The following is a 56,668-nucleotide window of genomic DNA, read 5'->3' as shown; positions in this document are numbered from 1 at the left end:
CTCGTAGGACTTCGCGTAGGCCGGGTCCCACACCAGTTGGAGCTTGCGGACGGTGGTGGGGGCGCCGAGGTCGACGCTGATCCACTGGGGGTCGCTCCAGTCGCTGGCCCAGCGGGTGTCGGCCCTGCCGTCCGTCGCCTTGGCGGGCTCGCAGGGGCAGTCGCCGTACGACTCCTGGAACGAGGAGGCGGTGGTCGGCTTGTTCAGCGCCACGTCGGTACCGGTGACCGGTGGGGCGACGACCTTGACCGACTTGGTCTCGATGCCGGCGTTGCCGCGGCCGTCCTCGGCCTGGATGTACACCTTCCACACGCCCAGCTTCTCGGGCGCGGTGACGGCGAAGGTGCCGTTGCCGGTGGCCCGCCACTCGGCCTCGACCAGGCGCTTGTCGCCGTTCGCGTAGTTGCCGCTGAGGAAGATCTTGTACGTGATCGGGTCGCCGTCGGGATCGCGCACGTCGGCACGCACGCTGAACTCACTGCCCGCAGGGGCCGAGGAGGCGGGGCTGACGGCCATGTTCGAGATGACCGGGGACGTGTTGTCGCCGCTCGTCGACCCGGTGTAGGCCCTCTTGACGGAGTAGTAGGACAGCCTCTTCAGACCGTCGGGCAGGAGGTTGAACCAGACGCCACCGAAGTCGTGCTCGATGCCGTAGTGGAACAGGGTGGCCCCGAGCGCGACGCCTCGATGGCCGGTGATGCAGTTCCACGCCTGGGTGTAGCCGTCCGCCTTCTGCACGTCGGTCGGCTCGTCGGGGACGCCGTTGGCGTCGTCCGGGACCTCCCACTCACCGGCCGGCCCGCCCTCGGTGATGATGTACGGCTTGGTGTAGCCACCCTCTTCCCAGTCCTCCTGCACGTTGCAGATGTCGCCGTAGGAGTTCATCGAGTACAGGTCGAGGTCGGGCGCGTTGCGCTTGTAGTACGGCCAGGCGCCGGTCCAGGCGTCGGTGGAGGTGACCGGGTGGTCCGGGTCGATCGAGTGGATCTTCTTGGCGACGTCGTTGACGAAGGAGGTGTAGGCGTTGCGCTGGTTCTCGAGTTCGGTGCCGCTGTAGCAGTTCTGCAGGCCGAGCACCGACTCGTTGCCGACGTTCCACATCAGCGTGGCGGGGTGCGACTTGTAGGTCTCCACCCACTTGGCGAACTCGGTCAACATGTCGTTCTTGTACGTGGTGTCGGTCACGTAGTTCACGCAGCCGCCGCTGCCCGGACCGCCGCCCGGCTGGAGCCAGAAGCCGTTGATCACCCGGATGCCGTTGGCCGCCGCGGAGTCCAGCAGCGGCTCGGTGCCGCCGTCGGTGCCCCAGGTGCGGATCGTGTTGACGCCCATCGACTTCACGTCGGGCATGTACTTGGGGGCGTCCGCGATGGCCGGACCCCAGGTCAGGCCCTTGACGGTGTACGGCTGGCCGCCGACGGTGAGCTGCCAGTTCCCCTGGGAGCCGGTCACCTCGACCGCTCCTCCTCCGACGGGAGGCGTGCCGTCCGCGGTCCCGTACACCTGGAACTCCCACAGGGAGTAGCCGTATCCGCCGGAGCGCTCGGTGCCCAGCATGCGGACGTAGCGGCCGGATCCGGGCACGGGGACCTCGTCCGTCCCGCCGTCACCGCCAGTCACGGTCTTCAGGGCGCGCCAGTCCGTCCCGTTGTCGGATGCCTGGATCTCATAGCTCTTGCCATACGCGCCCTCCCAGGTCAGCACGACACGACTGAGGTCGGCCTGCTGTCCCAGGTCGACCTGGAGCCACTGCGGGTCGCTCCACTGACTGGACCAGCGGGTGCCGGTGAGATCGCCGTCGACGGCCGCCGACGCGGCGTACGCGTCGCCCTCCTGCGAGGAGGCGGTGGCGGGCCTGCCCTGCGACAGCAGGGTGTCGGCCGCCTGAGCAGGCGGGGCGGTGAGGGTGAGCGAGGACATCATCAGCGCGCCGAGAACCAGCACGGAGAGGCCGGCCCGGCGACGGGTCAGGGCGAGTGGTGAGGGGGGTCTGAACACATCTGCTCCTGGCAGGTCGGAGTGCCGGGCGGGGAGCGCTCTCCAGGGTGGGTCCCCGTTCGGCGCGTGGCCGTGGCGTGCCGTTCGGATCGGAACGGCACGGTCACATGGGGGCGTTACGGGGGAGGGGCGGCCCCGGGCGCCCGGTGCGGGCACCGGGCCGCGGGCCCTCCGGACCGGGGCGAGGGGTGTCACCCGGACCGGAGGGGAGTCGGGGCCGGCGCTGCCGGATCATCCGGCTGCCGGCGGACGGACTGTCAGGGGAAGGACACGAGGGTGGACGGCACGGTCGTGGTTCCCGCGGGGACCGTGGACGCTCCGGTGTCGTTGATGACGTGGTTGTAGTGGCCCATGCCGCCGAGGGACACCACCAGCAGACTGTGGAACTTGATTCCTGGTTTGACCGGAGTCTTGAAGCCGTGGTGCTGACGGATGGACGGGTCCACGTTGTAGTTGCAGTAGCTGCCCAGACCCCACGCCTCGTGGGTGTCGACGGAGTCGTCGACCCGGTAGGCGGCGTAGCCCTGGGTGTCGCCGTTCTGGATGGCGGCCTGGTTCGGGGCGTCGTACGCCTTCTCGTTCTGGTAGAAGATCGTTCGTCCGCGCTCGCCGTACCACTCGACGTCGTACTTGTTGAAGTGCTCGACGAACAGGCCGGTGGCCAGGACGTCGTCGCCGTTGACGCGGACGCCGTAGTCGGCCCGGTTGGTCTCCCAGCCGACGCCCTCGCCGTGGTCGGCCCGCCACACCCAGGTGTGGTCGATGATCGTGTCGTGGCTGTTGACCACCATGCTGGTGGTCGCCTTGCCCGCACCCGCGCCGCCGATGCGGATGTAGACGTCCTGCACGGTGGTGGGGTTCGCCGCGTGCTCGGCGGACGCGCCCTGCGGGCCTACCTCCAGCAGGGTGGGGGAATTGACCGGTCCGGCGTCGATGAGGAAGCCGGCGAGGCGTACGCCGTCGACGTCGGCGACCTTCATGGCGGTCACCCCGTTGTCCGGGATGATCGTGGCGAGGCCGAGGCCCAGCACGATGGTGTTCGCCCGGTCGATGTCGATGGTCTGGTCGACGTGGTAGACGCCCGGGGTGAACAGCAGGTGCAGCCCCTGGTCGACGGCTGCGTTGATGGTCGCCGCGGTGGCACCGGGCTTGACCACGTAGAACCGGCTCAGGGGAATCGACTCGCCCTGTGGGGTGCCGTTCTCCCAGGTCGTGCCGCGCGCGTTGGTGCGCTTGGCCGGCGCGAACACCTTGTACTCGTTGCCGTCCAGGTACAGGAACGGCTTCTCGCGGGAGATGGGGGTGGTGTCCAGGGTCGTGTAGCGGGGCTCGGGGAAGCTGTTCGCCGGGGCACCCTCGACGCCGGAGAAGGTCTGGTTCCACACGGAGTTGGACCAGCCGCCGATGAAGCTGTCGCGGGTGTACCACTGCTGCTGCGAGTAGTTGCCGACCTGGCCGTCGATCTTGCTGTCGGCGATGTAGCCGCCGCTGGCCCAGCCGTAGCCGTTGGGCGAGAGGTTGAGACCGCCCTTGACGTGCATACGGCGGAACGACGCGGCCTGCGAGACCGCCCACCGGTTGGTGCCGCTGACCGGATTCACCGCGAGGTTCTCCGCGCCGCGCCAGAAGTTCTGGGTGGCGTTGCCGTTGAACCAGCCGGCGTCGACGGTGATGTCACCGTTGATCATCGTGTCGTCGGGGCGCAGGCCGAGACCGAGGATCTGGGTGTAGAAGCCGATCTGGGCGTTGAGGTTGTTGTACGTGCCCGGCTTGAACAGGAACGCGTGCCGGCCGCTGCCGAACTGCGCCGACTCCTGCTCCTCGAAGACCGCGTCCAGCTTGGCCTGGATGCCGGGCGTCGACGGGTCGACGATGTGCACGTTCGGGCCGAGATCACCGCCGCCGGGCAGGGTGGGACCGCCGTCGCCGGTGGTGCCGAACACCTTGAACTCCCACAGGGAGTAGCCGTATCCGGTGGCGCGGGCGGTGCCGAGCATCCGGACGTAGCGGGCGGTTTCGGAGACGTTCAGCGTCTCCGTGCCGCCGGCGCCCGTGGTGGTCGAGTACGCGGTCGACCAGTCCGTGCCGTTCTGGGAGGTCTCGATGCGGTAGGACTTGGCGTACGCGGCCTCCCAGCGCAGCTCGATCTGGCTGATCGTGGCCGTCGCGCCGAGATCGACGCGGATCCACTGCGGATCGGCGGCGGCGCTGGACCACCGGGTGCCGTTGTCTCCGTCGACGGCCGCGGTCGCCGGGGTGCCGTAGTTCTCCTGACTGGAGGCGGTCACCGGCTTGCCCTGGGACAGCAGTACGGGCGCGGCCTCGGCCTTCTGAGCGGGAGCGAAGGTGAGAAGGGCGGCGGCGAGAGCCGTGACCACCGCGCCGACGACTCCTCGGCGAACGGATCTGCGGGGTGGTGGTGGCGCAACTGACGCTACGTCAATTGTGGGCATGCGGAAGCTCCTTGGAACGTCTGGGGCATGGGGAGAGCGCGTTCCCCGGAACCTTGCCCGTAACGACACCGGCGGTCAAGAGATCTGTCATCACTTATCTTTCATCTTTCATTAAGTGGCAGTTGAGCGCCTGTCCGACAACTGAGCAGATCTCGAGGACCTTCTTCTCTCCGGCGAGGCCGCGGGTGCCGTCGATGGGGGCGTCATCGCCGGGCGTGCTCAGCTTGGGGGCGCGCAGTAGAGGCGGACGTGGCGGTCGGACGAGAAGCCGGGATCCACGGCGACTCCTTGCAGACCCTCCTCGTCGTGACTGTAGACGCCGAACTCGCCCGCGACGGCGGTCGTCCCCGCCGCGTTCGTCAGCCGGACGGTGCCGTCCCGCGAAGCGTGCAGGACCGAGCAGTCCGGCAGCACCGCCGGCGTCATGGGCTCGCCCGCCTCGGCCCCGCCCTTGGCGGGCGTGACCTACTGGAACTCATCGGCCGCGACGGGTTCCGCAAATGCGCGCCCAGGACCCTGGCGATGGGCGGTGGCCGGGGACATGGGCAGCGGGCAGGCGACGGCGCAGGCCGCGACGATCAGTAGGTAGGTAGCGGACACGTCTGCGTCTGAGCGGTGTCGTGCGCCCAGAGGATTCCCATGAGTGGAGCGGGATGGCGACAGGCAGGCCTCACCGGACTGCCACTCCACGCGCGAGGCGAAGTGTGCCGACGAACCTCCTGGTCACCTGGATGCCAGGGGTTGACCTGCGCCGCCTATAAGTTGATGCCCCGTCAAGCAGCAATCACCTGTTTTCTCAAGGTGAACGTAAACCATTGACACCATCCCTCGACAGCAGCAGGCTCCCCCTCCAGAGAGCGCTCCCTGCCCCTTCCTCACCCGCCGCACCGAGGAGCCGCCGTGAGTCCGACGCGCCACCGCCTGGGCCTGCTCATAGCCCTCGCGGTCATCCTGCTGTCGTTCGCCGTGCTGCCGGGTCCCCGCCCGCGCACGCCGCCGACACCCTGCTGTCCCAGGGCAGACCAGTGACGGTCTCGTCCACGGAGGACCCGTTCGTCAGCGCCAACGCCGTCGACGGCGACCCAGGCACTCATTGGTCCAGCGCCTTCGCCGACCCACAGTGGATCCAGGTCGACCTGGGCGCTTCCGCCAACGAACTGCAGTACTACACGAACGACGACAACGTGAGCATGGACGGCGCCGGTCACCTCGTCATCGAGGCACGCAAGCAGGCGATCCCCGGCCACCTCATGCCCGACCGACCAGCTCACCGGAAGCGGCACATGCCAGTACACCTCGGCCCGGATCAACACCGGGGACAAGTTCGAGTTCACGTACGGCCGGGTCGAGGCGCGGATCAAGGTGCCCAAGGGCAACGGCCTGTGGCCCGCCTTCTGGATGATGGGCGCCGACTTCCTCGACGGCCGTCCGTGGCCGTACAACGGCGAGGTCGACATCATGGAGGTACTCGGAAAGGACGTGAAGACCTCGTACTCGACCGTCCACGCACCGGCGTACAACGGTGGCGGCGGGATCGGAGGTCTCTACACCCTTCCGGGAGACGCCGACTACTCGGACGACTTCCACGTGTGGGCCGCACACTGGGACAGCAAAGGGCATCGTGTACAGCCTCGACGGCCGCACCGTCCTCACGCTCGACAAGGCCCGGATCGAACAGACCCGCGGACCGTGGGTCTTCGACCACCCCTTCTACCTGATCCTCAACCTCGCGGTCGGCGGCGACTGGCCCGGACCTCCCGACGCCTCGACCCCGTTCCCGGCGAAAATGCTGGTGGACTACGTGCGGGTCTACCAGTGACACGTCGTCCTTCGTGACCGTCACCGGACACCTCTCGGCGGCGGTCACCGGGCGCTGGGTGATCACCATGCCTCCGAGCCCTCGCGGGCCCGCACCCAGGCAGCCGTCGCTCCTTCACCTGGGGTTCCTCAGGCGAAGATGTGGTACATCCGGCGCTAAAGCGCGTCGGTGTGTTCGCGGAAACCGGTCGCGGCTCCTACGAGAGCAAGTACCTGACCTTCGATCCGGCGTCGTACGAATTCCTGGGGTTCCGCGACGAGCGGATCTCGGCTTCCGGGAAGAAGAAGTACACCCAGTTGTCGCACGTAGTGGACTGGGGGATCGTCGACCGGGTGAAGCAGCGCCCGTAGGCCGCTGACCCGCGGCCAGGACCCGCAGGGCCGCCGGGACACCGGCAGGTGGTCGCCGGCGGCCCTTCGCTCTGTCTCCGGAACCGGATCTTGCGTACTCCGGGCGGAACTTCAGGCACTCGCTGAAGTCCGTACCGCCTCAGGCCGCGCTCCGCGCCGTGTAGACGGTCGGCGGGACGCCCACGGTGGCGGTGAAGTCCCGCACAAGGTGGGCCTGGTCGGCGTAGCCCAGCTCCGCAGCGATCCCCGCCCAGTCCGCCGCTCCGTCCGCCGCGGCCCGTTCCAGTGCGTCGAGTACCCGATAGCGCAGGATCACCCACTTGGGACTCACCCCGACGTACGCCGCGAAGAGCCGCTGGAGTGCGCGGACCGAGAGCCCGCCCAGCTCCGCGAGGCGGGAGGTACGGCATACCGTGCGATCGCGGCGTGCAAGGTCGGCCAGCTCCAAGGCGAGAGCGGCCTGCGGGTCGGGGCGTGGCGCCAGGGAGAGCAGCCAGGCGTCGACGGCGGCGGCGCGGCGGGCGTCGTCGCGCTCCTCCCCCACGGCGGCGAGCGCCTCGGTGAGCGCGGGCCCGGTGCCGATGACCTCCTCCGCCGGAAGCCGGCGCCCGGTCCATTCCGCGACGGGCACTTCGGGCGCGAACGGCCGAAAGCCGCCCGGCCGGAACTGCACCCCCGCTACCCGTCCCGCACCTTCCAGCCGCTCGGTGTGTGCCTGCAGCCCGACCCCCGACACCTCGCACCGGGACCGCCCGCCGCGCCACTGCAGGACGGCGTTGACCGCCGGATGCGGCAGGACTCGCGCTTCGTACGGGGCGGGCAGGTCCCAGTCGATCAGCCAGTAGTGCTCGACGTACGGCCGAAGCGCGGGCGCCGGCGGCAGGCGCCGGAAGGAAATGCGGCGCAGCAAGGCCGACGGGCCGAGGATCCCTCGGGTGTCGCCACGGGGCACCATGCCCGAAGGACCGGGGCCTCCGGGGGCGGGGGTACGGGCGGCGCTGTCGCCGGGCGGGCCCGGGGAGGTGGCGGCTGAGGGACTCACGGGCCGATCCTAGGACCGGTCCGACCGGTCGATGTCGCGTTTGTTCAAGCCGGTCGCAACGCCCCACTCCTAACGTCGGAGGAATGACGTCCACATCCTCCACCCCCGCCCACGTCCCCGTCGCCGTCCTCCTCGACGCCGCCGCCCGCCAGGCCGTACCCCTGGTACACGGCACTGGGGACGACGTGCTCACCGCGCCCACCCCGTGTGCCGACTACGACGTACGGGCGCTCTTGGACCATCTGCATCACGTCGTCGTCCAGTTCCAGGAACTCGCCGCGAAGAAGGAGGCCGACTTCTCCACCACCCCGTCCGCCGTGCGTCCGGACACCGACTGGCGCGCCGCGTTCGCCCGGGAGGCCGGCGCGCTCGTGGCCGCGTGGGCGGTACCCGGCGCGGAGGAGGGCACCACCGGGCAGATGGCGTTGCCCGCGCGGACCGTCGCGCATATGGCGCTGCTCGACCTGACGGTCCACGCCTGGGACCTCGCCGTGTCCACCGGTCAGCCCTACGAGGCGGACCCTGCGGTCGTAACCGAACTGGTCGGTGCGGTGGAGGCCATGGCCCCGCAGGCTCGCGCGTACGGCGTCTTTGGGCCCGAGGTGCCGACGCCCGCGCACGCCACGGAACTGGAGCGGGTGCTCGCCTTGACGGGCCGAAACCCGCGGTGGAGGGCCTGAGCGCCGGGACCGGTACCGGGCGCGTCGGTGGTCCCGTGTCCTGTGGGACTCCGCACCGGGACGGAACCGGGTGCGCCCCCGCAAGAGAACCATCGCTCGGCCTGGTCCTCAACGCCAGCGTGCGGTGGGCAACTGCGTCCGCGGCCGGCGCGCCCACCCGCAGGGTGGATGCGGACCCGGCCACCAGCAGTGAGGACGTATCTGAGCCCGCGGGTGCCGAGCCCGCGAGGGCTGCGCGGGTGAAGGCCGTGCCGACGAAGCCGTGCTGGCGAAGGCCGTGGACAACCAGTTGGCCTGCCCGGTACCGCGCCGGGATCGCTCAGGGTGGACGAGGAGAGCTGTCACGGACGTGATGGACAGGGCGGCGAGCCGGCGCTCCAGAAATGTGTCGGGCAGTGCGGGCAGCACTGCCTCGCGCGACTCGGAATACCACGAGACGTCCGATCTGGCCCGGCCCACATCGACCGAGCGCCTACGCCTTCCCGCACACCGCCCGTTCGACCATCTCGCGCGTCGCTTCGTCCTGCGCCGCAGAACGCTGAGGGTCCCCGAAACGGGTGGTGAAGACGGTTGCGGCTGCGGAGACGTCACCGTCCGCGGTGACGGCCGACTCGGAGACGGTGCCGAAGGACGTACCGCCGTGGTACCAGACACCGCTGTCACAGCCGTCGACGGGACGCCAGGCGATGCCGAGCCCGTAGCGGGCCTTGTCGCCGCACCGGAGAAGTCGGGCGCCGGCACGGTGGTACGCATCTGCTCCAGTTGCTCCGTGGGCAGCAACGTGCCGTCCATCAGGGCGCGGAGGAAGGTGTTCATGTCGGTGGTGGTGCTGACGATGCCGCCGTCCGCGCCGCCGTCGACCTGGAGCGTGGTGTCGGTGGGGTCGTCCCGGCCGGGGAACTGGAGGCAGGCGGTGGCGGTGGGCTGGGGGACGTAGGCGGAGGTGCCCAGTGTCAGGGTGTGGCGAAGGCCGAGCGGCTCGATGATCCGTTCATGGATCTCCTGCTCCCAGGGATTTCCGGTGACCCGCTCGACGATCATGCCGATCAGGACGTAGTTGGTCTTGGAGTAGGCCCATCGGGTCTCGGCGCCGGGGTCCTTCGCGTCCGGCAGCCAGCCCGGAGCACGGGACATGGCCAACGCGACCTGCTCTTCGGGGGTACGCGCCGTGAACCGTTTCGCGCGATAGTTCTCGGGCGTGAGTTCCTCGGATCGCTGAACAGGATGTCCGTGTAGTTGGGCAGCCCGCTGGTGTGCTGCAGGAGATTGCGGACGGTGACGCGGCTTCCGTCGTTGCCGTTGCCCTTCACCACCCCGGGCAGCCACTTCTCGATGGTTTCATGCAGACTCAACTTGCCATCGGCGACCAGCTGAAGCGCGGCAACAGCCACGAACGTCTTGGTGTCACTGCCGATCCGGTAATACACGCCGAAGGGGATCCGCCCGCCCCGCGCCAGATCCCGGACACCGGCCCTGGCCTCGCGGTCCCGGCCCCTGGCGTCTCGCGCCTGCACGACCAGCCCGGAGGCTCCCGTGTCCACCACCGTGTACGCGTCCCGCTGCAAACGAGCACCACCCGCCGCTCCGTCGCCGCCACCCTGCGCCCAGGCCCCCGGCCCGAGCACGACGGCGCCCGCAGACCGAGGCAATGGCACGCGAAGACCAGGACAGCTACCGCCAGAACCGGGAGATCGAGGCCGCCCTCGCGGGGCCGCGGCAACGCCGGCGGCCTGCGCCGGCTCGCCGGTCAAGGTCACCGCTCTCGCCGGTCGCCCCGCCGAGGCCCCCTTGCAGACCCTTGGCCAGGCCCAGTCGTGGGCGGTGTGTTGACCCAGGTCCACCTCGGCCCCTGACCCCTTTGTCCCACGGATGCCCCGAAAACGGCCGCCCGGTCCGGGGCGCGGATCGGGCGGCCGTCGCGGGGTGGGGCCGGTCAGCCGGACTTGCGGCGGAAGTTGCGGGTCTGGCCCTTGGGGCCGTTGAGTCCCTTGATCTTCTGCCGCCCGTCCTGGTGGGCCTGCTGCGCCCGGCCCATGCGGGCCTTGCGGGCCAGTGCTTCCTGGAACTTCCGCTTGGCCTCGGTCTCGGGAGCCTCAGAGGTCTCGGTCTCGGGCGTGTTCTCCTGCGGCGTCTCGGTCTCGGGTGTGTTGTCCTGCGTGGTGTCGGTCATTGTGTTCCTCCAGTGCGGTAGGGGGTGGGCAGGGAATACCGGTACGGCGTGACCGTGGCGTGATCGCACCCCGAGCGCTTCACCGGGCGAGGGGGTGGTCAACGCCCCGGCCCGGCAGGACGAGGTGGTCGCCCTGCCAGCGTTCACGCAGGCGGCGGTCGTGGGAGACGAGGACCAGGGTGCCGGAGTAAGCGGCCAGGGCCTCCTCCAGGTCTTCGGTCACGGCCGGTGAGAGGTGGTTGGTCGGCTCGTCCAGGAGCAGGACGTCACAGGGGCGGCTGAGCAGCCGCGCCAGGGAGAGTCGCTGCCGCTGGCCCGTGGAGAGTTCCGTGACGCGGGCGGTGAGGCGGTCCTCGGTGAACAGGCCGAGGGACAGGAGCCTGGAGGTGTGGTCCTCGGCGGTGCCGGAGAAGCCGCGGGCGTAGGCTTCGAGGAGGGTCTCGCCGGGACGTCCGGGACCGGGTTCCTGGGGCAGGTGCCCGATGCGGCAGCGCCGGGTGACGTGGCCCTCGTCGGGTGCCAGGCGGCCGGCCAGTACGCGCAGCAGGGTGCTCTTGCCCGTGCCGTTGCCGCCGGTGATCAGGAGACGGTCGCCGGCCTTGACGGTGAGGTCGGTGGGGGCCAGGCGGCCGGTGACGCCGACACCTTCGGCGTCGAGGACCGTGCCGGTGAGTCGCCCGGATCGCAGGACCGGCGTGAAGCACAACGGCTCCGGTGGGGCGGGGACGGGGTCGGCGAGGAGCCGCCGCAGCCGCTCCTCCGCGTTGCGCACCCGACCGGCCAGGGACTGCTGGACGCGGCCTCCGGCCCGGTCGTAGGCCATCTTGTTGCCGTCGGTCATGGCCCGGCCCGGGGCGACGCGGCGGGCGGTGGTCGCCGCGGCCTCACGCTGGGCGGCCACCTCGGCCTCCCAGCGGGCGTGGTCCTGCGCCCAGCGCTGCCGGGCCGCGGCCTTCTCGGCGAGGTAGCCGGAGTAGCCGTTGCCGTAGCGGGTGACGGTACGGCGGTCGGCGTCGACCTCCAGGAGGGTGGTGGTGACGCGGTCGAGGAAGACCCGGTCGTGGGAGACCGCGACGGTTGTGCCGCGCCGAGTGCGCAGATGGTCCTCGAGCCAGGCCAGGGCGCTCGCGTCGAGGTGGTTGGTGGGCTCGTCGAGGAGCAGGACCTCGGGGGATGCGGCGAGCAGTCCGGCAAGGCGCAGGCGGACCTGCTCACCGCCGGACAGCTCGCCGAGGGCGCGGTCGCGCGGGAGGTGGGCCAGGCCGAGGCCGTGCAGGGCGCGGTCGACGCGGGCGTCGGCCTCGTAACCGCCGCGCAGTTCGAAGACGGTCGTCAGGTCGCCGTACTCGGTGAGGACCCGGTCGTCCCCCGCGTCGCCGGACATGGCGGCTTCGAGCACCCGCATGCGGCGCTCGATGGCGCGCAGGTCGCTCAACGCGTCGTCGACGGCCTGTTGGACGGTGTGGTGCGGCGGGAGCATACCGTCCTGCGGGAGGTAGCCGACGCCGCCCTCCGTCTGGACGGTGATCTCCCCGCTGTCGGGCCGTTCGACGCGGGCGAGGAGACGGAGCAGGGTGGACTTGCCGGACCCGTTCTCCCCGATGATGCCGGTGCGTTCACCGGCGGTAAGGGCACAGGTGACGGAATCAAGGACGAGTCGGCCGTGGTACGACTTCGTGACGGCGCGGGCGCTGATCTGCGTGGGCAAAGAGACTCTCCGGGACGTTCGTGAACGGGGCGGCCTTGGTGGACCGCAGGGTCGGACGAGCGTCCCGGTCGAGCATGCCGGCTCCTTGGTGCGACGACAGGTGTGTAGAGAGGCTTGCATGGGGCGGTGGCGGGGGCAAGCGGATTTTCGGTGCCGTGCCGGAGGCGGGCGCCGGAACGGCGGGCGGAACCGTGTCCGCTCCACCGGCAGGGGTCAGAGGTTGTCGCCCCAACCGCCCTGGATCACCTGCTCGACGTCGTTCTCGACACTGAGCGCGTCTTACTGCTCGAACCAGGCGTCGAGACTCGCCCGGTCCTCGGCGGTAGGTGCCACAGTCCAGGACACCCCCTCATACGTCGTCCCGGCCCGAAGATGTGCGCCATACCCTCCATCCGAGTGACGAGATCGATCACCGGGGCACACCAGCGCGCGTGGGGTCCTCGGTAACCCCGGCCGCTGACTCCGCCGGGATTCCTCGGTAGGGCCGACCAGGCGGTGGTGTCACCCACCCCGTGGACCGCTCGCCCCCTCTGTGGAACCGCGTAGCCCACGGTCACCGTGCATCAAGGAGTCCACATGGACGCGCACGCCGAGGGGCCCACCTCACCAAGCGGGAGGTGGGCGGGCCGACCAGCCGGACCGCCGCCCCGCACGCTGCTGTTGCGCCCTGAGTGCGCCTTGTGATCCCGGTTCACTCAATTAGGTCTGACCTGGCTTTTTCCCTGCCCCTGAGTTCTCTCCTCTCCCACGATCGGTCTGCGGCAGGCACTACGGGCGGCGTCTTCATCGCGCTTCGTGGTGCTCGCCGCGTAGGTGCGACGAACAGGAGAGGGGGATCGGCGTGCATCTGACTCCGCACGAGCAGGAGCGTCTGATGGTCCACGTGGCGGCCGATGTCGCCCAGCGGCGGCGTGAGCGCGGTCTGCTGTTGAACTATCCCGAGGTCATGGCACTGTTGACGGCGCACGTCTTCGAAGAGGCGCGGGCCGGGGCGACGGTCGACGCCGTGATGGAGTCCGGGCGCCATGTGCTGCAGCGCAGCGAGGTCATGGACGGCGTCCCGGAGATGGTCGACAACGTCCAGGTCGAGGCGACGTTCCCGGACGGCACGAAGCTGGTGACCATCAGCAATCCCTTCGACGAGGCGTCCACCGAGGTGGACGTCCATCCCGGCAAGCCCGAACTCCTGCCGGATGAGGACGAGTACCGGGTGGCCTTCAACGACGACGCGGAACCCGTGCCGCTCGTCGTGCGCAACCCGAAGGACCGCCCGATCCAGGTGGGGTCCCACTTCCACTTCGCCGACGCGAACAAGGGGCTCAAGTTCCACCGTGAGGAGGCCCACGGGATGCGGCTGCACATCCCGTCCGGCACCTCGGAGCGGTTCGAACCCGGCGACAAGCGCACTGTGATGCTGGTGCCGATCGCCGGCCAGCGGATTGTCCACGGGCTTCAAGCCGACAAGAGCGAAGAGGAGAAGCACCTCGATGCCGAACCCGGCTGAGAAGGACAAGGTCAAGAAGGACAAGCCCTGGGACCCGCTGCTGCGTTCCCGCTACGCCGACTTGTACGGGCCGACCGCCGGCGACCGGGTCCGGCTCGCCGACACCAATCTCGTCCTGCGCATCGACGCGGACTGGTGCGGTGGTCCGGGGCGCAGCGGTGACGAGATGGTCTTCGGCGGCGGCAAGGTGATCCGCGAGTCGATGGGCCAGTCGCACATCCCCCGTGATGACCCCCGCGAGCCGGTGGACACCGTGATCACCGGAGCGTTGATCCTGGACCACTGGGGCGTGGTCAAGGCTGACGTCGGGTTGCGCGACGGCCGTATCCACGCCATCGGCAAGGCGTACAACCCGGAGACCATGACGCCTCGCCCCAACGACGACCCGCGCGCCTCGGACTTCATCGTGGGTCCCGAGACGGAGGTGATCTCCGGCAAGGGTCGCATCCTGACCGCGGGCGGCGTGGACACCCATGTGCACTTCCTGTGCCCGGAGCAGATCCACGAGGCGGTCGCGTCGGGCGTGACGACGCTGATCGGCGGCGGAACGGGCCCTGCTGAGGGCAGTACGGCCACCACCGTGACGCCCGGCAAGTGGCACATGCAGCGGACCTTCGAGGCGCTGGATGCCTTCCCGGTGAACATCGGTCTGCTCGCCAAGGGCAGCACCGTCTCGACCAAGGCGCTGCACGACCAGGTCACAGCAGGCGCCCTCGGCTTCAAGATCCACGAGGACTGGGGTGCCACTCCGGCGGTGATCGACGCCGCACTCAGCGTGTGCGAGGAGACCGGTGTACAGGTCGCGCTGCACGCCGACTCGCTGAACGAGGCCGGGTTCGTGCAAAGTACTTTCGCCGCGACCAAGGAGGACCGCGGCGCCAAGAAGGCGAAGTACCGCAGTCTGCACATCTTCCACATCGAGGGCGCCGGTGGTGGCCACGCGCCCGACATGATCAGTCTCGCCGGCAAACCGAACGTGCTGCCCGCGTCGACGAACCCGACCCGGCCCTTCACGGTCAACACCGTCAGGGAGCACGTCGACATGATGATCGTGTGCCATCACCTCAATCCGGAGGTCGACGCGGACATGGCGTTCGCCGACTCCCGGATCCGGCCCTCCACCATGGCCGCCGAGGACCTGCTGCACGACATGGGCGCCATCTCGATGATGTCCTCCGACGCCCAGGCCATGGGCCGCATCGGCGAGATGATCATGCGAACCTGGCAGACCGCGCACGTCATGAAGGCCCGCTACGGCCACCTGCGCGAGGACGACGCCCACGCGGACAACTTCCGCGCCCGCCGCTACGTGGCCAAGTACACGATCAACCCGGCCATCACCCATGGCATCGACCACGAGGTCGGCTCCGTCGAGACCGGGAAACTCGCCGACCTGGTGCTGTGGGAGCCGAAGTTCTTCGGCGTCAAGCCGCACATGGTCATCAAGGGCGGCCAGATCTCCTATGCCCAGATCGGCGACGCCAACGCTTCCATCCCCACCCCGCAGCCCTACCTCCCGCGCCCCGTCTGGGGCTTCGAGGGCCGTGCCCCGGCGGCGAACTCCTTCAACTTCGTGGCCGAGGCCGCCCTGGATGGCGAACTCGCCGAGATCGGGCTGCTCAAGCCCCTGCGCGCGATCCGCTCCACCCGGGAGGTCACCAAGGCCGACATGGTCCACAACAACGGTGTTCCGAAGATCGACATCGACCCCGACACGTTCGACGTCACCATCGGCGGGGCCACCACCTCGGACGTCCGCACCACGGTCGACGGGCAGGAAGTCGGACGGAACTACGCCACCGAACTGCCTCTGGCACAGCGGTACTTCCTCTTCTGATCAGCGCTGCCGGGGCCGGTCACCACCTGCACGGCCGGCCCCGGCGCCTCCCCGCGAAAGGCGGTCCCGCCACCCCATGAGCCGCACTGCCCTGCTCGTCCTGGCCGACGGCCGCTTCCCCGCCGGCGGACATGCCCACTCCGGCGGAATGGAAGCCGCCGTCGCCTCCGGCCTGGTCCACGACACCGCGAGCCTGGAGGCGTTCTGCCGGGGGCGGCTGCACACGGCGGGACTGGTCGGCGCCGCCCTCGCCGCGGCCGCCGCCGACGGCTACGACGCCCTCGCCTTGGACCAAGCCGCCGACACCCGCACCGCCGTACCGGCGCTGCGCCAGGTCGCACGGCGCCTGGGCCGGCAACTGATGCGGGCGGCCCGGGCCACCTGGCCCAGCGCCGACCTCGACCACCTCGCCCGTCACCGGCCCCAAGGCGCCCACCAGCCGGTCGTGCTCGGCGTCACCGCACGCGCCGCCGGACTGACTCCACTGGATGCCGCGCAGGTCGCCACCTACGAGAGCGTCGGCGGTCCGGCGACGGCCGCGGTGCGCCTGCTGAGCCTCGACCCCTTCGACGCCACCGCCGTCCTGGCGCGGCTCGCCGCCGATCTCGACACCGTCGCCGACGCGGCGGCCGACGCGGCGGGGCAGGTGGCCACGGAAGGAGTCGCCGCCCTGCCCGCCGCGTCCGCTCCCCTGCTGGACATCACCGGTGAGCAGCACGCCGCATGGACTGTCCGGCTCTTCGCCTCCTGACCAGCCCTGACCGATTCTTGGAGCATCCCTGTGCATCTCGACCACCCCGTGACCATGCCGCACCGCCACACCCACGGCGCCGAACCGCTGCTCGCCGACGGCAGCCGCCGCGCCCTGCGCATCGGCTTCGGCGGACCCGTCGGCTCGGGCAAGACCGCGACCGTGGCCGCACTGTGCCGCGCCCTGCGCGACCGGCTCTCCATCGCCGTGGTCACCAACGACATCTACACCCAGGAGGACGCCGCCTTCCTGCGCCGCGAGGCCGTCCTGCCACCCGAGCGGATCGCCGCCGTGGAGACCGGAGCCTGTCCGCACACGGCGATCCGCGACGACATCTCCGCGAACCTCGAAGCCGTGGAGGAACTCGAGCAGACCCTGCACCCGCTCGACCTGATCCTGATCGAGTCCGGCGGAGACAACCTCACCGCGACCTTCTCCCGCGGGCTCGTCGACACCCAGGTCTTCGTCATCGACGTGGCCAGCGGCGACGACATCCCCCGCAAGGGCGGCCCGGGCATCACCACCGCCGACCTCCTCGTGGTCAACAAGACCGACCTGGCCCCCCACGTCGGCGTCGACCTGGACACCATGAGGGCCGACACCCGCAGGCAGCGCAAGGACCTGCCGTACGCCTTCACCAGCCTCACCAGCACCGACGGCGTCCAGCCGGTCGCCGACTGGGTCACCGGCTGCCTCGCCGCCTGGCACGCCGCGGGACCCACCCGGTGAACGTCACCACCGCGCGCACACCAGCCATGATTCCGGCACCGGTCGGAGAACCCCGCCGAGCCGACGGTGGATCACACGGCCGGCGCTCCGCCGAACCCTCCTCGGCTCCCCCGTCCGCAGTCACCGCCACCGCCCGCATCCGGGCCACCCACAACGGCCGCGCCACGACGGTCCCCCTCCTCCACAGCGACGGCCCCTTCCACCTGCGCCGGCTGCGGGCCCGCGGAGAGCAGGCACGTGTCTGCGTACTCGGCGCGATGTGCGCGCCGCTCGGCGGAGACCGGCTCGCCCTCGACATCACCGCCGAGACAGGCGCCCGGCTGGAAGTGACCAGCGCAGCCGCCACCATCGCCCTGCGCGGCCCCGCCACAGCCTCAGCCGCGTACGACGTACGGGTCAGGGTGGGGGACGACGCGTGCCTGCACTGGCTGCCCGAGCCCCTGATCAGTACTGGAGGCAGCATCCTGCACCAGACGTTCACCGTAGACCTCGCCCCCACCTCCCGTCTGCTCATGCGGGACGAGCAGTCCCTGGGCCGCTCAGGCGAACCGCCAGGTCACCTGACCACCCGTCTGACCGTACGACGCGGCGAACGACCGCTCCTCGACCAGCACTCCGCCTACGGCCACCCCGCGCCGGCGTGGGACAGCCCCGCCGTCCTCGGAACCCACCGGGCGGCCGGGCAACTCCTTGTGGTCGATCCAGGCCTGGACTCGCCCCAGGAGCCGCACGTCATCGGCGACGATCCCGCAGAGGGGCACGCCGTACTGACCCCTCTCGCCGACCCCCAGGCCCTCATCGCCACCGCCGTCGCCCCAACACCGTCTCAGTTGCGCCACCTACTGGACACCGCCCTCACATACGTCTTCACAAGACGACGCACCCAACAACTCCAAGCCCGTGGCTCAGGTTGACTGAGGCGACCCCTCAGAAGCCGTCTCACTCATCCTGAAACAGCGGTGAAGATGCGGTCTCAGCGGAAGGCGGCACCATTGTCCGAGGCCCATTGCTGGAACGATCTGGCCGCGGACCCGGTGACCCGGGGAACGGTGTCGCGCACCTTCAGCAATTCGTCATTGGCGTCCCCGCCCATCAAGTCCAGGACGGCATCCGCGGTCTCGTCTCCGATGAAGGAAGCCATCTGTCGATGGGCTCCTCCCGGCTGATCTCAATGAGGGCCACCTCCCGTTCCAACGCTGCAGCGATGGCCGCGACCTGCCGTCGGACCGTGATGCACTCCGGCCCGGTCAGTGCATACGTCTGCCCCCGATGGCCCGGCTCGGTCAGCGCCGCACATGCCACCGCCGCGATGTCCGCAGGGTGGACGGTCGGGAGACCGATGTCCGCATACGGCGCCCGGACCACGCCCTGATCGCGAATCGACTGCGCCCACCACAGGGTGTTCGAGGCGAACTGCGTCGGCCGTAGGATGGTCCAGGCCATGCCGCTGGCCTTGAGTAACCGCTCAACAGCCAGGTTCTCGACGGCCGCGGGCAGATGCGGATGAGTCTGCACCGTGATCGACGACACGAGCACCACATGCTCCACACCTGCCTGCCGGGCAGACGCCAGGACCTCCGCTTCCGCGCCCATACCCGACAACAGGAACAGCGAGCGCACTCCCTCCAGCGCGGCCTTCAGGGAATCCGCCTGCGCGAGATCGCCCTCAACGGCTTCGATCCCTTCAGCGAACGAGGCCCGTCCCGCATCACGAGTCAGACCTCGCACGGGTGCGACACCAGCCAGGTGCAACTCCCTCAGTAGAGGACTTCCAATGTTCCCGGTCGCGCCAGTCACAAGGATCATCGCCATCTCTTCCTGCCATCAGCCGGTGATCACGTCCACGGCACGCTAAAACCTCAACCTCGCTTGGGGTCAAGGAATCAACCCCACTGCCTCAGGTTGATCGAGACGAGCTCGGCACCGGCGTCTCGCTCAACCTGAGCCACCGCAGGCCACCGCCTCGCGGTGGCTCAGGTCAACTGAGACAGGACACGATCATTCCTCGACGTTCAACCCTTGCGACGGGCCGGAGGCCAGGACGCTGGTGACGAAGTTCGCCAACTGTGACCGCATTCTTTCCCGCGGAATGTGCTCTTCTCCGGCCAGGTGCTCGACGAGGTCGGCTCGTGTGGCGGCGAGCAGGGCGTGGGCGGTGAAGCCGCTGTCGGTCAGGCCGGGGACCTGTTCCAGTACGGCTCGGAGCAGGCTGTGCCACCTCTCGTAGTGCTCCGCCCGGTACGGGCTGCTGCTCCCGCCTTCCTCCAGGGCCAGCGCGAGGCGCCGGTTGTCGAGCTTGAAGCACAGGACGGCATCGAGCAGGGCGGGCACGCGATCCGACGGTGGGGTCGCGGGCCCCAGGGGTGGTGGGCCGGTCTCGACGGCCTGCCTGATCGGCTCCATGCGTGCCTCGTAGAGCGCGCGGAGCAGCCCGGCACGATCACCGAAGGCCCGGAAGAGCGTGCCCTTGCCCACGCCGGCCGCCGCCGCGACGTCGGCCATGGTGACGTCCTCGGGACTCTCGCGGCGGGCGAAGAGGGCGTCGGCAGCCGCGAGCACAGCCTCCCGGTTGCGGGCTGCGTCTTTACGGGGCTTGCGCTCAGGCATGCTGCTCCTCCGTTTACAAAGCGGACCCACGGTCCGTATTGTTGAAGCGGACCCAGGGTCCGCATTCTAGAGCTGGAGGATACCCATGTCCGCACCGACTTCTCCGACGGATCTGTACCGCCACAGCCTGCAACTGCTGCTTGACAAGGACATGCACGCGTGGGTCGCCCTGTGGGCCGAGGACGGCCTCATGGAGTTCCCGTTCGCTCCCGACGGCTGGCCCCGGCGCCTGGAGGGCAAGGAGGCCATCGCCGCCTACATGCGCCATTACCCCGACCACATCGACCTGCACGACTTCCCCGACCTGCGGATCCACCAGACCACTGATCCACAGACCATCGTGGTCGAGATGCGCGGCGTCGGCCGCTTGGTGGAGAGCGACGCTCCCTTCGACATGACCTACATCGCCGTCGTGACCGTTCATGACGGACACATCACCTCCTACCGCGACTACTGGAACCCCCTCGGCGTCCAGGAGCCCAGCGCCGACTTCACCGGGAGCAGCCGATGAGCACCACAGGCACCACACTGGTCATCGGCGCCACCGGCACCACCGGAAGCCGTACCGCCGCACAGCTGACGGCCTCGGGACACCGCGTCAAAGCCGCCAGCCGCCGGGCCACCCCGGTCGCCGACGCCGAGCCGGTTCCCTTCGACTGGTACGCCCCCGCCACCCACGCGGCCGCCCTCGACGGCGTCGACCGCGTCTACCTCATACCGCCCCTGGGCGACTCCGACCCCGCGGCGATCATGCTGCCGTTCCTCCAGCAGGCCCGCACGTCCGGCGTGCACCGCGCGGTGCTGCTGAGCTCCTCGGCCATCCCCGAGGGCGGCCCGGCGGTGGGAACGGTGCACCAAGCCCTGCCCGAACTCTTCGACGAGTGGGCGGTACTGCGGCCCTCGTGGTTCATGCAGAACTTCACCGGTACCCACGCGCACGCTCGCAGCATCCGCGACGAAGGCAGCATCTGGACCGCCACCGAAAGCGGCCGGGTCGGCTTCATCGACGCCGGGGACATCGCGGCCGTCGCCGTCCACGCTCTGACCGACGAGCAAGCCCCGAACACCGATCTCCTCCTCACCGGACCCGAGGCACTCGGCTACGACGACATCGCCGCGATCATCACCGAGGTCACCGGTCGGCCCGTGGTCCACCGCCGTCTGTCCTACGAGCAGATGCGTGATCGCCTCACGACGCAGGTGCCAATGGAGTTCGCCACATTGCTGGCCGGCATGGACCGTGCCATCGCCGGAGGGGCGGAGGACCGCATCACCGACACCGTCCGCCGTCTCACGGGCCGGCCCCCGCGCACCTTCCGGGCCCTCCTTGAGAGAGAGATGCGAAGCCGCAGCTGATGTTCCAGGACGATCAGCACTTCTGGGAGCCCCATCCATCAGCCTTACGTGTCCGAGGCGTTGGTCCGGCTTCGCCCTGGCGGCGGTGCCGGCGCACACGATGCGGTCAGAGCCGCATGGGGCCGGCGGAGACGTTGCGGCCGAGCCCGGCCTGCGCCTCACAGGACCTGCGCACGTCACTGGGGCGTGAGGGCGGGCCCCGGCCCTGGGGATGCTGCATGCGCCGGACTGCGAGGAAGCGCCTCGGGCGCGCGCCGCTGCTCGGTCTGGGGCATGCGTTGAACGTCGCGGAGAACCCAGGACGTGACGGTGCACGCTGTGCGGGTGCACTCAGGAGCTGCCTGCCGACACGGATGAGGTTCGACCAGATGACCGACTCCTGACCTGCCGTGGTCGATTCTGTGGTCGTGGCGACCGGCTCCGTCGTCAGGTTACCCGTGCTCCAGAGCTCAGTCATGCTTCTCCAACTGCACGGCGGTGTCGATCACTTACTGGCTCCGAAAAGGGCCGCTGACCATGTGACTGCGCAGCACGTGTCCGTCCTACGCAGTGGCTTCGTTCACGTGAAGTGGTTCTGACTCGCCGGTGCTCAGTGTCGGTACGCGGTTGACGCGATCTCGATGAAAGACCGGATCAACGGGTTGGCGTCACCGTCGTTCCACACCGCCACCACTCGACTCGGCGCCATGTCGATCAGCGGTACCACGGCCAGCTCTGCGGGCAGGTCGTGTCCGAGCGGGGCCAAGCCGACCGTGCCGTTCCACAACACGGCCTGCAGGCATTCCTGGACGGCGCGCACCACTGGTCCCTCGCGCGGCCTGCCGCCGTTCCAGTACGACTGCCAGAGGGGGTCGGTGCCCTGCGGGAACTGGAACCAGCGGCGGTCGCTCAGCTCGGCCAGATGCAGCCGGTCGCGGTGGGCCAGCGGATCGTCGGAGCGCAGGACCACACCGACCGGGTCGGATCGCAGCACACGCACCGTCAGGGCTGTCTCGTCGAACGGCGCCCGGGTGAGGGCAACATCGACCAGTCCGGCGCGCAGCCCGCACGTCGGGTCGGTCAGGTCGGTGTCGCGGATGCGGATGTCGATGCCGGGGTGGTTCCGGCGGTAGGCGGCGGCCAGCCTGGCCACTCCTGGGTCGGTGCCGTCGCCCAGGATGCCGACGGTGATGGTCGCGGCGCCGGCCGCCGCGCTGACGCGTACCCGGACGCGGTCGGCATGGTCGAGCAGGGCTCGCGCCTCGTCGAGCAGCACCCTGCCCACCGGCGTGAGGGTGACTCCGATGGGCGAGCGGGCGAACAGCAGAGCCCCGACATCGGCCTCCAACTGCTTGATCGCCCGGCTCAGCGGCGGCTGACTCATGTGCAGTCGGGTGGCGGCCCGACCGAAGTGGAGTTCCTCGGCGACCGCCACGAAGTAACGCAAGGTCCGCAGCTCCACGCTGCAACGATACCCATGAGGTATCGGCTCTGCGAGATGGGTCTTGGACACCGCCAGCGCCCCGGCGGTGCACTCGTGAGCATGACCGAAGAAGCCAAGACCAGCGAGCCGCAGGCCGACCCCGCCGTATCTGTGGTGGGTCCCAACGACGGCGAGACCATCGTTCTGGGTACCACGCGCATGCGCGTTCTGGAGGACGGCAGCCACACCGGGCACCGCCTCGCGATCGCCGAGTCCGTCCTCGCCCCGCACACGCAGGGTCCGCCGCAACACCGTCACGGCCGACACGACGAGGGCTTCTACGTCCTCTCCGGGACTGTGCGGTTCACCGTCGGGGACGAGGACCACGACGCCGCCGCAGGGACCCTCGTCATGGTTCCGCCCGGCACCCCGCACACCTTCGCCAACCCGACCGACCAACCCGCCGTCATGCTCAGCACATTCACACCCGACCTGTACGTGCAGTACTTCCGAGACCTTCAGGCGGTGCTCATCGGCGGCCAGCCGCTGACGCCACAGGCCAACATCGACACCATGAGCCGCTACGCGACACAGCCCGCCACCGGCCTCACCTGAAGCCGACAGGACGGAACGGCCCGGCCGCCCTCCTTTCGGCCTCTGGGGCCATGGCGCTCCCGTCTGTCGCGTCCGAACTCCTCGGACCACGGACCGGCCTTCTCCAAGGGCTTCCCTGGCACTCGACGCAATCGACACGCCCCCGCAAACCGGGGCCCTCGTGAACGGCAACCATGAACATCGCCTACTGGATCGTCGCGGGACTGCTCGCGCTCTTCTACTTCTACGCGGGCACGTTGAAGGTGATCCGCAGCCGCGATCAACTCCGACCGATGATGGCTTGGGTCGACCGCATGCCCTTGCCCGCCGTCAGGGCGCTGGGGGTGGTCGAAATACTTGGCGCGACCGGCCTGATGCTGCCACCGCTGACCGGCACCGCTCCTTGGCTGGCGTCGGCCGCAGCCATCGGCTTCGTACTCCTGCAGGCCGGTGCGATCGCCGTTCACCTGACCGGCGAAGACCGTCAAATCACACTCAATGTCGGACTCACCGCCACCGCGGCCGTGACCGTCTGGTTGGCCACCAGGCCGTGATCGTGGCTCGGTCCTCGACCGGCGGAGGCGACTGCTCGGCCAGCCGCCTCACGGCCGCCGTCACTTCTCATGAACATCGAACAGCCGCCGTCCACACGCTGCCCGATGAGGTGGACATCTGCTGTCGAAACTCGCGAACAAAGCCACGGCAGGGACTGCAGAAGGACCTGCGCGCCCTCGCGGCGAACATCCGCGCCGACGCCGAAGGCCGCTACGACAGAGCGGAACCCGGGTGGCGCTCCGGTGTCGAAGGGACGCTGCTGTGGATCCCAGAACACCGCCGCCCAGCTGGCGTGACGGTGATGAGTCGCTCGGCACACTGTGCGGCGCTCCTGCCGGAGGCGTGTGCGGCACGGTCGAGGACCGCGCCCCGCACGGCCGAACCCCAGCCTTGGAACCAAACAGCCTCTGGCCAGCGCAGGGGCGAATTCCAGCCTTTCCCTGCGCGGCGGGCCGCAGGGCGCTCCCCCACCCCCGAGCCAACTCTATGCTTCTACGCGTTTGTAGAAACAGGCCCTGGGTCAGCCCGGGCCTCGCACCTGTGGAGACGACACACATGGCCTCGATCGACCTGGACAAGGTGCTGGACAAGGCGTGGGCGGACAAGAGCCTGCAGGAGATACTCGCCGCCCCCGTGGGAGCGCTGAAGGGTGTCTCCGACCGCGACGGTGAGCTGCTCCAGGAAGCGTTCGGAGTAAAGACCGTCGCGGACCTGGCCGAACTGAAGTACGTCCGCTGGGCACAGGCACTCGCCGCCCTCGAAGCGGCCAAGTAGCCGACCGGTCAACGGCCGTGGTGCCGTTCGTCGCCGCGCGGGCGGACGGCACCTTCCTCAAGAAGCACACGCACGCATAAGGAGTGGACGCCACGATGGTGTTCAAGCGACTTCTCGGCTCACTCGGCGTGGGCGCCCCCACCGTCGACACGGTCCTCGCCCCGGCCCCCGTACTGCCCGGCGGCGCACTCGGCGGCCAAGTGCACCTCAAAGGCGGCCAAGCCGACTTCGACATCGAGCACATCACGCTCGACCTCGTGGCCCGGGTCGAGGCCGAGCACGAGGAGGGTGAGAGCGAGGGCGTCGTCGTCTTCGACCGGTTCACCGTCGGCGGCGGCTTCCGGCTGACCGCCGAAGAGTCACGCAGCGTCCCCTTCAGCGTCACACTGCCCTGGGAGACACCCGTCACCGAGCTGTACGGGCAACCTCTGGGCATCGTCCTCGGCGTGCGCACCGAGCTCGCCGTCGCCGGTGCAAAGGACCGCGGCGACCTCGACCAGCTCACCGTCGCCCCGCTGCCGGCCCAGGAAGCGATCCTGGAAGCCCTCGGGCAGCTCGGCTTCGGCTTCAAGTCCGCCGACCTCGAATACGGACACATCGGCGGCACCGGGCAGCAGCTCCCCTTCTACCAGGAGATCGAGCTCACCCCCGCACCCCAGTACGCCCACCAGGTCAACGAGATCGAGCTGACCTTCCTGGCCGGCCCCGCAGGACTGGAGGTGGTCCTGGAAGCCGACAAGCGCGGCGGCCTCTTCTCCCCCGGCCACGACGCGCTCACCCGCTTCACCGTCGGCCACCACGACAACCGCGACTGGACGGCCGAAGTCGACGGCTGGATCCGTCAGCTCGTCGAGCACCGACCCGCCTACGGGCACGGTGCGCCCTTCTCCGGCTACGGAACCCACGGACACGGTGAGCATCATCACGACGACCACCACCGCTCCGGCCCTGGCATGGGAACGGCGATCGCTGCCGGAGCCGCCGGCCTCGCGGTCGGTGTCGTCGGCGGCATGGTCGCCGCCGAAGTCGTCGACGAGGTGGGGGACTTCTTCGAGGGCGACGACGAGAGCGAGGACTGAACGGCAGCCGGAGCCCACGCCAGGCCCAGGGACGGAGCCGCGCGCTCCGTCATCCGCTTTCCGACCACAGCACGAGCTTTCAACTGCCCCGAGCGGCATCCCGCAGGGGCTCCCCCTGACCCGTTTGGAGTCTTCATGGCCCTGTGGGACCGCTTCAAGGAGTCCGCATCCCAGATGCAGACCCAGCTCACGGCGAAGAAGAACGACCTCAAGAGCGGCGCCTTCCGCGACGCGAGCATGGCGATGTGCGCGCTGGTCGCCGCAGCCGACGGCACCGTCGACTCCTCGGAGCGGCAGCGCGTCGCCCAGCTCATCGCCACCAACGACGTACTGCAGAACTTCCCCGCCGACGACTTGCGCCACCGCTTCGAGGACAACCTGAGCAAGCTCGCCGCCGACTACGCGCTCGGCAAGGTCAGCGTCCTCCTGGAGATCGCCAAGGCCAAGAAGAAGCCCGCCGAGGCCCGGGCCGTGGTGCAGATCGGGATCGTGATCGGCGGAGCCGACGGCGACTTCGACAAGGACGAGCAGGCCGTCGTTCGCGAGGCGTGCTACGCCCTCGACCTCCCACCCCACGAGTTCGACCTCTGACCAGCAGACAGGCGGCGACGTCGAGGCGATCACAGGGCAGTGTCGTCACAGCAGGTCCGCCCACCCGGCGCAGTCCGAACCGACACTGGTCGTCTCTGCGGACGATCGGCTCCGGATACGGTCGAGAGGAACTGCTCACCGGATGGGCCGAGGATCAATAACGGTTCCGGTACCGCCTGGAAATGCAGCACCAGTTGGACCTGGTGAACCCGATCGCCGGACTCCCCGCCACCGGGTCGTCGCCCTGCACGGCCTGAACCTCGCGGCCATGTGCTGCGACCGGGCTGTCGTACTCCGGGAGGCCGGGGGCCGCCGCCGGCTCCCCCGGTCGACACGCTGACCGAGTCCCTGATCGCCGACGTCCACGCCTCCGTACGGTCAGGGGGCCGTACGCCGTCGCGGCGGCGTGATGGCGTACAGGCCGAGGATGTCCGGCAGGGGTGCGACGCCCGGTCCGCCCGCGCGTGTCCACGCGGCGATGTCCTCGGTCGCGTCCGGGTCGTTGACCAGCCCGAGCCAGACGGGACGGGCACCGGCGGCGCGGCCCTCGGCGGAAGGCAGTACGACGATGACGTTGGCCTGGTCGCAGACGTCGAGGCAGTCGGAGACGCGTACCGGTGCCGCGGCACGCAGGCGCTCGGTCTGGGCCGCATGGTCGACGCCGGTCACCTTCGGGCTGCCGCAGCAGCAGTCGCGGCACACGACGATGCGACACGGTACCGGGGCGGCCGTTGGGGCCTTCGTGTCGTCTGTCGTTCGTCCGGTCGGTGTCGGGGGCATGCGGTGCCGTCCCTCTCTCCGGGGAGATCCGCCCCGGTGGTCCGTCGAGGAGGCGACCGCGTGAGTCTCCTGGCTCTCGGGTCGATGCTCGTCCCGGCCTTCCCGCCCGTTTCGGGCAGTGGCCTGTCGGGACTCGCTCGCCGATCACAGTGGCGGGACCGCTCCGGATTCACACCGGCTTCCTCGTCCGCCGTCGCCTTGTCACCGGACATCATCTCACCCCGGGACGCCCTCCCAACCGCCCCCGTTCGAGCCGTCAGTCCGTCTCCTGGGAGTGTGGGGCCGTCGCCGGCGGATGGGTCGGGCGGTCCCGTCCGCCGTCACGGCCGGACACCACCACGACGAGCAGCCCTACGACAACGGCTCCGGCGGCGACCCGTCCTGCCGCCCTCAGCCACCACCCCGACCGGGCCATACCCTCGCGCCCGCCGGGGAAGCCCAGGTGTTCGGCCCGCCGGGCCGGTCTGAGCAGACGGAGCAACAGCAGTACCGCGACCGGGAGTTGCAGCAGCCACAGAACGGTGCGCGGCCATTCCCCGAACCAGACATTGGTTCCGTACAGCAGTGTGTGCCACACGCTCAGCACGTAGACGACGATCACGAAACGGTGCAGCCGCCTCCAGGTGTTCGCTCCGATGCGGTGCCGGACGTAGAACAACAGCCCCAGCGGAATCGCCAGGTACAAGGCGCCCTGACCGAGCGGGATGGCGATCCGGCCGGTGCCCGAGTCGTACCAGCCCGGCACGAAACTGTCGGCGAAGCCCACCCACAGCCGCTCCGCCCAGTCCACCTTCGTCTCGTAGCGTACGAGTTCCGCGGCGAACATCAACGCGTGCGCGAACATCAGCGCCATCGTCGTCAGGCTCGTGGTGCGGTGCCAACGCTCCAGCACCTGTCGGGAGACCGGCAGCCGGGTGGGCCGTCGTCCCGACAGCAGCAGGCCGAGCATGACCGTGCCCCAGGCCCACAACAGCCCCGACCACCCGAACGCCTGACTGAGCAAGTACATCCAGTAGGTTCCGGCATCGTCCATGAACGGCATGACCGCGACCGTGTCCGAAGCACCCGACTCCATGCGCGCCCACAGGAGGGCGAACACGAGCACCGTGACCACCACCGCCGCGGCGGCGTCGGGCAGGGCGGACCGCAGGTCGCCGCGCAGCACGACGCGGTCGCCGGGAGGCCGTCGCCGTCCGGGCGGGGCTGCCGTCCCGACCTCGTCCGGCCTCGCGTCTGACGTCATCAGGGGCCTCCCGGGCACGGGCCACCGCAGCGGCGGTGCGCATGTGGCGTGAGGCAACAAGTCTGGCCGAGGAGGAAGCGATCCCCCGAGGCGGTATCCGGCCAGAGTCTTCCGAGCAGCGCGCGGCCCACACCTTGTTCCGCCTGGCCTCGCGCTCGGGACAACCGTCGATGTCACACGGCTGCAGGGATACGGGCGCCTCTCGCTGACATCCGCGGCCGGATCGCGCCTCCCGTGCGCCCGGTGGCGCCACGCGAGAGGTAATCCGGTGCGGATCCGGGACTGACGCTCAGCGGTGTGACTGAAGGAGCTTCTCCGTGCCGACCACATCTCCCTTCGGTGCCCGACTCAACGACGCGACCTCACGCCTGCTGGTCGCCGCCACCATCACCTACAACGTGATCGAGGCAATCGTCGCCATCACCGCCGGCGCGACCGCGGCAGGCGCTGGCCCGGGCGGCCGGGCGGCGGGCGCGAACGGTCACGGCCCGGCTCACCCTGGACGGCGGTCCGGTGCGTACGGTGCAGGTGGTGACGCTGCCCGGCACTTCCTACCGTGCGTTCGCCCTGCCGGTCTCCGAAGGGGAGACCATCGCGTCCGTCCACACCTTCGACGGACAGGGCAACCGGCTGACCCACGAGGCGTACTGGGACTGAAGCCGTTGCCGAGGATCAGGGCGCTCCGCTGCCGCTCGAACCGCTCTACGCCGCTGGGAGCGCGCGGCGTGCTGACGCGCCCGCCGGGCACCTGGGCGACGATCAGGGACCTCAGAGGGCAGCCGCACAGGGCAGGCAAGATCATCTGCGGCGGGCCGGCGGGGGCGGACGTCGGTACAGGTGGCGGTGGGTCACGCGGTGGTCGCGGGCCGGTCCTGGGGGCCCTTGGCCGGCGTGTGACGGGTGCGTTGTCGGGCCTCTTGAGAACGATGGTCACTCATGGACGGGCCTCTCCGTGCACGGCGCTGTTCAAGGTCGGGGCGGGGTCACCCCGTTCTCGGTGAGACGGGTCCAGCCTGCCGGCGGGGCGAGGAGCGTGCGGGCATGGGGCTTGCGCCTTCGGAGCCGCACCTCTCCCCGATAGTTCCGAAGGATGAGGCAGCCGAGATGTTCCAGGGCTTTGAGGGCGAAGCCGTTCGCCGGACACATACCCTCCCCCTTCCCGAAAGGGAGGTAGGACCGCCTCTGGTCATCGGTCAGTTTCTCCCAGCGCGAGGGACACACATCCAGCGGCCTGTCCCATACGGCCCCTGACCGATGGATCGCGTGCGTGCCGATCAGAACATGCTCACCCTCGCGGACCGAGACTCCGGCTATTTCGTGATCGGTGGCGGCCACCCTGACCAGACGCCATGCTGTTGGGTAGAGGCGCAGCGTCTCCCTGACCAGGGAACGGATCTCTTCGGGCCGTACTGTTGGCCGGTTGTAACCGTACCGAACGCCGAGAAGCACTACCCATTCAAGAGCTACGCCGGTGAAGCCGACCGTGGAAAGGACGAGCCGCTGGAGCAACTGCGCGCGATCCGCCGGAGACAGTTCCCCAGGCAGACCCAGAACCAGATCGACAAGGTCCTCCGCGTCCGCCGAGCGCACCGGCAGTCGTCCCAACTGCTCTGCGAATCCGGCCCGGATGAGGGGTACCGAGCGGTGGGGTCTTCGCACCATGCGGCCGACAATGTCGTCCGCGACGACGCTCGATGTCACGTAGTCATCGACAAGCGCGTTGATCTCGGTGTGGCGCTGATCCGCTATGGCGGGAGCGAAGTACCGCCGGATCAGTCCGACTCCCCACCGCTGATGCCGCAGACGGCTACGGTTGTCGCTCAGAACACGAATGGCGGCGTCAACGTCGAAGGCCGAATCGAGATCATGCCGGGCCAGGACTTTGATCAGCTCGCGTGACGCCTCGGTCCGTATCAGATGGGAAACGGGCGTCGGCCCCAGCCGGAAGAACCCGGACTGCGACAGGTAGTTCTCAGCCGAGCCGACCAAAACCTCCCTGGCCGCATGGGCGTCGGCGATGAAAAGAGTCCCGAAGCGCAGCCTGAACGGCCCGTCGGTGTCCGCCGCCAACTGCTCCCACCGCCGCAGGTGAGACCACAGACCACGTCTATTCAGGAACACGAGGTGTTATGCCCGTCTGGCAGGGGGTGGGAGGCGGCGATCCGATCGAGGCCCGCCCGAGCGGCTCAGGACACCAGGGTGTCATCGTCGGATGACGACGGCGCGGCTCGGCATTTCCGCTGCGCGTCCCGCGCCACAGCCACAGTGTCAGTCACGCTGCCCATACTCGACAAAGTACCCGTGCAAACGTGCACGCATTTCACCGCTGAGCGCCCGAAGGCCGCTGGCGATCCACGACATCGTGATCCTCCTTGTTGAACGGTTCCTTCTTTGTACGCGCCTACTCAAGGCATTCCCGGTCCGCTTGACCAGGACGTTACCTTAATGGCAGAAGCGGGTGAACAGGGCAAACCAGCCAAGGGAGAGATCTTTTACTGCACCGTCTGCCGCCGACCGCTTCGCGGAATTGCTTGGCCCCTTCGATCACCCAGGCATCGCCGTCGCGACGGGCGGTGGTCCGCATGCCGGCCGCGATGTCGGAGCCGTCGAGCGGTTCCGACAGCGCGAACGCTCCCACGGTCTCCATCCTCGCTATAACCGGAAGCCAGCGGTCGCGCTGCTCCTGGTCGCCGCCCGCCTGAATGGCGTACATCGCCAGTCCGTTGTGGACGCCGAAGAAGGTGGCCACGGATGCATCGACGCGGCTACGGCGAGCCAGGGCCGGCAGTGCGCCGTGGGATGCCTGAGCAACCGGCGAGTCGGACAGCGGTTCGGACGTCCAGGGGGCCCGGCAAGCGGTGAGAGGGACGGCGGCGGGTACAGGGGGGCCGTCAGGACACGAACTTCGCCTGGGAGGAACTGGTGATGACCGACGACGCCTACCTCGTCCTGCTGACCGAATCGGCCGCATCGCTCGGCACGCCGCTCGCGGCGGTGGGGGACGTGGCCTGTATGGACACCCCCGCGGTCCGCGGGTGGCTCGACGCGCAGGGTGTGACCGCGTCGTCTCCGGGGCTCCGTCTGGTGCCGCCGGAGGAGACGGCGGCCATCCCCGAGGACGCCGAGCGGCTCCCGGTCCCCCTCAGCGAGGAGGAGCTCAGTCGCCTGCGGCACACGGTCGCGCCGGAGAGCATCGCCCGGCTGGAGGAGGAGCTGCTGGCCTACCGTTCCTGTGCGGACGGCCGTGAAGCACTGTTGACCCGTGCGCTCGCGGCCGGTGTGCCGGCGCACCGCATCGCGGAACTGACGGGCGAGGAACTGAGCAGCGTCAAGGCCGCCGTCCGGTAAACCCCGGTTCGAGGGGCGTCTCGCCGTCGGTGGCCTGCGTCATCATGACGCGCGCGCCTGGATTCTGCTCGTGCTGTGCGGGTCGCCGCTCGCGGCCGCGCTGGTCGCCAAGAGCGAATCCGTCAGGGGGGCGGCACTCGGGCCGAGCGCACACCGACCCCAGCCCCCGCTAGGTACGCGAACAGGTGGCTCGACTCGGCCGGGGCCGCGTCTTCTTCGCCCTTGCCTGTGGTGCGGACCGGCATGAGGACCTCCGCGGCGAGGCCGGACGCGACCGGAGCCCCGTCGTGGACGGCGAGATGCGCGATGCGCGCGCCGGCCAAAGCCCCACCACGACGGAAGGGGTGCGCCTAAGTTACCTGTGCGTTCCGCACGTCGGAGAGGTGACAGCTGTGACTGTCGCCGGTGAGGCGGCCCGTGACAGCGTCTTCCCCGTCACCGACCGGTGGAGGGAGAAGGCGTGAACAAGGGCTACGCCGTGTACTGCGACGCAGACCCGCACTTCTACGACGCGCCGCACCGTGCCGCTCCCGGTACGGCGACCGTCGGCACCCGGTACGCGGTCGCCGACCTGCCGGTGCCGGCGGGATGGCGGCGCACCGAGATCGGCGACTGGCTCGCACTGCGCCCCGTGGACGCCGTACTGCCGGCGCAGGGCTGGAAGATCCACCTGTCCGCCTGCCTGGACAACGCCGAGTCCGTCCTGGCGCGGGTACGCGAGTACTGCCTCGACCGCGCCGTCGCCTTCAAGTTCGTCCCGAGCCGCTATCTGCTGCACCAGCGCAACGCCAAGTACGCGGACCGGTCGGGCAGCGGGAAGTTCGTCACGGTGTACCCGGCGGACGAGGCGCTGTTCGAGCAGGTCGTGGGCGAGCTGTCAGCCCTGCTGGACGGCGAGCCCGGGCCGCAGATCCTGAGCGACCTGCGGATCGGCGGGGGCCCGGTGCACGTGCGTTACGGCAGCTTCACCCGCCGCAACTGCTACGACGACCAGGGGGAACTGCGGCCCGCCATCGCCGATCCCTCCGGCGAGCTGGTGCCCGACGTCCGCGGACCGGTGTTCCGCGTACCCGACTGGGTGAGTGTCCCCGGCTTCCTCAAGCCGCACCTCGACGCACGGGCGACGGTCACGATGACCGGCGTCCCCTACACCGTCGAGTCGGCCATCCACTTCTCGAACGGCGGTGGCGTCTACCGTGCCCGTGACACCCGCACCGGCGAGACGGTCGTCCTGAAGGAAGCCCGTCCGTACGCCGGGCTGGCGGCCGACGGCGCGGACGCGGTGGCGCGGCTGGACCGTGAGCACCGGGCCCTCGAGCGGTTGTCGGGGCTGGCCTGCACACCCGAGGTGCGGGACCGCTTCGCGGTGGGCGAGCACCACTTCCTGGTCCTCGAACATCTGGACGGCAAGCCCCTCAACACCTTCTTCGCCCGGCGGCATCCGCTCATCGAGGCCGCACCGGACGACCGTCGGCTGGCGGAGTACACCGAGTGGGCGCTCGACATCCACGGCCAGGTGGAGCGAGCCGTGTCGGAGGTGCACGCCCGGGGCGTCGTCTTCAACGACCTGCACCTGTTCAACATCATGGTCCGCGACGACGGACGCGTGGCCCTGCTGGACTTCGAGGCCGCGCACCACGTCGACGAGCCGGGGCGCCAGACGGTCGCCCACCCCGCGTTCGTGGCTCCTGCCGGTCGGCGGGGCACCGCCGTGGACCGGTACGCGCTGGCCTGTCTGCGCCTCGCTCTCTTCCTGCCGCTGACGAGCCTGCTGGCCCTGGACCGGCGCAAGGCGGAGCACCTCGCCGACCTGATCGCCCGGCAGTTCCCCGTGCCCCGCGCGTTCCTGGACGCGGCGGTCGACGAGATCACCAGCGCTCCCCCCTCGACACCGGTCGTCCGCCGCACCGGCCGGCCCTTCGTCCCGGTCCCGCCCGGCGACTGGCCCCGCAGCCGGGACTCGATGACGGCGGCCATCCTCGCGTCGGCCACGCCCTCGCGCGAGGACCGCCTCTTCCCGGGAGACGTCGCCCAGTTCGCCACCGCGGGCGGCGGGCTCTCGTTCGGCCACGGAGCGGCCGGGGTGCTGTACGCCCTGGCCGAGAGCGGTGCGGAGCGCGACGAGACCGCGGAACAGTGGCTGCTCGACCGGACGGCCCAGCCGCCCTCGGGGATGCCGCTCGGCTTCCACGACGGGATCGCCGGCACCGCCTGGGTCCTCGACCGCCTCGGTCACCGGGACCGGTCGATGGACCTGGCACGGATCCTGGTCGGGCAGCCGCTCGACCGGCTCACCGCGGACCTCCACAGCGGGACGGCCGGGATCGGGCTCGCCCTGGACTGCCTGGCCGCCCGCACCGGCGACACCGCCCTGCGCGACGCGGCGACGCGGTGCGCCGAACTGAGCGCCCGCCACCCGGCCGAGGACGCGCCGGGCCGCCGCGGCCGGGCCGGACTGCTGTACGGCGCGACGGGCAGTGCCCTGCTGTTCCTGCGCCTGTACGAGCGCACGGGCGACGTCGGCCTGCTCGATCTCGCGCGCGACGCGCTGCGCCGGGACCTCTCGCACTGCGTGCGCGGCGCGGGGGGAGCCCTCCAGGTGGACGAGGGCTGGCGCACCATGCCGTACCTGGGCGCCGGGAGCGTGGGCATCGGCATGGTGCTCGACGACTACCTCGCGCACCGCGCCGACGAGCAGTTCGAGCGGGCGCGGACCGAGATCGTGCGCGCGGCGCAGGCCATGTTCTACGCCCAGCCGGGGTTGTACCGGGGGGTGGCCGGCATGGTGCTCTTCCTGGGGCGCACGACCGCCACCGGCCCGGGAACCGGCTCCGCGGCGATCCGGCGGCAGATCGACGCCCTGACCTGGCACGCCATGTCGTACCGCGGTCATCTCGCCTTCCCCGGTGAGCAGATGATGCGTCTGTCCATGGACCTGTCCACCGGAACGGCCGGGTGCCTGCTGGCCGTCGCCTCCGTCCACGGCGACCGGCCCGCCGGTCTGCCGTTCCTCCCCGCGCCGAGAACCCAGCGGCGCCCATGAGCCGGCCCCGTCGGGGCCGTGAAGAGAACCCGTCGTACGGAAGGAAGATCACATGAACCTGTTCGAGCTGCAGTCGCTGGAGACCCCGAAGGAAGAGGCCATGGGCGACGTGGAGACCGGCAGCCGCGCGAGCCTGCTGCTCTGCGGCGACAGCAGCCTCAGCGTGACGACGTGTAACTGACGTCGTCCGAACCGGCCGGCACGGTGGACGCGACACACCGCGTCCACCGTGCCGGCGCGCCTACCACGAGAGGGGCAGACCGGTGGGAATCGCTCCGGTCCCGGGGCGGACGCCTCCGGTGACCAAGCCGCCCGGCACCGGCCCGGGCCGCGCGCCGGAACTCCTGGTACTGGGGTGTTCGGCCGCCGCGGCCGCCGCCGCCGTAGCCCAGCCCTTCGTCCTGGGCCGCACCCTCGACATGCTGCTCGGCGGGCACCACGCCAGTCCCTGGCTCGCGGCGAGCGTCGCCCTCCTCGTCGGCGAGATCCTGCTCGACGGCCTCACCGCGTTCCTGACCGGCCGGTGCACCGCCGACTGGACCGCCGCCATCCGCTCCCGCGCACTGCGGGGCCTGCTGCACGCCGTGCCCGACACCGCCCGCGCGCACTCCCCTGGTGACGTCGCGACCCGGCTCACCCTGAACGCCTCGGACGCGGGCGCCGCGCCGACCGCCAGGGCCGCCCTCGCGGCCTCGCTCGTCACACCGGCCGGCGCCCTGGTCGCACTGGCCGTCGTCGACGTGTGGGTCGCCGCCTGCGTCCTCGTCGGGCTGCCGGCCCTGGCATTCGTACTACGGACGTTCGCACGGGACACGGGAACTTCGGTCGGGGCCTACCAACGGGTGCAGTCGGACATCGCCTCCCGGCTGCTGGAGGCCGTCGAGGGCGCGGAAACCGTCGCCGCCGCCGGCACCGCCGCCCGCGAACGCGAGCGCGTACTGCGCCCGTTGCCGGAACTGGGCACGCTCGGTGCCCGCATGTGGAGACTGCACGGGCGGGCGCTGGCCACCGGCGGCGTGCTCGTTCCGCTGCTGACCGTGGCCGCCACCGCCGTGGGCGGGCTCAGGCTCGGAGCGGGTGCCCTGACCGCCGGCGAGTTGCTGGCGGTCATCCGGTACGCGCAACTGGCCGCCGGAATCGGTGGCGCGGCCACGCTGGTCGGTGCGGTGGCCCGGGGACGCTCGGCCCGGGAGCGCACCCGCGGCCTCGAAGCACTGCCCGCCCTCTCCTACGGACCCCGGACGCTTGCTCCGGGAGGGCCGGGCACGCTCGAGTTGCGCGGGGTACGGGTCTCGCGTGACGGTACGGAAGTCCTGCGGGCGGACCTGCTGACGGTGCCGGGCGGCCGGACCACCGCGGTCGTGGGACGCAGCGGCTCCGGCAAGTCCGTCCTGGCCGCCGTCGCCGGCCGGCTGCTCGACCCCGACCTGGGACAGGTCCTGCTGGACGGAACACCTCTCGCTTCGCTGACCCGGCCGTGCCTGCGCGCCGAGGTGGGATTCGCCTTCGCGCGTCCGGAACTGGGCCAGTGCACGGTCGCGGAGGCGGTGGCCGCCGGCCCTCGCGCCGTCTCCCGCCACCAGGTCAGGTCGGCCGTCCGCCTCGCCGGTGCCGACGCCTTCGTGCACCGGCTGCCGCAGGGGTACGACACACCGCTCACCGACGCACCGCTGTCCGGCGGTGAGTACCAGCGACTGGGGCTGGCCCGGGCGTTCGCGCACACGGGCCGGCTGCTGATCATGGACGACGCGACCTCCAGCCTGGACACCGCCACGGAGCACGCCGTGGAGCGGGCACAGCGGCGCTCCCCCTCCGTCGTCACCCGTCTGGTCGTGACGCACCGGCCGTCGGTGGCCGCACGGGCCGATCTGGTCGTCTGGCTGGAGGACGGCAGGGTCCGGGCGGTGGGCCCCCACCGGCTGCTGTGGCAGGAGGCCGCCTACCGGGCGGTGTTCGGTGCCCCGGAGGAAGGTGCCGGAGCCCCCTCACACGACGACGGGACCGCCACGGGGCGGGCCGGCTCGCTGCAGAGGGAGGCACGGCCGTGACCTGCGCGGAGGAGGACCGACGAGGCCCGGCGGACGGCCACCGCCGATCGGGAGCCGAACACCGGCTCGGACCGCCCGCCCGTCGTTTCCTGGCCGAACACAAGGCCGTGCTCGCGCGGCTCGCGGCGTGGTCGGTGGCCGAGTCGGCCCAGACCTTCCTGGTCGGCTACGGCGTGGCCCAGGCCCTCGACCGAGGTTTCCTCGCCGGTGACACCGCGACGGGGCTCGGCTGGCTGGCCGTGGCGGCCTGCGCGGTGCTACTGGGAGCGCCGGTGATCAGAGGGGTCTTCGCCGAGCTGGCCGGGCTGACGGAACCGCTGCGTGACCGTCTCGTGCACCGGGCGGTGGACCGGTCCCTGGCCCGCGCCCTGACCCGACCCGGCAGCGGGGACAAGGCGGCCGTCTCACGGCTCACCAACCAGGTGGAGATGGTGCGGGACAGCTTCGCCGGGCTGGTGCTCACCCTGCGCTCGTTCGTCTTCACGGCGGCCGGCGCACTGGCCGGCCTGCTGTCGCTGCACCCGGCCCTCCTCCTGGTCGTCGTACCACCGCTGGCCGGGGGCATGGCCCTGTTCCTGCTGACGCTGCGTCCGATGGCGACGGCCCAGCGGCGGGCCCTCGCGGCGGACGAGGCGCTGGGCGACCACGCCGCGCGGGTCCGAAGGTCGCTGCGCGACATCACCGCGTGCGGTACGCAACAGGACGTGTCGAGGGACGGAGAACTCCTCGTCGCGTGTGCCGCGGCGACCTCCCGAGTCCTCGCCCGCTGGGCCGCGGTACGCGCCGTGTCCCTCGGGATCTCGGCCCAGCTGCCCGTGCTGCTCCTGCTGGTGACCGTGCCCTGGCTGCGCGCACGGGGTGTCACCACCGGTGCTCTGCTGGGGGCGTTCACCTACCTCGCGCAGGCGCTGCTGCCCGCGCTGCACACCCTCATGACCGCCATCGGCGCGGCGGGGAGCCGGCTGCTCGTCGTCCTGGAACGGTTCACGGGCCCGGAGGCGAACCCGTCCCTCGCCGGTGCGTCCCCCCTCGCGTGGCGGGTGGCCGTCCCCAGCCCGCCGGCTCCGGCCCGGCCACGGGCGGCTCCCGCGGTGGAACTGTGCGGGGTGACCCTCCGGTACGGCGCCCGGGCGGAGCCGGTTCTCGACGCGCTGGACCTGTGTGTCGAGGACGGCGAGCACGTGGCCGTCGTGGGCCCCAGCGGCATCGGCAAGTCGACCCTCACCCGGATCGTCGCCGGCCTGTGCACACCGCAGACCGGTACCGTGCGGGTCGCCGGCAGGGAGGTCATCGGCCACCTGCCGGCGGAGCTCCGCGCGCTGCGGGTCCTGACCCCCCAGCAGGCGTACGTGTTCACCGGGACGGTCCACGACAATCTGACGTACCTGCGCCCCGACGCCTCCCGGACCGCAGTCGAGGCCGCCGTCCTGGAACTGGGCGCTGCGCCCCTCGTCGAGCGGCTGGGCGGGCTCCACGCGACCCTGCGGCCCGACGCGCTGTCCCAGGGCGAGCGCCAGCTGATCGTGCTGACGCGCACGTACCTGTCCCCGGCCCGGCTGCTCCTCCTCGACGAGGCGACCTGCCACCTGGACGCCGCGTCGGAGGAGCGCGCCGAGAAGGCACTGGCCCGGCGTCCGGGAACGCTGCTGGTCGTGGCCCACCGCATGTCCTCGGCGGTCCGGGCCGACCGGGTACTGCTGCTGGACGGCCGCCGGGCGGCATACGGCACACATGGGGAACTGCTCGAACGCTCCTCCCTCTACCGCGACCTGGTGGGGCACTGGAGCCGTACCTGAGGGTGCGAGGTTCGCGAGCGGCGTCTCCGTACGCCCCCGGCCGTCCTCACAGCCAGCCGGCGCTCTGGACTATGCGGATCGCGTCCACGCGGTTGCGCGCCCCGACCTTCCGGATCGCGCTGGCCAAGTAGTTGCGGACCGTCCCGCGGGACAAGTGCAGACCGACGGCGATCTCGGCGACGGACGAGCCCCGTGAGGCTTCGGAAAGGACGCTCAGCTCACGGGCCGTCAGCGGCATCTCCAAGGCCCGCAACAGCGCGACCGTGAGCCGCTCGTCGACGAAGCGCTCCCCCTTGGCCACCATGTGCACGGCGTCGATCAGCCGCCGCGCGGGCGCGTCCTTGTCCAGGAACCCGAGCACGCCGGCGTCGAAGGCCCTGCGCAACACCCCCGGCCGCTCGGGTGCCGCGAGGACGACCAGCCGCGTCCCGCACCGGTCCCAGAAGGACGCTCGGGCCACTTCGTCCCGCGGGCCCTCCAGGCAGTGCCCGTCGACCACGCACACGTCCACGGGCAAGTCCTGGTCGTCAGGCTCGTCACCGCGAGCCGGCATGGACGACACCTCGAGTCCGTCGGCGGACCGCAGCAGTTGCACCAACGCCGACCGCAACAGCGCGGCGTCGTGCACCACCAGAACACGGACCATGTGCAACCCCCTGCCTTCCCCGGTCGCCCCCACGGACCACCGGGCTCGTCCCCCAGTCCCCAAGCCGTGTGCCCCTGGGCGCCGCCCCAGAAGCACGCAGCCCGGTCGGACGGGGGCGAAGCGATACCAACACGCCGTTCTGGACGCCCGGAACGCGGCCCCCGGCGATGCCGGATCAGGCCGGAACACATCCGTCGCACACCAGTTCGCCGCGATGCGCGCGAGACGCGGGGCGCGCCTTGGCTGCTCCCGGGGATGCCGTGAAGGCGGAGGCACGACGGCCGGGGCGGACTTGCCGGAGCGGGCCGGTGTCACCGGAGCGTCACAGACTCAAAACAGGCGAAGTGAATGTGGCTCGATCGGTCCGTCCGTTCCCTCTCCCGGAGCATGCGCTGGTAGGGAGCCCGGCGGTGCGGGCCGCCGAGACGCCCACGGCGGACAGGGCGACGTGTCGACCAGCATGGCCACTTCGGCGGCCGTGCCCTCGCTCCACCAGTACGCCGGCGCGCCGAGCAGGATCGGTGCACGGTACGGCGGCGAACGGCGGCCACTCGTCGGGTACCGCCCGAGTGCAGAGCTGCCGACGCGCGCTGCTCGACCGTATCGGTCCGGGGCTCGCGTGGTGGGGCGGCTGCAGCCCGGACGCGCCGCCGTCGGTGAGCGCGCCCGCACACGATCTCCATGAGTGGGAGAAGGCGGGGTAACCGGGAGAGGACGACACTGTCCCCACTCCCCTTCGAGGAGGCCCGCGCTGTGCTCTCGCTCAAGCGCTTGCTCGATCGCAGTCTGACCGCGCAGGCGACCCTCGCCTTCCTGCTGGTACTGGGCATCACAGCGCTGATCCGCAAGGGCGAGCATCCGGCTGTCTGGGTGTTCCAGAGCGCTCTCTACACCGGGGTCGCCGTCGTGGTCCTGGCCGTCCAGCGCCGCCGGGCCGCCCGGGCCGCGGGCACCGACGCGGGCGGACTCGCCGAGCTGAACCGGAAGATCCGGCACCATGAGGTGCCGCAGGCCCCCGAGGAGCAGGCGGTCATGCGACGGCTGGTCGCCGAGCAGCTCGGCCAGATGGAGCGGGCGGGCAAGTGGCTGCCGTACTGGCTCGGCGCCATGGGCCTCGTCGCGGTCGGCATGCTCGTCCTTGGGGCCTTCACCGGGTCCTTGGCACTCCCCCTCCTCTTCACGGTCGGCACGGTCGCGCTGAGCTCCTGGGTCCTGTGGATGCGCCCCCGCTCCCTGGACCGCCTCCGCCGGATGCGCCAGGCCCTGCGACAGGAGTAGGCGGCCGGGGAAGGCGGGGACAGTGGGCCCCCGTACACCTCCGCACCGTGCTCGAGCTTGGCGTCCGGACCGAAGGAGCCGCCCATCAGGTAGGCGGAGCCCACGGCTTCGGCGAAGTCGCCGTGGCGCTGGAGGGTCCGGGCCAGGTCGGCGAGCGGTCCGATCGCCATCACGTCGACCTCGCCGGGCGAGGCCCTGACGGTCTCGGCGAGGAAGTCGGCGACGTCGAGGTCGTCGCGGACCGGCTCGGTGTGCAGGTCGTCGAAGCACTGCCTTCGTGGCCCGGCCACCACGCCTCCTCCTTGCCGGACAGCGTTTCCGCGGTGCTCGGGACGACGGTCGGGGTGTGACCGGCGAGTGCGGCGAGGCGGTGGGCGAGCCGGGCGCGCAGCAGGGTGTCGCCGTAGACGGTGGTGATGCCGGTCAGCCGGACTTCGGGCGAGTCGAGGAGGACGCCGAGTGCGAGGGCGTCGTCGACGTCGCTGCCGATGTCGGTGTCGAGGACGAGGGGGCGGGTTGCCGGGTGGGAGTCGTTCTCGGGCATGCGGGGCTCCTTGGGCGGCGCTGAGGCGGTTGGGGTGGTGGTCGTGCTGGGGTGACGCCCCACCAGCCGAGACCGTCCATGCGGGCGGCTTCGACGAGTTCGCGGGGCACGGCGAGGAAGAACTGCCGCAGCCGGCGAGGACTTCGTCGGCCCGGCCGCAGGGAGCCTGCCAGTACCCACAGCAACGGCAGGGCGAACAGCAGGCCGATGACGGCGACGACGACGGGGGCCTGCCGCAAGGGCGCGGTCCGCCGTCGGGCGGGCGGCCGGGTCGCGGGAGGCACGGAGCCCATGGTGGCTACTCCTCGCCGCGTATCAGCCGGTACTGATGCCGACCACCACCAGGGTGACGGCGACCAGGAGGACCACTTCGGCTTCGGCGTAGTTGATGCCGCCGACACTGTAGGCGTGGCTGAACCCGACGCCCGCTACGCCTCGTTCGCCTCCTACGACGCCTCCCTCTCCAGCTTCACCGGCCCCGACGGCTCCCCCTCGGTCCTGACCGACCACCGCATCGTTCCCGACCTGGGCAGTCACAACCCGTGCGGTACTCGCCGATGTGCGACAACCTGTGGTGGGGCCCAGGGCGAGGTCGTCGCCAACCCCATGCCCGACGGCACGGTGGACACGGGCTGCCGCACGGACTCCGACACCCGCCTCGCCGCCGACGGAACGTACACCTACGTCGTCGGCACGGAGGAACAGCGGACGACCGTCGAGAGCGTTCCGGGCGTCACCTTCCTGCCGCTGTCCGCGGCGACACCGGAAGACAAGCACCTGCTGATCCTCCGGAACATGCTGGCCGACCCGGACTTCGCGGAGGCGATCCAGCGAGTTCCCGTCGGCAGCGACCCGGCCCGCACCGCCGAGGTGATGGGTGACCACTACCCGAGGACGGCCTACTGCGACCTGGCCTCACTGACCGCCTCCGGTCCGCAGGCCTGTCCGGTCGTCTGACGACGAGTGCCTCGCTCGCTCCGACGCCGGACGAGACGGGGACGGCGGCGCTCCGGGACACGGCGGATGGCTGCCCGGGCCGGCGGCTTCGAGCGGTCCCGAACGAGCCGAGCTCCTCGCGGAGGTCTCGCCAGGGCGAGACATTCATCGAGGACGATGTTCCCGCGAAGTCAGCGGGTGGCGGTCCTGTCCGGGACCCCGGTTCCGCAACCCGCCGGCTCGGCGTCGATCCGACGGGTTGCGGTGTTGTTCGGGCCGCGCAGAGCGACGTAAACGAGCAGCGCGGCCATGACTGCGGCACCGACCCACATGGATCGCTGCCAGCCCTCGACGAAGGACTGCTGCGCGGCATGGATGAGGTCCTGGGTGTGGTCTCCGGTCCCGGGTGCGACGTCGACCGCGTTGGCGATGCCTTCGCGTGCGGTGTCCGCGGCTTCGTCGGGGATGCCGTCGAGCTTGCCGTCGATGGCGCCGCGGTAGCCGTTGGCCAGGAGCGCGCCGAGCATCGCGATACCGAGGGCGGTGCCGAACTCGCGGGTGACGTCGTTGAGCGCGGAGGCGACCCCCTGTTGGGCGCGAGGCAGGGAGCCGGTGATGGCCTCGGTGGAGGGCGTCATCGACAGACCCATGCCGATGCCCATGGCCAGCATGCCGGCCAGGATGGACAGGTAGCCGCCGTCGACGGAGACGAACAGCGCCATCAGTGCCAGTCCGAGGGTCGCCAGGGCGACGCCCGCCCCCATGGTGGAGCGGGCGCCGATCCGGGCGGCCATCCTGGGGGCCACGCCCGAAGCCGTCATCATCATGACGGCCATCGGCATCATCGCCACCGTGGACAGCAGTCCGGACCAGCCGAGTACGGACTGGAAGAACGGGAAGAGGACGACGTTGATGCCGGCCTGGACGCCGAAGACGACCAGCAGGGTGACCGAGCCGCCGGCCAGGCCGCGCTCACGGAACAGGCGTACGTCGAGCAACGAGGCGTCGCGGCGGTGCAGCTCCCAGGTCACGAAGGCGATGGCGGCGACGACGCCGACGGCCAGGATGACCAGGGTGATCGGGGCGGTCCAGCCGCGCTCGGGACCTTCCTGCAGGACGAAGATGAGGCTGGTCACGGCGATGGTGGAGACCAGGGCGCCGACGGTGTCGAAGGAGTGGGCGTAGCGTTCGCGGGAGTTGGGCACCGACTTCAGTGTCATCGCCAGCGCGACGACGGCGAGGACCACGGGCAGCACGAACAACCAGCGCCAGTCGGCGACGTCGACCAGCAGGGCGGAGAGGAACATGCCGACGATGCCGCCGCCTCCGGCGACGCCGGTCCAGACACCGATCGCCTTGCCGCGCTCCTCCTCGGGGAAGGTGGAGGTGATGACGGCGAGAGTGATCGGCATGATGATCGCGGCGCTGATACCCGCGGCCACGCGCGCGACGATCATCACCCCGGCCGACGGGGCCAGTCCCGCGACGACGCCGGCGGCGCCGAAGACGACCAGGCCGGTGATCAGCATGGGCCTGCGGCCAAGGCGGTCGCCGATGGCGCCGAGGGGCAGCAGGAGCGCGGCCAGGGCGAGAGTGTAGACGTTGATGATCCACAGGACGGTGTTCTGTGAGGCGCCGAACTCGACGGCCATGTGGGTCTGGGCGACGTTCAGCCCGGTCACGGAGGCGATGACGGCCATCAGCGCGATCGAGACGGTGATCAGGATCGCGCGCAGCTGACGCGCGTGCAGCGCGACCGCGCCGCCTACCGGCGCGGTCGCCGCCTGAGAGGGCTGGTTGATATCCATGGTTTCCTTCCCGAAGGGCATGCGGAATCAGCGCCGGGACAGGGCCGGTCGCCAGGTCGGTGAGACAGGAAATGCTCACGGCGCGGACCGCTGGACCGCGGGCGCGCGAAAGTTCGACAGCGGTCTGCGTCAGCCGGTGGTCCTCAACTGACGAAACGGCCAGACGTGCCGGAGGGCCGGGCGCCTCGGGCAGCACGTCGCGCTGGCCGGTGGCGACCGGCACGCGGCGCGCTGTCAGCGTGCGGCTCGTAACGGGAGATCCGCGCTGACATGTCGCGCCCTTTCGTCGTGCGTGGCCCCTGGACTGGGCCCTCTGTGTTGGACGGTAAACCCGTGCTGCGCCTTCGGCATAGCGTGTTGCGCAGAACGCAAGACGATGGACAGCTGGACAGCCTCATGCGCAAACGGATCCGCGCAGTGCGCGTCGCCCAGTGCTGGTCTCCGGAGGAACCGACCGGCCGGGCCGCCCTCGGCCAGTCCTCGCTGAGCCGCATCGAGAACGGTCAGCGCCGCCTCGCCCTGGACCAGTTGGTCACCCGCGCCCGCACGCCGTAGCTCCGTCGGCGGTGCCCTCGACGATGTGAGAGGACCCTCGGGGACTCGGTGAGCTTCCTGTGAATCAGGCCGCGATTCGGGCGGATCCCACGGGGATCCGGGGCAGCGGGCTTGCCACGGCGCTCGAAACTCTCAGGAAGCTCCCAGAATCTCCCCGGAGGTGGTCAGGACGAGCTGACAGCGTCGGTGCCCGTCCGATACGCACCGACCTGACGTGGAGCCTCTGCTGTGGCCACATTCCTTTTCCGGCTGGGCCGGCTCTCCTTCCGGAGGCGCTGGCCGGTCGCGTTGCTGTGGGTGGTACTGCTCGTGGGGACGGGGGTGCTGGCCGGAAAGGCTCCGGCCGCCCCGCCGAACGACTTTTCGATGCCCGGCACGGAGGCGCAGCAGGCGTACGACCTGTTGGAGGAGCGCTTCCCGGAGCTGAACGCCGACGGCGCGACGGCCCGCGTCGTGTTCCGGGCGGAGAGCGGCAAGATCACCGACGCCCCAGCGAAGCAAGCCGTGCAGGAGACGGTCCGGGAACTCGGGAACGATCCGCAGGTCGCGCGGGTCACCGACCCGTACGCGACCCGGTCGGTGAGCGAGGAAGGCTCCACCGCCTACGCGCAGGTCTCCTACCGCGTGCCCGCCTCGGATCTGGAGGAGGGCTCACGCTCCGCACTGCAGGACACCGTCGAGCAGGCAGGCTCGCGGGAGTTGTCGGTCGAGGTCGGCGGCAACGCCGTCAACGCCGTGGCCGGTGGGCACTCCTCGGAGGCGCTGGGTCTCGCGGTAGCCGCCGTGGTCCTCGTCCTCACCTTCGGCTCGCTGCTCGCCGCAGGGCTTCCGCTGCTCACGGCCGTCCTCGGTGTGGGCATCGGAGGCCTGGCGATCAAGGTGCTCGCGGAGCCGCTCGGGCTCGGCTCGACCACGAGCGGCCTCGCGACCATGATCGGCCTGGCCGTCGGCATCGACTACGCCCTGTTCGTCGTCTCCCGCTACCGAGCCGAACTCGCCCGCGGCCGCGGCCGCGAGGAGGCGGCCGGGCACGCGGTCGGCACCGCGGGATCGGCGGTGGTCTTCGCCGGGCTGACCGTGGTCATCGCCCTGGCGGGACTCGGCGTGGTCGGCATCCCGCTGCTGACGCAGATGGGCTTCGCGGCGGCCGGCACAGTCGTCATCGCCGTACTCATCGCGGTCACGCTGATTCCCGCACTGCTCGGGATCTGCGACCGCCGGATCGGTCCGCCCCGAGCCGAGCGGCGCCGCGGCAAGGACGACCGGCCGGAACCGGCCCTGGGCGTGCGCTGGGCCCGGTTCGTCGTCCGGCGACCGGTCGCCGTCCTCCTGGGAGGGGCCGCCCTGCTCGGCGTGATCGCCGTGCCGGCGGCATCGCTGGAGATGGGCCTGCCGGGCGACGAGAGCAAGCCCGCCTCGAGCACGCAGCGCCGCGCCTACGACCTGGTCGCCGAAGGCTTCGGCCCCGGCTACAACGGCCCGCTCACCGTCGTCGTCCAGGCTGACGGCGGCGGCAGTGCCAAGATGGCCGCCCAGGACGTCGCCGAGGAGATCCGCGGGAGGAAGGACGTCGCCGCGGTCGGACAGCCCCGGCTCAGCGAGTCCGGCGACACCGCCGTGCTCAACGTCGTCCCGGCGACCGCGCCGTCGAGCGCCGAGACGGCCGGCCTCGTGCACGCGCTGCGCGCCCCTGGGCTCGCGGGCGAGAACGCCGCCCACGTCCTGGTCGCCGGATCGACGGCCATGAACGTGGACGTCTCGCAGAAGCTGTCCGACGCGCTGTTGCCGTACCTGGGACTGGTGGTCGGGCTGGCCTTCCTGCTGCTCATCGCCGTCTTCCGGTCCCTCCTCGTCCCGCTCAAGGCGGCTGTGGGCTTCCTGCTGTCCGTCCTCGCGGGCCTCGGCGCGGTGGTCGCGGTCTTCCAGTGGGGCTGGCTGTCGTCGCTCTTCGAGGTCGCGGAACCCGGTCCGGTGATGTCCATGATGCCGATCTTCATGGTCGGCGTCGTCTTCGGCCTCGCCATGGACTACGAGGTGTTCCTCGTGACCCGGATGCGCGAGGCGTACGTCCACGGGCAGTCGCCGTCCGACGCCGTGATCGGCGGATTCGAGCACAGTGCGCGAGTGGTGACCGCCGCTGCCGTGATCATGATCGCGGTGTTCGGCTCCTTCATGGGCAGCGACGAGCAGATGCTCAGGACCATCGGTTTCGGGCTCGCGGCCGCCGTCCTCTTCGACGCCTTCCTCGTCCGCATGGCACTCGTGCCCGCCGTCCTGGCCCTGCTCGGCCGGCGCGCGTGGCGCCTGCCCCGATGGCTGGACCGCCTCGTGCCCGACCTGGACGTGGAGGGCGAGCGGCTCGAAGGAGACGCGGACGATCCCGCGCGGCCGAGCGTCGAAGGGTCACCTGACGGCGAACCGGATCTGCTCGTCGAGACCGCTGAACGCGGCAGCGGTCGCTGAGACCGCGCCCGACCGGGACCGTACGCCTCGATCCCGTGTCCGCGTCCGCGTCCACGGGGCGGCGGCCCCCTTCCGTCGCCCCGAACCCCGTCCGCCTCCACAGACACCGGAGCCTGCCGCATGTCCTCTGCCCCTCCGTCCCTCCGCCCACCCGGTTCGCCCTGGCGCCACGCCGCCGAGGGAGCCCTCTCGGTCGCCACCGCCGTCGCGGCGATGACCGTCGCCGCGTGGGCGGCGTTCACCGTCCTCGGCGCCAGTGCGATCGCGCCCGTCTCCCGCCTCGTGCCGACGATGGTGAGCATGGCCGTCGGCGGCGCAGTCACGGTGGAGTCCTCGCCGTCCGCCGGATCCACCGACGCCGGCGGCCTCGGTGGGCTGCTCGGAGGGATGGGCAGCGGTGGCGGCCTGAGCCTCGGGCTCACCGGAGAAGCGGCGATGACGCCACTTACCCTGACGTTCCTCGGCACGACCGTCCTGGCGATCGGCTTCTTCCGGCCCCTGCGCAGGCGGCAGCGACCTGCTCCGGCGTTGCTGTGGGCCCGGTGCGGCGGCGCGCTGCTGACCACGGCAGTGCTCCTCCCGGTCCTGGCCGCCATGGCCCGGGGCACGGCCCGGCTGCCCCAGAGCGTGACGGAGCGCTTCGGGAAGGGCGCCTCGTCCGAAGCGATGAGCCGGTTCGGGGGCGGAGGAGGCGGAGGGCTCACCCAGGGGTTGTCCTCGACCGTCTTCGAGACCGACGCCGCGGCGACCGCCTTCCTCGGCCTGCTGTGGGTGGGCGCCGTCCTCGCCCTCGGTTGCCTCGCGGCCCGCCGTACGACACTGCCGCGCCCTCTCGCCCTCAGCCGCCTGCAACTGAAGTGGAACGCCGTCACGTCCACCGTCACCGGGTTCGCCGCCGTGCTGTGCTGTTCGACCCTCGCCGTCGCGCTCCTGGCCGGAGCCGCTGCCTTGACCGGCCGGGACCAGGCGGCCAAGGCGGCCGGCCTCCTGCTGCTCCTCGGCCCCAACCTGATCGGCGTACTGCTCACCGCCGGCCTCGGCACCTCCTGGGAGGCCGGCGTGCACCGGCTGCAGGCCGAGGGCGGCGGGATGCTCGGCATGCTCGGCGGTGCGGACCGGGGTGACGCTGCGGGCGCGGACAAGTCACTCGACATCGGCGGCTGGTCGGGCGCCGGCGTCCCGCTGTGGCTGATCGCCATGGCCATCGTGGTGACTCTGCTGACGGTCGCCGGGTACGTGGCGTCCGCCCGGACCCCGGCCCGCACCGCACGCCAGGAATCCGAGGCCGTGCTCGACCGCCATGCGGAGACCGCGCTGCGCATGGGCATCGCCGTGGGCATCTCGGCCCTGCTGATTCCCCTCCTCACGCAAGGGTCGGTGCGGATCGGCATCAGCCTCATGGGCAACGAAATGGGCGGCATGACCGCCGGACTGGACGCGGACCCGGGACTGTCCGCCCTGACCGGCTTCATCCTGGCCGTCCTGGCCTCGTATGCTGGCAGCCGCCTGCACAGTCGGCGGGTGCGGCGTCCGGGCCTCGACCCGCACCGGCTCGGCGCGACGAGCGGCCGACCGGCCGCCACCCGTTCGGCGCCCCGGGTCCCGTCGGACACGGCGTCGTGAGCGGCACATGATCTCCTGAGAAGTCCTATCGGCCCAACCCCGTCCCCCAGTTTGTGAAGGCGGCGATCCACACCATGGCGGCATCCGCAGCGCCCCCGCACTCCGTGGGTCGCCCCGACCGGCACCACCTGCTGGTCGTCGACGACGAGCCCACCGTCCGGGAACTGCTGCGCACCGCACTGAGCTACGCCGGCTTCGACGTCGACGCCGCCGCCACCGGACAGGAAGCCCTCGACCTCGCCGCGGCCCGCACACCGGACCTCGTCCTGCTCGATGTGATGCTCCCGGACATGGACGGCTTCGAGGTGATCCGCCGCCTGCGGGCCCAGCCCCGCTCCCCCCTGCCCGGGCAGGGCGGCGATGTGCCCGTCCTCTTCGTGACGGCCCGGGACGACCGTCAGGACCGCCTCAACGGTCTGCGTCTCGGTGGGGACGACTACGTCACCAAACCGTTCGACCTCGAAGAACTGATCGCCCGCATTCACGCCGTACTGCGCCGCACACTGGGCGAGCAGCCGGCGCGGATCACCGTGGGCGACCTGGCGCTGGAACCCGACAGCCACCACGTCACCCGGGCGGGAAGGACCGTGCGGCTCTCCCCGACCGAATTCCGGCTCCTGCGCTTCCTCGTAGCCAACGCGGGACGGACCATGACGAAGCACCAGATCCTCGACAGCGTGTGGGAGTACGACTTCGGTGGCGACCAGAGCATCGTCGACACCTACATCAGCTATCTGCGCCGCAAGATCGACCGGGTCGAACCCAAACTGATCCACACCGTCCGGGGCGTGGGCTACGTGATCCGCGGGCCACGCCCGTGAAGCGTCCCGCCCCGTGGCTGCCCGTGCGCCGGTTGCTGGAACACGTGTCGCTCCGCACCCGACTGCTGTGCCTGTCCACGGCCCTGGTCGCGGTCGGTCTCCTCGGCACCGGCGTGACCGTCACCACCGCCCTGCAGGGTTACCTTCAGGACCGTGTCGACGACCGTCTCGTCCTGACAGGCCAGCTCGCCGCCCGGCTCGTCCCGCCGGCCGGCACCGACAACCCACCCAGCGTGCAGGCCCTCAGTGTGCTCGGCGACACCACCGTGACCTATCTGGACAACGACGGCACCACCCGCAGGACGTTCGACGCGACCACCGCGCCCCCGGGCGGCGGCCCTGACCTGCCGGCCCTCGACCGCGCGGCCGTCCTCGCCCACGAGGGACGCCCCTTCACCGTCTCCGCGAAGGACGACGACCACAGTTGGAGGGTCATCGCGCTCACTCAGCCCGCCCAGGCGTTCTCACCCGAGCGTTCGGGAACCGGGGGCAGCGTCGTCGTGGCCACGTCCCTGGACGAGGTCGACCGGACCATCGCCAAGACACGTACCCTCTCCCTGACCGTGGGCGCCGCCCTGCTCGCGGCTCTCACCGTCGCCGGCTGGTTCGCCGTCCGCTCCGGACTGCGTCCCCTTACCCGGATCGAGGAGACCGCGACGGCGATCACCGCCGGTGACTACTCCCACCGGGTGCCCGAACTGGCCGCTTCCCACACCGAGGTGGGGCGCCTGACCGACTGCCTCAACCAGATGCTCGCCCGGATCGACACGGCCTTCCAGGCCCGCGCGGCGGCCGAGGCGAGAACGCGACGCTTCTTCGCCGACGCCGGCCACGAACTCCGCACGCCCCTGGTCGGCATCAAGGGCTACACGGACCTCTACCGCATGGGCGCTTTGCCCTCCCGCGCGGACGTCGACCAGACCATGACGCGCATCGCCGCGGAGTCCGAACGCCTCACCCGACTGGTGGAGGAGATGCTCCTCCTGGCCCGCATCGACGAGGACGCCGCGGGCACGGACCGGGAACCGTCCTTCGCGCTCGACCTCGCCCCCATGGACCTGCGCACCCTGGCCGCCGACGCGATCCACGACGTACGAGCCCTGGACGCCACCCGACCGGTCACCCTCACGGGCCCCCACGGCGGAAGGCCCTCCACAGCACCCGCCGTCGCCGACGAGGCCCGGCTCCGACAGGTCGTCACCAACCTCATCGGCAACGCCGTCACCCACACACCGCCCGGCACCCCGATCCGCGTCGGCGTGGGCACCGTCGACGACCGGGCCGTCCTCGAGGTCGCCGACCACGGCCCCGGTCTCGCGCCGGAGGAACGCGAGCGCGTCTTCGACCGCTTCTACCGCTCCGACGCCTCCCGCACCCGCACCACCGGCGGCTTCGGACTCGGCCTCGCCATCGCCCACGCCCTCGTCACGGCTCACGGCGGGCGCATCCTCCTCGACACCGCGCCAGGGCGGGGCTGCACGTTCCGCATCGTGCTGCCTCCGGCCGATCACTCGCTCCGTTGAGCCGCGAGGTGCGACCGCGGGGACTCGTACCCGTGCGACGAGGCCGAGAGTGACGCGCGGCGTCACCGTGAGTTGCTCGCTCCGCGCGCGGCAGGCGGGTTCCGCCCAGCGCGCCGGCAGGGACGGCCTGCCGGCGGACTCCTGGTCACCGTTGAGCGAGGTGGGCGCGCCGGCCCCCGGCTCCCTGGGACGCACACGCGGGCGGGAGTGAGCACGCTCCGAAGGGACCGGCCCACACCGGCCGCCGTTCAGGCCCGGGTGTAGCCGCCGTCGGCGAAGAGTTCGGCGCCGGTGACGAACGACGAGGCGTCCGAGGCCAGGAAGAGGGCGACCGCGGCGATTTCCTCTGCGTCGGCCAGCCGCCCCAGGGGCACGGTGGCCTCGGCGAACTGGTCGGCGGCCGGCCCTGCGGCATCCAGCAGGCCAGGGGTCCGCGTGGGGCCCGGGCTGAGCACGTTGACCCGGAACCGGCGCTCGCGCGACTGCCGGGCCCAGTTGTGCACGAGATTGCTGACCGCCGCCTTCGAGGCGCTGTAGACCTCAAGTTGCTGGTTGGGCCGCACGCTGTTGCTAGAGCCGACGACCAGGACGGAGGCGTTCTCCGCCAGCAGCGGGAGAGCCTTCTGCACGGTGAACAGGGTGCCCTTGACGTTGACGGCGAGCGTCAGGTCGACGTTCGCCTCGGTGTGGGCGCCGAGCGTGGCGTCCGCGACTATCCCCGCGTTGGCCACCAGCACGTCGATGCGTCCGGCCTCCTCCCGTACTCGTGCATAGAGGGCGTCCAGGTCGGCCAGGACGGAGACGTCGGATCGTACGCCGGTGGCCGCCGGACCCAACTCCTGGACCGCCGCTCGGAGACGGTCGGCATCACGGCCGGTCACGAAGATCCGTGCACCCTCCCGGACGAAGCGGTGGGCGACGGCCAGCCCGATCCCGCTGGTCCCGCCGGTGATCACGGCCACCTTGTCTTGCAGCACACCTGACACGTTGCTGTCCCTTCGATTCTTGACTCATTCGTCCATAACGTAGGCAGTAATGGACGGTCGAGTCAAGAATGGGTAGGGTGAGGGCATGCCGAGACCACGCGCATTCGACGAACACCGAGTTCTGGAGCGGGCCCGGGAGCAGTTCTGGACGACCGGCTATGCGGGAACCCGTATGGACGACATCGCCCGAGCGACCGGCCTGGGCAAGGGCAGCCTGTACGGCGCGTTCGGTGACAAGGCCCAGTTGTTCCACCGCGTGTTCGGCGACTGGTGCACCGCGGTCGTCGAGGTGGCCAACAGACAGCTGGCCGACGGCCCCGACGCGGAGGCCATGACCAGACTGTCGGGATACGTGCGCCTCATGGCAGAGAACTCCGCCTCCGACACCGGGCGCCGCGGGTGCCTGTTGGCCAAGGGCGCCGCGGAACTGGCCCAGCACGATCCGACGATCGCCGAGCGGTCGGCCGAGACCATGAAGGCGCTGCTCTCCTTGCTGCGGACGGAGATCAGTGCCGCCCAGCGCCACGGCGACATCGACAGCACCGCGGACCCGAAGCAGTTGGCGGCACTGCTGCTCACGGTGGTCCGCGGTATCGAGGCAGTGGGCAAGGCCGGCCTGGACCCGGACACACTGCGGAACGTCGCGGACACCGCACTGGCGGTCCTGCCCGTGCCCGAGGACCGGAACCGCTCCGCCGTCCGGCGGGATCCCGCCCACGAGGACTGATCCGGTGCGTCACGACGACGGGATCCGCCGGACAGCGCTCAGTACGCGGTCACCGGCCACCCTTCACTGCGGGCGATGCCATCGGCGTGGCGGCGCATCTCCGGCTCCCCGGGAGAAGGTCCACGGTTCCCGGTTCGCGCCTGCCGCCCTCGAATGACTTTCGGGGAGTTCGGTGCACCGGGGTGAGCCGCAACGGCCCCGCCCGAAGTGGCCGACGAAGGGAGGAGCCCGGAACGCGACATCAGTGCGCGCCGCCCCATCCTGCGCCCGCCATGACCAGGTACGGACCGTCCCGGGGCGGCGAGTCCAATGCGGTTGCCTTTGAGTTGAGAAGATCGGCCCTTTCCCAGGTGAACCCGGTCGTCGTTGCGTCGGGCTCGCGGCGCGACTCGGGGAGGACGTACTGGAGACCGTGTTCCGCCAGGTGGCTGGACCGCTCGCCACCAGGGACACGCACGGCGCATGCAGCACCTGCCCTACGCCGGCAGCAGGGGCTCGCAGTGGCTCTTCCCTGGCCGTCTGCCCGGACAGCCGATGAATCCGGTCAGCCTCCAGGTTCTGGCGTGAGACCGGCGTCCCGCCGCAGCGCGTCAGGACCTCCGTCATACGGCAGCTCGTCCTCCAGGCCCCGGCTCCCGTCATTGCGAAGGCGCCCGGTCACCCCGACAGGACAGCCACTCGCCTGGTCACCGAAGCCGGCGGAACATGGAGCCGATACGCCCCCGGCGACCACCAGCGATGAAGAGCGGTACTTACGCTCAGTCCGCTGAGCCGCGTTTGTCCTCGACATGGACGACGTGCAGCTCGGTGCCGTCCCGGTGGCGCTTGGAACGTCCGAGCAGCCCGACAGCGATCTGCGACTGATCCTGAGGCTCGTCGGGGCCGACATAGGTGAGGACGTCGTTGTGATGCCCGGTGACGACCCATCCCTCGACATCCTTGAGGTCGATCACCCCAAAGTCTCCTGCCGAAGATCCCGCATGCGCCGGGCCGAACTTCCCCAGGAGGTCGGTTGCCTGTTCGGCAAGTTCCCCTTCCGGTGTGGTCAGCACGACACAAGTGCCATGCTCGAACAGCACCCACGACTTGCGAGGGTCGGCGAGAAGCCGTTGCCAGACGTCTATCAGTATCTCGGTGTTCACGCCGCTCATCATGCCGCAGCGCACCGACACAGGGTGACGATCGGCCTACGGCTACGGCGAGTACGCGACTCCTGAACATGCGGACCTGCAGTCCCGACGCCGGCCAAGGCAACTGATTGGGCGGCGAAAGCCCCGGGGGAAACTCCCGGGGGCGTATGGCGAACGCCCCCGGGGCGGGCGGCGGAGCGTCAGCCCGTGTGCACCTTCAGGGCGGTCCGGACGGCCGACTCGAGGGCGCCCTCGATCCAGGCGGGTTTGATCGAGGTGTGGTCCCCCGCGAAGTGCAGAGGCCCTTCCGACGTGGGGATGTCCGGGAAGAGCTCCGTGTGCTGGCCAGGGAAAAGCACGGACGCCTCTCCGTAGGCGTAGTGGTCGCGCATCCACGACTGGGTCTGGCACTTGGTGGTGAAGAAGACCTCGCAGCGTCGGCCGAAGACGGCCTGCACTCCGGCGAGGGCACGCAGACAGCGCTCTTCGTCGGCGTAGGCGTCCCACTTGAGGGCGTCGTCGGACCAGCTGTAGGAGGCCAGCACGATGCCGCCGTCGCTGCCTTCCATGGGGTGGGCGTGCTCGAAGTACATGAAGCGGTTGGCGTTGTCGCTGACGGATCCGCCACCGCGGACGTGCGCGGCCTCGACCTCGCCCTCCCCTGCGGGCCGGAAGGCGGCGAAGCAGTGTTTGTAGGCGTCGGGGACCGTCACACCCAGGGTCTTCACGGACTTGTGCGCGCCGAGGTACCTGGCGTCCGTGACCTTGCCCGCCCGGTACTTCTCGTACAGGCCGTCCTCGATGGTGTCGAGCGCCTGCTTCCACTGCTCCTCGGTCAGCTCCCACCAGCGCCGGGAGAACTCCAGCAGCACCTTGGTCGCCGCGTCGTAGTGCAGCTCCGTGACGGCCCGGCGCTTGCCGTAGGACAGCGGGGGGTCGAAGGCGACGTGCCGCAGCCCGGAGAAGGGAACGGTGATGATCGCCTCGTCCCCCTCGAAGACCTCCGTCGTGCCTCCCTTGCCCGTCTGGCAGTCCTCCGAGACGGTGTGCACCCTTACCTTGCCGCCGGTGCGTTCGATGCGAACGGCGCGACGGTCGAGCCGTACCTTCCCCTTCACCCGCGCGTACATCGCGTCGGCGAGCAGCGCGGTGCCGCCCTTGATCTCCCAGAACTTGGTCCTGGGGTCGATGAGCGCGCTGGACAGGAAGCTGTGGAGGAAGGAGAGGTGCAGCCGCGAGGTCAGGTTCTGGATGGTTCCGACCAGGTCGATGGTCCGCGTGTCGAGTCCGGCGGCTTCGGTGAGGTAGCGGTACATGGACCAGTGTCCGTACTTCTTGAGGACCTCGGTCCACCCGTCGACGAGTGCCTTTCCCTCCTTGCCGCGGATGAGCAGGTGCGCGGGTTCGAGGGCGTCGGCGAGGATGGCGGCTGCGGTCTTCTTGCGGTTGGCGCCGGTGACTTCGAAGGTGTCGTTGATCCGCTCCGGGTTCTTCTCGTAGTCTGCCCGGCGCTCATGGACGCCGTTGACGTGGATCCAGGTGCGGTTGGTCTTCTTCGCCGGGTCGTCCGGGTCGACGTCGACCAGGTAGAACTCCTGGCGGGGGAGGTCGAACTTCTTGAGCAGGGCCATGAGGAGCGGATGGCTCTCCGGCAGCCGCATGGCTCCCCCCTCGGCGTACTGCCGGGGGTCGGCGAAGGGCTGCCTGCCCTTCTCGTGACCGCCCTTGCGGAAGGTCTTGATGCGGCCGCCGACCCGGTTGCCGTTGGCCTCGATCACGAGGACGTCGTGCCCCGCCCGGTTGAGCAGGTCGGCGGCGAGCAGTCCGGCCGGGCCGGCCCCGACGATCAGGACTCGCTTGGTGGCCTTCCCCCGACGGGCGGGCAGGCCGTCGTCCACCGCCTTCACGTAGGACGGGACCAGGGGCTTGTCGTTCTCGTCGTGGACGACGACCGCGCGGGCGACCGTCCGGTACGCCTCGGGGTCGGTGCCGGGCGGCGCCGCGCCCGGCGTGACCGTGGGCGTGGTGGCGGGGCTGAGCGCGGTCGCGGGGGTGGCGGAGGCGGTGGCGAGCCCGACGGCGAGCGCGGAGGCTCCGGTCGCCGTGACCACCGAGCGCCGCGAGGGTGTGGTCCGGCGGGGTGCCGGTGGCCGAGCCGGTGCGCCATGTGCGCCGGATGCGGTCAGCTCCTCAGCGGCCGCGCGGACCTGTGTGCCGGACGACGTGCTGGTACCTGAGGTGTTCGCGTTCTGAGTGTTCATCGCGTCCCACCCTTGATGCAGGAGCGGCGCGGTGGTGGTGCCCTCACACGGACGGGAGGGGTAAACCACTCGATGCGGTCCACGGGACGTACCGAGGTTCACTCGTGCCCTCGTCGCGAACCCGCCTGCGCCTCACGGGGGACGCGCGGGCCCCTCGGGTGCCGGTCAGTGCTGGTGTGCGCCGGGCCGGCCCGCCTGTTGGCCCTTCTGTATCGGCGGGGAGGTGTTCCTCGCCGCCCGCTTCCTGGAAAGCACCGACTACAACCCGAACCACTTCGGCACCTACATCCTGCTCGGTGACGGCCCGCCGACGGTCGTTCCACACCCCGGTCCGGGGCGGTTCGCGGCACGACCGATCCCGGCGCGGCGGCTCACCGTCCAGGGCGTACGGCGGCTGCGCGGCGGCGACGGCGGCGACGGCGGCGACGGCGAAACCGTTCCCCACGGCTGGCACGTCGCCGAGCTCGACGACACGGGCAGGCCGGTCCGTCTCGCCGCCGCCCCCGCCGACCTGACCCGCATCGTCCAGGCGCTGGACGCCGCGCGGGCGTCCGCGGAGGTCACGCCCACCGAAGCCTGACGGTCCGGCACCACGTCCCCGCGTCGGCACTCCGGCCGCACGGTCGGCGTACCTCCCGACACCTACCGGCGCACGGTCCGCTTCCCGTGGGCGCCGCAGCGACCCCGAAGTCGTCCTCGCCGGTCACGCCGGGCAGCGTCGCCGAGCCGGTCGACATCGCCATCGCGCACGCCTCGGACGCGGGGCCCCGCGCCGTCAACATCGCCATCGACGACGGCCCCGGCCCCGGCCCCGGCCCCGTGTGGACTTTCCCCGAGTGCTCGACCTGTTCGACGCGTACGGGGTATCTCGTCGTCAGTGGGGAGCCGGGCGGGACGAGCTCGCCGTCACCGTGCGGTCGGGAGCGTTTCAGCGCACCAGGAGACCGATAGCGACCGCCAGCCGTTCGAGGTAGAACTCCCGTGTCGCGGCCTGGTGCTTGAGGCCGATCGATGCGCTGATCATCGTCTGTGCGACAGGGACGGCCCGCTCTCGTCCTGATTCGACGGCGATCGCGTCTGTGATCAGTTCCTCGAAACGTCGCGGCATGG

Annotated in this window: 49 protein-coding genes, 7 pseudogenes and 1 riboswitch (2 of these 57 only partly in view); of the genes and pseudogenes, 33 read left to right on the top strand and 23 right to left on the bottom strand. The window is 70.6% G+C overall.

Annotated features, from left to right (window positions below; genetic code table 11):
• The 3 genes and pseudogenes from ACLIN4_RS34565 to ACLIN4_RS34555 form a co-directional block, all read right to left on the bottom strand.
• A protein-coding gene (locus ACLIN4_RS34565; protein WP_382087206.1) for a discoidin domain-containing protein crosses the window boundary here: on the bottom strand, window positions 1-1,923 show its 5' portion. It extends 174 nt beyond the left edge of the window; 1,923 of the gene's 2,097 nt are visible here — the first part of the coding sequence; it begins with the start codon at window positions 1,921-1,923; the stop codon falls past the left edge of the window.
• A 332-nt stretch (window positions 1,924-2,255) separates the two neighbouring features.
• The gene (locus ACLIN4_RS34560; RefSeq protein WP_307651573.1) at window positions 2,256-4,451 is read right to left on the bottom strand and encodes a discoidin domain-containing protein; all 2,196 of its coding nucleotides are present in this window, start codon (window positions 4,449-4,451) and stop codon (window positions 2,256-2,258) included.
• 184 nt (window positions 4,452-4,635) lie between these two features.
• Window positions 4,636-4,994, bottom strand: a pseudogene (locus ACLIN4_RS34555) (PQQ-dependent sugar dehydrogenase); the annotation flags it as partial.
• A 357-nt stretch (window positions 4,995-5,351) separates the two neighbouring features.
• Between ACLIN4_RS34555 and ACLIN4_RS34550 the strand changes: the two are divergent.
• The 5 genes and pseudogenes from ACLIN4_RS34550 (at window position 5,352) to ACLIN4_RS34530 (ending at window position 6,620) form a co-directional block, all read left to right on the top strand.
• The gene (locus ACLIN4_RS34550) at window positions 5,352-5,480 is read left to right on the top strand and encodes a hypothetical protein (RefSeq protein ID WP_257101520.1); all 129 of its coding nucleotides are present in this window, start codon (window positions 5,352-5,354) and stop codon (window positions 5,478-5,480) included.
• Window positions 5,477-5,563 (top strand): annotated as a pseudogene (locus ACLIN4_RS34545) (hypothetical protein); the annotation flags it as partial. The gene ACLIN4_RS34550 and the pseudogene ACLIN4_RS34545, both read left to right, overlap by 4 nt.
• 193 nt (window positions 5,564-5,756) lie before the next feature.
• Window positions 5,757-6,005 (top strand): annotated as a pseudogene (locus ACLIN4_RS34540) (glycoside hydrolase family 16 protein); the annotation flags it as partial.
• 67 nt (window positions 6,006-6,072) lie between these two features.
• Window positions 6,073-6,270 (top strand): hypothetical protein, encoded by a 198-nt coding sequence (locus ACLIN4_RS34535; protein ID WP_382087208.1) that lies wholly within the window; start codon window positions 6,073-6,075, stop codon window positions 6,268-6,270.
• Between the two features lie 170 nt (window positions 6,271-6,440).
• A complete protein-coding gene (locus ACLIN4_RS34530) occupies window positions 6,441-6,620 on the top strand; it encodes a hypothetical protein (protein ID WP_107477266.1) in 180 nt (59 codons plus the stop codon).
• Window positions 6,621-6,759: 139 nt separating this feature from the next.
• On the opposite strand, the gene ACLIN4_RS34525 is transcribed toward ACLIN4_RS34530, so the two are convergent.
• Window positions 6,760-7,575 carry an AraC family transcriptional regulator gene (locus ACLIN4_RS34525; RefSeq protein WP_354671126.1) on the bottom strand — a complete coding sequence of 272 codons (816 nt, stop codon included), beginning with the start codon at window positions 7,573-7,575 and terminating at the stop codon, window positions 6,760-6,762.
• A 170-nt stretch (window positions 7,576-7,745) separates the two neighbouring features.
• On the opposite strand from ACLIN4_RS34525, the gene ACLIN4_RS34520 reads away from it, so the two are divergent.
• On the top strand, window positions 7,746-8,342 hold the full coding sequence (locus tag ACLIN4_RS34520; RefSeq protein WP_107477267.1) for a TIGR03086 family metal-binding protein: 597 nt from the start codon (window positions 7,746-7,748) through the stop codon (window positions 8,340-8,342).
• Between the two features lie 108 nt (window positions 8,343-8,450).
• On the opposite strand, the gene ACLIN4_RS34515 is transcribed toward ACLIN4_RS34520, so the two are convergent.
• From ACLIN4_RS34515 to abc-f, 4 genes are all read right to left on the bottom strand, one after another.
• Entirely contained in the window at window positions 8,451-9,383 is a 933-nt protein-coding gene (locus ACLIN4_RS34515) for a serine hydrolase (RefSeq protein ID WP_411576565.1), read from the bottom strand.
• A 5-nt stretch (window positions 9,384-9,388) separates the two neighbouring features.
• Window positions 9,389-9,769, bottom strand: a complete 381-nt coding sequence (locus ACLIN4_RS34510; protein WP_411576801.1) for a serine hydrolase domain-containing protein — start codon at window positions 9,767-9,769, stop codon at window positions 9,389-9,391.
• 506 nt (window positions 9,770-10,275) lie between these two features.
• The gene (locus ACLIN4_RS34505) at window positions 10,276-10,512 is read right to left on the bottom strand and encodes a DUF5302 domain-containing protein (RefSeq protein ID WP_100048819.1); all 237 of its coding nucleotides are present in this window, start codon (window positions 10,510-10,512) and stop codon (window positions 10,276-10,278) included.
• A 79-nt stretch (window positions 10,513-10,591) separates the two neighbouring features.
• Window positions 10,592-12,220 carry a ribosomal protection-like ABC-F family protein gene (gene abc-f / locus ACLIN4_RS34500; RefSeq protein WP_289908212.1) on the bottom strand — a complete coding sequence of 543 codons (1,629 nt, stop codon included), beginning with the start codon at window positions 12,218-12,220 and terminating at the stop codon, window positions 10,592-10,594.
• A gap of 841 nt (window positions 12,221-13,061) precedes the next feature.
• Here abc-f and ACLIN4_RS34495 point away from each other — a divergent pair.
• The 5 genes from ACLIN4_RS34495 to ACLIN4_RS34475 all read left to right on the top strand — a co-directional run bounded on the left by ACLIN4_RS34495 (window position 13,062) and on the right by ACLIN4_RS34475 (window position 17,955).
• The gene (locus ACLIN4_RS34495) at window positions 13,062-13,724 is read left to right on the top strand and encodes an urease subunit gamma (RefSeq protein WP_411576564.1); all 663 of its coding nucleotides are present in this window, start codon (window positions 13,062-13,064) and stop codon (window positions 13,722-13,724) included.
• Window positions 13,708-15,561, top strand: coding sequence for an urease subunit alpha (locus tag ACLIN4_RS34490; protein WP_411576563.1), 1,854 nt, complete (start codon window positions 13,708-13,710; stop codon window positions 15,559-15,561). The genes ACLIN4_RS34495 and ACLIN4_RS34490 overlap by 17 nt, the downstream gene beginning before the upstream one ends.
• A gap of 76 nt (window positions 15,562-15,637) precedes the next feature.
• The gene (locus tag ACLIN4_RS34485; RefSeq protein WP_107477943.1) at window positions 15,638-16,312 is read left to right on the top strand and encodes an urease accessory protein UreF; all 675 of its coding nucleotides are present in this window, start codon (window positions 15,638-15,640) and stop codon (window positions 16,310-16,312) included.
• A gap of 30 nt (window positions 16,313-16,342) precedes the next feature.
• Window positions 16,343-17,041, top strand: coding sequence for an urease accessory protein UreG (gene ureG, locus ACLIN4_RS34480; RefSeq protein ID WP_411576562.1), 699 nt, complete (start codon window positions 16,343-16,345; stop codon window positions 17,039-17,041).
• Window positions 17,038-17,955: an urease accessory protein UreD gene (locus ACLIN4_RS34475; RefSeq protein ID WP_411576561.1), complete on the top strand. Its 918-nt coding sequence runs from the start codon at window positions 17,038-17,040 to the stop codon at window positions 17,953-17,955. The genes ureG and ACLIN4_RS34475 overlap by 4 nt, the downstream gene beginning before the upstream one ends.
• A gap of 59 nt (window positions 17,956-18,014) precedes the next feature.
• Here ACLIN4_RS34475 and ACLIN4_RS34470 read toward each other — a convergent pair.
• Both ACLIN4_RS34470 and ACLIN4_RS34465 read right to left on the bottom strand, forming a co-directional pair.
• Window positions 18,015-18,847: pseudogene (locus ACLIN4_RS34470) on the bottom strand (SDR family oxidoreductase).
• A gap of 192 nt (window positions 18,848-19,039) precedes the next feature.
• A complete protein-coding gene (locus tag ACLIN4_RS34465; RefSeq protein WP_107477941.1) occupies window positions 19,040-19,648 on the bottom strand; it encodes a TetR/AcrR family transcriptional regulator in 609 nt (202 codons plus the stop codon).
• Window positions 19,649-19,733: 85 nt separating this feature from the next.
• On the opposite strand from ACLIN4_RS34465, the gene ACLIN4_RS34460 reads away from it, so the two are divergent.
• A complete protein-coding gene (locus tag ACLIN4_RS34460; RefSeq protein ID WP_107477940.1) occupies window positions 19,734-20,159 on the top strand; it encodes a nuclear transport factor 2 family protein in 426 nt (141 codons plus the stop codon).
• Entirely contained in the window at window positions 20,156-21,004 is an 849-nt protein-coding gene (locus ACLIN4_RS34455) for an NAD(P)H-binding protein (RefSeq protein ID WP_411576560.1), read from the top strand. Before ACLIN4_RS34460 ends, ACLIN4_RS34455 begins: the two co-directional genes overlap by 4 nt.
• Before the next feature lie 589 nt (window positions 21,005-21,593).
• Here the strand turns inward: ACLIN4_RS34455 and ACLIN4_RS34450 are convergent.
• A complete protein-coding gene (locus ACLIN4_RS34450) occupies window positions 21,594-22,445 on the bottom strand; it encodes a LysR family transcriptional regulator (RefSeq protein ID WP_257101620.1) in 852 nt (283 codons plus the stop codon).
• 81 nt (window positions 22,446-22,526) lie between these two features.
• Here ACLIN4_RS34450 and ACLIN4_RS34445 point away from each other — a divergent pair, with 81 nt between their 5' ends.
• The 5 genes from ACLIN4_RS34445 (at window position 22,527) to ACLIN4_RS34425 (ending at window position 25,999) form a co-directional block, all read left to right on the top strand.
• Window positions 22,527-23,021: a cupin domain-containing protein gene (locus ACLIN4_RS34445; protein WP_179342462.1), complete on the top strand. Its 495-nt coding sequence runs from the start codon at window positions 22,527-22,529 to the stop codon at window positions 23,019-23,021.
• A 173-nt stretch (window positions 23,022-23,194) separates the two neighbouring features.
• A complete protein-coding gene (locus ACLIN4_RS34440) occupies window positions 23,195-23,554 on the top strand; it encodes a DoxX family protein (RefSeq protein WP_382020323.1) in 360 nt (119 codons plus the stop codon).
• A 556-nt stretch (window positions 23,555-24,110) separates the two neighbouring features.
• Window positions 24,111-24,329, top strand: a complete 219-nt coding sequence (locus ACLIN4_RS34435) for a hypothetical protein (protein WP_100048811.1) — start codon at window positions 24,111-24,113, stop codon at window positions 24,327-24,329.
• Window positions 24,330-24,424: 95 nt separating this feature from the next.
• Window positions 24,425-25,408, top strand: coding sequence for a sporulation protein (locus ACLIN4_RS34430; RefSeq protein WP_179342461.1), 984 nt, complete (start codon window positions 24,425-24,427; stop codon window positions 25,406-25,408).
• 135 nt (window positions 25,409-25,543) lie between these two features.
• Complete coding sequence (locus tag ACLIN4_RS34425) at window positions 25,544-25,999, top strand: tellurite resistance TerB family protein (RefSeq protein WP_100048809.1); 456 nt, start codon at window positions 25,544-25,546, stop codon at window positions 25,997-25,999.
• 378 nt (window positions 26,000-26,377) lie between these two features.
• Here ACLIN4_RS34425 and ACLIN4_RS34420 read toward each other — a convergent pair whose 3' ends face one another.
• Window positions 26,378-26,779: a (2Fe-2S) ferredoxin domain-containing protein gene (locus tag ACLIN4_RS34420; protein ID WP_382020329.1), complete on the bottom strand. Its 402-nt coding sequence runs from the start codon at window positions 26,777-26,779 to the stop codon at window positions 26,378-26,380.
• Window positions 26,780-26,839: 60 nt separating this feature from the next.
• Window positions 26,840-26,989: riboswitch (cobalamin riboswitch) on the bottom strand.
• Window positions 26,990-27,035: 46 nt separating this feature from the next.
• The gene (locus ACLIN4_RS34415) at window positions 27,036-28,022 is read right to left on the bottom strand and encodes a ferric reductase-like transmembrane domain-containing protein (protein WP_381915391.1); all 987 of its coding nucleotides are present in this window, start codon (window positions 28,020-28,022) and stop codon (window positions 27,036-27,038) included.
• A gap of 513 nt (window positions 28,023-28,535) precedes the next feature.
• Here ACLIN4_RS34415 and ACLIN4_RS34410 point away from each other — a divergent pair.
• Entirely contained in the window at window positions 28,536-28,679 is a 144-nt protein-coding gene (locus tag ACLIN4_RS34410) for a hypothetical protein (RefSeq protein WP_411576559.1), read from the top strand.
• 309 nt (window positions 28,680-28,988) lie between these two features.
• Here the strand turns inward: ACLIN4_RS34410 and ACLIN4_RS34405 are convergent, their stop codons facing one another.
• Window positions 28,989-30,092, bottom strand: coding sequence for a cytochrome P450 (locus ACLIN4_RS34405; protein ID WP_411576558.1), 1,104 nt, complete (start codon window positions 30,090-30,092; stop codon window positions 28,989-28,991).
• Window positions 30,093-30,459: 367 nt separating this feature from the next.
• Complete coding sequence (locus tag ACLIN4_RS34400) at window positions 30,460-30,993, bottom strand: acyl-CoA dehydrogenase family protein (RefSeq protein WP_411576557.1); 534 nt, start codon at window positions 30,991-30,993, stop codon at window positions 30,460-30,462.
• On the opposite strand from ACLIN4_RS34400, the gene ACLIN4_RS34395 reads away from it, so the two are divergent.
• The 5 genes from ACLIN4_RS34395 (at window position 30,948) to ACLIN4_RS34375 (ending at window position 38,257) form a co-directional block, all read left to right on the top strand.
• Complete coding sequence (locus ACLIN4_RS34395) at window positions 30,948-31,370, top strand: DUF6003 family protein (protein ID WP_100046922.1); 423 nt, start codon at window positions 30,948-30,950, stop codon at window positions 31,368-31,370. The two genes, ACLIN4_RS34400 and ACLIN4_RS34395, sit on opposite strands and share 46 nt — an antisense overlap.
• Before the next feature lie 460 nt (window positions 31,371-31,830).
• On the top strand, window positions 31,831-34,413 hold the full coding sequence (gene lanKC / locus ACLIN4_RS34390) for a class III lanthionine synthetase LanKC (protein WP_411576556.1): 2,583 nt from the start codon (window positions 31,831-31,833) through the stop codon (window positions 34,411-34,413).
• Between the two features lie 52 nt (window positions 34,414-34,465).
• Window positions 34,466-34,594, top strand: a complete 129-nt coding sequence (locus tag ACLIN4_RS34385; protein WP_018849360.1) for a SapB/AmfS family lanthipeptide — start codon at window positions 34,466-34,468, stop codon at window positions 34,592-34,594.
• 118 nt (window positions 34,595-34,712) lie between these two features.
• Window positions 34,713-36,461, top strand: coding sequence for an ABC transporter ATP-binding protein (locus ACLIN4_RS34380; RefSeq protein WP_411576555.1), 1,749 nt, complete (start codon window positions 34,713-34,715; stop codon window positions 36,459-36,461).
• Window positions 36,458-38,257, top strand: a complete 1,800-nt coding sequence (locus ACLIN4_RS34375) for an ATP-binding cassette domain-containing protein (RefSeq protein WP_411576554.1) — start codon at window positions 36,458-36,460, stop codon at window positions 38,255-38,257. Before ACLIN4_RS34380 ends, ACLIN4_RS34375 begins: the two co-directional genes overlap by 4 nt.
• A gap of 46 nt (window positions 38,258-38,303) precedes the next feature.
• Here ACLIN4_RS34375 and ACLIN4_RS34370 read toward each other — a convergent pair whose 3' ends face one another.
• Window positions 38,304-38,903 carry a response regulator transcription factor gene (locus ACLIN4_RS34370; protein ID WP_100046927.1) on the bottom strand — a complete coding sequence of 200 codons (600 nt, stop codon included), beginning with the start codon at window positions 38,901-38,903 and terminating at the stop codon, window positions 38,304-38,306.
• A 753-nt stretch (window positions 38,904-39,656) separates the two neighbouring features.
• On the opposite strand from ACLIN4_RS34370, the gene ACLIN4_RS34365 reads away from it, so the two are divergent.
• Window positions 39,657-40,181 (top strand): hypothetical protein, encoded by a 525-nt coding sequence (locus ACLIN4_RS34365; protein ID WP_411576553.1) that lies wholly within the window; start codon window positions 39,657-39,659, stop codon window positions 40,179-40,181.
• A gap of 125 nt (window positions 40,182-40,306) precedes the next feature.
• On the opposite strand, the pseudogene ACLIN4_RS34360 reads toward ACLIN4_RS34365, so the two are convergent.
• A pseudogene (locus tag ACLIN4_RS34360) lies at window positions 40,307-40,357 on the bottom strand (hypothetical protein); the annotation flags it as partial.
• Window positions 40,351-40,725 (bottom strand): nucleoside hydrolase, encoded by a 375-nt coding sequence (locus tag ACLIN4_RS34355; RefSeq protein WP_100046919.1) that lies wholly within the window; start codon window positions 40,723-40,725, stop codon window positions 40,351-40,353. The pseudogene ACLIN4_RS34360 and the gene ACLIN4_RS34355, both read right to left, overlap by 7 nt.
• 408 nt (window positions 40,726-41,133) lie before the next feature.
• On the opposite strand from ACLIN4_RS34355, the gene ACLIN4_RS34350 reads away from it, so the two are divergent.
• Window positions 41,134-41,682 carry a hypothetical protein gene (locus ACLIN4_RS34350; protein WP_411576552.1) on the top strand — a complete coding sequence of 183 codons (549 nt, stop codon included), beginning with the start codon at window positions 41,134-41,136 and terminating at the stop codon, window positions 41,680-41,682.
• Window positions 41,683-41,852: 170 nt separating this feature from the next.
• Here the strand turns inward: ACLIN4_RS34350 and ACLIN4_RS34345 are convergent, their stop codons facing one another.
• A complete protein-coding gene (locus tag ACLIN4_RS34345) occupies window positions 41,853-43,469 on the bottom strand; it encodes an MFS transporter (protein WP_289908231.1) in 1,617 nt (538 codons plus the stop codon).
• A gap of 354 nt (window positions 43,470-43,823) precedes the next feature.
• Here ACLIN4_RS34345 and ACLIN4_RS34340 point away from each other — a divergent pair.
• The 5 genes and pseudogenes from ACLIN4_RS34340 to ACLIN4_RS34320 form a co-directional block, all read left to right on the top strand.
• Window positions 43,824-44,015: pseudogene (locus tag ACLIN4_RS34340) on the top strand (XRE family transcriptional regulator); the annotation flags it as partial.
• A 237-nt stretch (window positions 44,016-44,252) separates the two neighbouring features.
• The gene (locus tag ACLIN4_RS34335; RefSeq protein ID WP_411576551.1) at window positions 44,253-46,487 is read left to right on the top strand and encodes an MMPL family transporter; all 2,235 of its coding nucleotides are present in this window, start codon (window positions 44,253-44,255) and stop codon (window positions 46,485-46,487) included.
• 120 nt (window positions 46,488-46,607) lie between these two features.
• Window positions 46,608-48,110 (top strand): streptophobe family protein, encoded by a 1,503-nt coding sequence (locus tag ACLIN4_RS34330; RefSeq protein ID WP_411576550.1) that lies wholly within the window; start codon window positions 46,608-46,610, stop codon window positions 48,108-48,110.
• Between the two features lie 74 nt (window positions 48,111-48,184).
• Window positions 48,185-48,931 (top strand): response regulator transcription factor, encoded by a 747-nt coding sequence (locus ACLIN4_RS34325; protein WP_289908234.1) that lies wholly within the window; start codon window positions 48,185-48,187, stop codon window positions 48,929-48,931.
• Window positions 48,928-50,454 (top strand): ATP-binding protein, encoded by a 1,527-nt coding sequence (locus ACLIN4_RS34320; protein ID WP_411576549.1) that lies wholly within the window; start codon window positions 48,928-48,930, stop codon window positions 50,452-50,454. Before ACLIN4_RS34325 ends, ACLIN4_RS34320 begins: the two co-directional genes overlap by 4 nt.
• 248 nt (window positions 50,455-50,702) lie before the next feature.
• Here ACLIN4_RS34320 and ACLIN4_RS34315 read toward each other — a convergent pair whose 3' ends face one another.
• Entirely contained in the window at window positions 50,703-51,440 is a 738-nt protein-coding gene (locus ACLIN4_RS34315) for an SDR family NAD(P)-dependent oxidoreductase (RefSeq protein WP_411576548.1), read from the bottom strand.
• A gap of 85 nt (window positions 51,441-51,525) precedes the next feature.
• Between ACLIN4_RS34315 and ACLIN4_RS34310 the strand changes: the two genes are divergently transcribed.
• A complete protein-coding gene (locus ACLIN4_RS34310; protein ID WP_290013566.1) occupies window positions 51,526-52,167 on the top strand; it encodes a TetR/AcrR family transcriptional regulator in 642 nt (213 codons plus the stop codon).
• Between the two features lie 758 nt (window positions 52,168-52,925).
• Here ACLIN4_RS34310 and ACLIN4_RS34305 read toward each other — a convergent pair.
• The gene (locus ACLIN4_RS34305; protein ID WP_179350378.1) at window positions 52,926-53,321 is read right to left on the bottom strand and encodes a hypothetical protein; all 396 of its coding nucleotides are present in this window, start codon (window positions 53,319-53,321) and stop codon (window positions 52,926-52,928) included.
• A gap of 176 nt (window positions 53,322-53,497) precedes the next feature.
• The gene (locus ACLIN4_RS34300; RefSeq protein WP_107476039.1) at window positions 53,498-55,558 is read right to left on the bottom strand and encodes a flavin monoamine oxidase family protein; all 2,061 of its coding nucleotides are present in this window, start codon (window positions 55,556-55,558) and stop codon (window positions 53,498-53,500) included.
• Between the two features lie 217 nt (window positions 55,559-55,775).
• On the opposite strand from ACLIN4_RS34300, the pseudogene ACLIN4_RS34295 reads away from it, so the two are divergent.
• Window positions 55,776-56,138, top strand: a pseudogene (locus ACLIN4_RS34295) (PH domain-containing protein); the annotation flags it as partial.
• Between the two features lie 348 nt (window positions 56,139-56,486).
• Here ACLIN4_RS34295 and ACLIN4_RS34290 read toward each other — a convergent pair.
• On the bottom strand, window positions 56,487-56,668 hold the end of the coding sequence (locus ACLIN4_RS34290; RefSeq protein WP_411576547.1) for a TetR/AcrR family transcriptional regulator. Its footprint extends 391 nt past the window's final position; 182 of the gene's 573 nt are visible here — the last part of the coding sequence; its start codon lies off the right edge, out of view — the gene reads right to left on this strand; its stop codon occupies window positions 56,487-56,489.

It is taken from the genome of Streptomyces mutabilis, assembly GCF_046628145.1.
GTDB classification, from domain to species: domain Bacteria; phylum Actinomycetota; class Actinomycetes; order Streptomycetales; family Streptomycetaceae; genus Streptomyces; species Streptomyces mutabilis.
The sequence above is the reverse complement of the archived record's forward strand: the minus strand, read 5'-3'. Positions and strand labels throughout refer to the sequence as shown.

Coding starts and splice junctions, on each gene's coding strand:
- ACLIN4_RS34435 (WP_100048811.1), top strand. CDS start 24,111: ATGGCCTCGATCGACCTGGACAAGGTGCTGGACAAGGCGTGGGCGGAC.
- ACLIN4_RS34300 (WP_107476039.1), bottom strand. CDS start 55,558: ATGAACACTCAGAACGCGAACACCTCAGGTACCAGCACGTCGTCCGGC.
- ACLIN4_RS34400 (WP_411576557.1), bottom strand. CDS start 30,993: ATGCGGCCGATTCGGTCAGCAGGACGAGGTAGGCGTCGTCGGTCATCA.
- ACLIN4_RS34385 (WP_018849360.1), top strand. CDS start 34,466: ATGAACCTGTTCGAGCTGCAGTCGCTGGAGACCCCGAAGGAAGAGGCC.
- ACLIN4_RS34440 (WP_382020323.1), top strand. CDS start 23,195: ATGAACATCGCCTACTGGATCGTCGCGGGACTGCTCGCGCTCTTCTAC.
- ACLIN4_RS34505 (WP_100048819.1), bottom strand. CDS start 10,512: ATGACCGACACCACGCAGGACAACACACCCGAGACCGAGACGCCGCAG.
- ACLIN4_RS34490 (WP_411576563.1), top strand. CDS start 13,708: ATGCCGAACCCGGCTGAGAAGGACAAGGTCAAGAAGGACAAGCCCTGG.
- ACLIN4_RS34560 (WP_307651573.1), bottom strand. CDS start 4,451: ATGCCCACAATTGACGTAGCGTCAGTTGCGCCACCACCACCCCGCAGA.
- ACLIN4_RS34325 (WP_289908234.1), top strand. CDS start 48,185: ATGGCGGCATCCGCAGCGCCCCCGCACTCCGTGGGTCGCCCCGACCGG.
- ACLIN4_RS34370 (WP_100046927.1), bottom strand. CDS start 38,903: ATGGTCCGTGTTCTGGTGGTGCACGACGCCGCGCTGTTGCGGTCGGCG.
- ACLIN4_RS34305 (WP_179350378.1), bottom strand. CDS start 53,321: ATGATGAGCGGCGTGAACACCGAGATACTGATAGACGTCTGGCAACGG.
- ACLIN4_RS34310 (WP_290013566.1), top strand. CDS start 51,526: ATGCCGAGACCACGCGCATTCGACGAACACCGAGTTCTGGAGCGGGCC.
- ACLIN4_RS34465 (WP_107477941.1), bottom strand. CDS start 19,648: ATGCCTGAGCGCAAGCCCCGTAAAGACGCAGCCCGCAACCGGGAGGCT.
- ACLIN4_RS34525 (WP_354671126.1), bottom strand. CDS start 7,575: ATGGTGCCCCGTGGCGACACCCGAGGGATCCTCGGCCCGTCGGCCTTG.
- ACLIN4_RS34415 (WP_381915391.1), bottom strand. CDS start 28,022: ATGACGTCAGACGCGAGGCCGGACGAGGTCGGGACGGCAGCCCCGCCC.
- ACLIN4_RS34430 (WP_179342461.1), top strand. CDS start 24,425: ATGGTGTTCAAGCGACTTCTCGGCTCACTCGGCGTGGGCGCCCCCACC.
- ACLIN4_RS34445 (WP_179342462.1), top strand. CDS start 22,527: ATGACCGAAGAAGCCAAGACCAGCGAGCCGCAGGCCGACCCCGCCGTA.
- ACLIN4_RS34395 (WP_100046922.1), top strand. CDS start 30,948: ATGACCGACGACGCCTACCTCGTCCTGCTGACCGAATCGGCCGCATCG.
- ACLIN4_RS34485 (WP_107477943.1), top strand. CDS start 15,638: ATGAGCCGCACTGCCCTGCTCGTCCTGGCCGACGGCCGCTTCCCCGCC.
- ACLIN4_RS34455 (WP_411576560.1), top strand. CDS start 20,156: ATGAGCACCACAGGCACCACACTGGTCATCGGCGCCACCGGCACCACC.
- ACLIN4_RS34355 (WP_100046919.1), bottom strand. CDS start 40,725: ATGCCCGAGAACGACTCCCACCCGGCAACCCGCCCCCTCGTCCTCGAC.
- ACLIN4_RS34345 (WP_289908231.1), bottom strand. CDS start 43,469: ATGGATATCAACCAGCCCTCTCAGGCGGCGACCGCGCCGGTAGGCGGC.
- ACLIN4_RS34330 (WP_411576550.1), top strand. CDS start 46,608: ATGTCCTCTGCCCCTCCGTCCCTCCGCCCACCCGGTTCGCCCTGGCGC.
- ACLIN4_RS34425 (WP_100048809.1), top strand. CDS start 25,544: ATGGCCCTGTGGGACCGCTTCAAGGAGTCCGCATCCCAGATGCAGACC.
- ACLIN4_RS34460 (WP_107477940.1), top strand. CDS start 19,734: ATGTCCGCACCGACTTCTCCGACGGATCTGTACCGCCACAGCCTGCAA.
- ACLIN4_RS34420 (WP_382020329.1), bottom strand. CDS start 26,779: ATGCCCCCGACACCGACCGGACGAACGACAGACGACACGAAGGCCCCA.
- ACLIN4_RS34520 (WP_107477267.1), top strand. CDS start 7,746: ATGACGTCCACATCCTCCACCCCCGCCCACGTCCCCGTCGCCGTCCTC.
- ACLIN4_RS34515 (WP_411576565.1), bottom strand. CDS start 9,383: ATGATCGTCGAGCGGGTCACCGGAAATCCCTGGGAGCAGGAGATCCAT.